We start from the raw sequence: 57,671 nt of genomic DNA on the forward strand, positions 1-57,671 counted from the left end.
GTGGAGCAGTCAGGTAGCTCGTCGGGCTCATAACCCGAAGGTCGTAGGTTCAAATCCTGCCCCCGCAATTGCTTTTATTTTTTAAAGCATACATTTGCATAAAGCAAAAACGAATTGGTTTGGTAGTTCAGCTGGTTAGAATGCCTGCCTGTCACGCAGGAGGTCGCGGGTTCGAGTCCCGTCCAGACCGTTTTTGGCTCGGTAGCTCAGTTGGTAGAGCAATGGATTGAAGCTCCATGTGTCGGCAGTTCGATTCTGTCCCGCGCCATCCAAGAAAAATTTGCGGGTGTAGTTTAGTGGTAAAACCACAGCCTTCCAAGCTGTTGTCGCGAGTTCGATTCTCGTCACCCGCTTTTTTCTTATTTGGGGCCTATAGCTCAGCTGGTTAGAGCGCACGCCTGATAAGCGTGAGGTCGATGGTTCGAGTCCATTTAGGCCCATTTATTTCTTGGGGAAGTACTCAAGTGGCTGAAGAGGCGCCCCTGCTAAGGGTGTAGGTCGGGAAACCGGCGCGAGGGTTCAAATCCCTCCTTCTCCGTTTTTTCTTTTTAATGGCCCGTTGGTCAAGCGGTTAAGACACCGCCCTTTCACGGCGGTAACACGGGTTCGAGTCCCGTACGGGTCATAGTGAAGCATACAAACATTGTTTGTATGCTTTTTTTATTTTTATTACAAAAAAATGTCGTTGAAAGCGTTGACATTTGTTGTAAATATGTTATTCTTTGGATGTAGGGATAAGTAAATAGATGGATAGTGATTGTTTAAAGACAAGCTAAACCTAATTTTTTCATGAAGCGACAGATGTGTCGTTCTTTTTGAAGAAATTGGGTTTTTCTTTTTTCAACGAAACACAAAGGAGGTGGGGCATTGATTATTCACAAAATTTTGAACAATAATGTGGTTATTACATTAGATGATGATAAACGAGAGCAAATTGTTATGGGCAAAGGAATTGCTTTTAAGAAACGCATTGGTGATTGGGTTACTGATGAAAGCATCGATCAAGTTTTTTATTTAGCCAATCAAGAAACATCACTTAAGTTTCAAGAATTGTTAGGAAATATTCCTTTAGAGATGATGAAACTCTCGGATGACATTATTGTTTATGCAAAATCAACGTTGAAAAAGAGTTTGAATGATACCATTTATATTTCTCTGACGGATCATTTGTACACAGCTTTAGAAAGAAAAAAACAAGGAATTGCAATTAAGAATTTATTATTATGGGATATTAAACGTTTTTTTCCTGAAGAGTACGAAGTAGGAGTAAATGCTTTAAAAATGGTACAAAAGCGCGTAGGAATGGAATTGTCAACGGATGAGGCAGGTTTTATCGCATTGCACTTGGTGAATGCGGAGATGGAGGAAGAAGTCGGTAATATTTACGAATTGACAAAGTTGATGCAAGAGATTACAAATATCGTCAAATACTATTTTAAGGTAAGTTTTGATGAAGACTCTGTCTACTTTTATCGATTTAGCACACATTTAAAATTTTTCTGTTATCGCTTATTACACCAACGTGAAGTTGTCGAAAATGATGATGAAGAACTGTATGCGGTAATTAAAAAGAAATATCTCAACGCCTATCGTTGCGTGGAAAAGATCAGCTTGTATTTAAATGAGAACTATGACTATCAAGTTTCAAATGAAGAACGCTTGTACCTAACGATTCACATTGCACGAATTGTACAAACAACGGAACAATAAACGCACCACTTTGGATAGTGACATTCAGTTGGCTAAACCTTCAAATGAAAATAAATTTTTGGAGGAAAAAAAGATGGGAAAATATCATGAACTAGCAGAAAAAATTGTAAAAAATGTCGGTGGGCAAGAGAATATTAATAGTTTGACACATTGTATCACACGTCTTCGCTTCAAATTAAAAGATGAGAGTCAAGCGAATGATGATGTCTTAAAAAATATGGACGGTGTGGTAACTGTTATGAAAAGCGGCGGACAATACCAAGTCGTTATTGGGAACCATGTTCCAGCCGTTTACGAAGAAGTAGTTAGTATTGCAGGCTTGTCAGGAGAACGTGAAGAAGAAGCTTCCAGTGGGAATTTATTTGATCGCTTAATAGATATTTTAAGTGGTTGTTTCCAACCCTTTTTAGGGGCGTTAGCAGCGGCTGGGATGGTCAAAGGGTTAAATGCCTTATTGGTTTTCTTAAAGCTCTATACGGCTACGTCAGGGACTTATACCATGTTAAATGGGATTGGCGATGCAATTTTCTACTTTATGCCAGTTATTTTAGGTTATACAGCAGCTAAAAAATTCCGGTTGCATCCAATGGTAGGGATCGTGATTGGCGCAGCTTTATGTTACCCAACGATTCAAGGAAGTGCATTACAAACGGCCTTTGAAACAACAGCGGGTGCGGGAGCCGCAGCACCGTATAATTTATTCGGTTTACCTGCCTATAATACCTTTATGGGGATCCCTTGGGTCGGTGCGAACTATACAAGTAGTGTCGTACCAATCATCTTCATTATTGCTTTTGCGGCACAAGTTCAAAAAGTGTTTAAACGGATTATTCCAGAAGTTGTTCAAACGTTCTTAGTACCGTTTTTCGTCTTGTTGATTGCCTTACCAATTGGTTTCTTAGTAATTGGGCCAATCGTTAGCATGCTAACAGATTTATTAAGCGCTGGCTTTACAGCATTAATGAGTTTCTCACCAGCTTTGTATGGTTTGATTCTTGGCTTCTTCTGGCAAGTCTTAGTTATTTTTGGTTTACATTGGAGCGTTGTGCCATTAGCCATTATGCAAGTGACACAAGAAGGTTCAAGCCAAGTATTAACGGGATCATTTGCAGCTAGTTTTGCGCAAACAGCGGTTGTTTTAGCGATGTTCTTCAAATTGAAAGATAAAAAGTTAAAAGCTTTGTGTCCGCCAGCAATTATCTCTGGTATTTTTGGTGTAACAGAGCCAGCAATTTATGGAATCACTTTACCAAAAAAATGGCCATTTATTTATTCAATGATTGGTGGCGCTGTCGGTGGTTTATATTTGATGATCAACAATGTGACAGCTTATACAATGGGTGGTTTAGGAATTTTCGGTGTGCTAAACTTTATCAATGGTGATGATGCAAGTGGGATGATCCAGTCCTTTATTGCAATTGCCATTGCAGCGGTCGTTGGTTTTGGTCTAACATTCTTCTTCTGGAAAGACAATACAGTTGAGGAAGAAGAAGTGATTATTGATAAAACAACGATTAAAAAAGAAAATATTACAAGTCCAGTCAAAGGACGAGTGTTATCTTTAAAAAATGCAGAGGATCCTGCTTTTGCGAATGGAGCATTAGGAAATGGGGTCGTGATTGAACCAACGGAAGGTAAAGTGGTTGCACCCTTTGATGGAACGATTGTCACACTATTCCCAACAAAACATGCATTAGGTTTGATTTCAGATAACGGCACAGAATTATTGATTCATATTGGGATTGATACAGTTCAATTAGAAGGCGAAGGCTTTGAAGCTTTTGTAAAACAAGGTGACCGCGTGAAAAAAGGTCAAACATTAGTAACCTTTGATTTAGAAGGAATTAAAAAAGCTGGGTTTAGTACACAAATTCCAATCGTTGTGACGAATACAGCGGATTATTTAGATATTTTGGAAGTCGGCAGTAATGAAGTTTCAACAAGTGATGATTTGCTGACCGCTTTAATATAAAAAGATGTGGAGGAAGAGAATTTATGGCATTTAGAAAAGACTTTTTATGGGGTGGCGCAACAGCAGCCAATCAATGTGAAGGTGGCTATAACGAAGGCGGACGCGGTTTGGCAAACGTCGATTTAGCGCCAACGGGTCCAGATCGTTTTCCAGTAATCACTGGTGAAAAGAAAATGTTTAACTTTGATGAAGAACATTTCTATCCTGCACAAGAGGCAATTGATATGTATCATCGCTATAAAGAAGATATCGCCTTATTTGGTGAAATGGGTTTTAAAACATACCGTTTATCCATTGCTTGGAGTCGAATTTTTCCAATGGGAGATGAAACAGAGCCGAATGAAGAAGGCTTGAAGTTCTATGAAGACTTGTTCAAAGAATGTCATAAATATGGGATTGAGCCACTAGTAACGATTACACACTTTGACTGCCCAATGCACTTAGTGAAAGAATATGGCGCTTGGCGTAGTCGTAAGTTAGTAGGTTTCTATGAAAATCTTTGCCGTGTAATTTTCAACCGATATAAAGGATTAGTCAAATATTGGTTAACATTTAACGAAATTAATATGATTTTACATGCACCATTTATGGGAGCAGGTCTATACTTTGAAGAAGGCGAAAACAAAGAACAAGTGAAATACCAAGCGGCCCATCATGAACTACTAGCAAGTGCAATTGCGACAAAAATTGCTCATGAGGTAGATCCTGAAAACCAAGTAGGTTGTATGTTAGCGGCTGGTTCCAACTACGCTTATACTTGTAAACCAGAAGATGTTTTCGCTGCTCGACAAGCAGATCGTGAAAATTATTTCTTTATTGATGTCCAATCACGTGGGGAATACCCTGCGTATGCTTTAAAAGAAATGGCCCGTAAAGGTATTCAAATTGAAATGGAAGAAGGCGACGAAGAACTTTTAAAAGAACATACGGTGGACTTCATTTCGTTCTCTTATTATTCTTCTCGTGTCACATCAACAGATCCAGAAATTAATGAGCAAACAGCTGGTAACATCTTTGCCTCTGTGAGAAATCCTTATTTAAAAGCCAGTGAATGGGGTTGGCAAATTGATCCGCTTGGTTTGAGAATTACGATGAATGATTTATATGATCGTTATCAAAAACCACTATTCATTGTTGAAAATGGCTTAGGAGCGGTAGACACACCAGACGAAAATGGTTATGTAGTCGATGATTATCGTATCGATTATTTGGCGGCGCATATTCAAGCGATGAAAGATGCCGTTGAACAAGATGGTGTCGACTTGTTAGGCTATACGACTTGGGGCTGTATTGATTTAGTATCAGCTGGAACTGGTGAAATGAAAAAACGCTATGGCTTTATCTATGTGGATCGCGATAACGAAGGAAATGGTACGTTAAAACGAAGCAAGAAGAAATCGTTTGATTGGTACAAAAAAGTAATCGCAACAAATGGTGAAGATTTAAGTAATTAATAAAATTAGCAACTATTAAAGGGCGTTTGACGTTGGTAGAAAAAACAAGGACTCTTCTGCCAGCGTCAATTCCCTTGATGGTTTCTTTGTTATGCCTAAAAACAGAGGGAAAGAGGGATTTTATGGGATTTCCAGAAAATTTTTTATGGGGCGGCGCAACAGCTGCTAACCAATATGAAGGTGGCTACCTTTCAGGAGGCAAAGGTCTGAGTACATTAGATGCAATTACTGGTGGTAGTCAAACAGAACCGCGACGGATTACGTATTTAACTAAAGAGGGCCAAAAAGCTTCGTGTACGCGCGATCAAGCATTACCCGAAGGAGCGATTGGCTATATCGATGAAGAATTATACTATCCTAGTCATGTAGCGACGGACTTTTACCATCATTACGAAGAAGATATCGCCTTATTTGCAGAAATGGGTTTCAAATGTTTTCGGCTGTCTATCGCCTGGAGCCGGATTTGCCCAAATGGAACAAAAGAGATTAATGAAGAAGGCTTAGCCTTTTATGATAAAGTTTTTGATACTTTGCTGCGCCATGGAATTGAGCCTGTTGTGACGATTAACCATTTTGATATTCCGATGTATTTGGCCGATGAATATGATGGTTGGAAAAATCGTGAAGTGATTGATTTCTTTGTTTTCTTTTGCGAAACCATTTTTACACGTTACCAGGATAAAGTGAAGTATTGGATGACTTTTAATGAAATTAATTTTTTAAGAAGTTGGACGCAAATTGGGATTCACAATAATGATAAACAAAGTAAATATCAAGCAGCGCATCATCTATTTGTAGCAAGTGCGAAAGCCGTTGAATTAGGACATTCCATCAATCCAGATTTCCAGATTGGTATGATGGTGGCTTATATCCCGAGTTATCCTTTGTCCTGCAAACCTGAGGACGTGATGGCAGCTGTTCAATTTAACCGAGAGCAAGAATTTTATATGGATGTCCAGGCTAAGGGCTATTATCCAGCGCATAAGCTCAAAGAATTTGAGCGTGAAGGAATGACAATTCAAATGGAGTCAGAGGATTTAGCGATTATTCAAAAAGGAACAGTTGATTATATCGGGTTTAGTTATTATATGTCGACCGTTTCGACTGCTTATCCAGAAGAAGTAAAATATGTCGGAGGCAACCAAATGCCTGCGGTTAAAAATCCTTATTTGCAAGAATCTGAATGGGGCTGGGCTGTCGATCCTTTAGGGTTAAGAATTTCATTGTGTCAGTTGTCAGATCGTTACAATATGCCATTGTTTGTGGTTGAAAACGGGTTTGGCGCGGTAGACACATTGCAAGAGGATGGCTCGATTGTCGACGATTACCGCATTGATTATTTTAAACAACATATTGAAGCCATGAGAACCGCAATAGAAGAAGACGGGGTTAACTTAATTGGTTATACGCCATGGGGTTGTATTGACTTAGTTTCAGCAGGGACTGGCGAAATGAAAAAACGTTACGGCTTTATCTATGTAGATATGGATGACGAAGGTCAGGGAACCTTGAAACGAACTAAGAAAAAATCATTTAATTGGTACAAACAAGTTATCGCTAGTAATGGTGAAAACTTAACAACTGAGTAGAAAATGAGGGGAAATAAAAAATGAAAAAACGATTGACGATTGTGGGGATGCTTTTTCTGGCCATTTTAGTAATGGTTGGTTGTGGTAAAAATCAGCAAGCAACGACAAAAGAAAAAGAGACAAAACCTGAAGAACTAACTCTTTACATTGTGCGCCATGGAAAAACTATGTTAAATACGACGGACCGCGTACAAGGATGGTCAGATGCGGTCTTAACACCAGAAGGTGAAAAAGTTGTGACCGCAACTGGAATTGGCCTGAAAGATGTTGCCTTTCAAAATGCATATAGTAGTGATAGTGGCCGCGCCTTGCAAACTGCTCAACTTATTTTAGATCAAAATAAAGCAGGCAAAGACCTTGAAGTCGTGCGTGACCCAGATTTACGTGAATTTAATTTTGGTAGCTATGAAGGGGATTTAAACAAGACAATGTGGCAGGATATTGCTGATGATCAAGGTGTTTCCTTAGAAGAATTTATGAAAAACATGACCCCTGAATCCTTTGCCAACAGTGTAGCTAAACTGGATCAACAGCGCGAGGAAAGCAAGAATAACTGGCCTGCAGAAGACTATGCTACAATTACCAAACGTTTGAAAAAAGGCTTAGATAAAATTGTTGCCACAGAATCAGCCAATCCCGGGAATGGCAATGTTTTAGTGGTCTCTCATGGCTTGAGTATTTCAGCGTTGTTAGCAACTTTATTTGATGATTTTAAAGTCCCAGAAGGCGGGTTGAAGAATGCTAGTGTTACAACGATTCATTACAAAAATGGCGAGTATACTTTGGATAAAGTCAATGATGTCAGCTACTTAGAAGTAGGCAAAAAAGAATCAAAATAATCTAAGGCGTCGAGAAACAGTCTAGTTAGGAGTTGGTGGAGCAAGAAAAGGGTTGCTCCACCAACTCCTATTGTTTTTTTATTAAAAGTGAAGGCTTACCTCATCACATTTTTAAATAGAAGTGGTTCGAGCTCAAAAACGATTTATCGCATGACTATGCTGACTAGATTTTGGACCGTTTTTATACTAACTGAATAAAAGCATGTTCTGATGGGGTATTTTTACATTTATATTAAGTGAAAATTAGAAATTATTTTTTTAATTAGTGAATCAACTATTAAATAAATAGCATGAAAACATTGTGACATGTATCTGTTAAAAACCAGTCCTTTTTATGACTATTGTTGTTTTAGTTAATGAAATAGGTTGTTATTTATTATCTAAATTGTATAAGGCTGTTACTATGCTTGCTTATATTAGTAATGTGTTCCTATAAAATAGAATAATAGCTATGTCTATTTAAAATAGTGTATGCTACTATTTTTTACAACAGACAAATTTATGAAAGTAAGACTGTTTGTTGAAAAATAATTTATATATTAATGAAAAAGTTTAAGAAAGTGTATTGATGGTTTCAAGTGAAGCGATATAATTAATTTCATTAGAGAGAAGTGGTAGAATGGCGAGAAAGCAATGGTTTATTGTTAAGTCAATGTTACTATCATTCCTTATTTTGGGAGTCCTTTCCTTCATTTTCAAAGAATATATTTTTGAAAATGTTGGTTTATTGAGGGCTTCGTTAGCTCTGATAGTATTTTTCATTGGCGAGTATATCTATTTAGACTATACTTTATCAAATAACAGGGCTTTATTGATCTGTTCGGTGTTGATATTTCTGCTTTCAGCTTCATTGTTATTTTAATAAGGGAAGTGTAGGAAAAATAAATGATGATTTGAGACGGTTATTATCAGCTACTTAGAAGCAGGCGAAAAAGAGACAAAATAATCCCTGGCGTCGAGAAACAGTCTATTTAGGAGTTGGTGGAGCAAGAAAAGGGTTGCTCCACCAACTCCTATTGTTGTGTTCTTTTTTTATTAAAGGTAGAATCAGAAAGAAGAATTTTTTCATTGGGAGGAAATGAGATGAAAAATAGAACAAAATCACGCTGGAAAAAAATTGTCCTAGGACTGGGGCTTTTTTTAGTAATCTTAGTCATCGGCCTGACTATTTTTATTAAAAATAGTACGTATCAAGCGACCGATTCGGCCTTAAAAATAAGTCAAAGTGCCACGCAAGAAAAAAACTATGATTATTACACAAACGGGCAAAAAAATGATACAGCACTGATTTTTTATCCAGGTGCATTGGTTGCGCCCGCTAGTTATAGTGAATGGGCGCAAGAAGTTGCTACGAAAGGTTATGATGTCTATATTGTTCATTTTCCTTTGAATTTAGCGGTTCTTGCACCAAATGCTGCAGAACAAATTATAAAGGATCATCCACAACAAAACTTCGTTGTGGCTGGGCATTCTCTGGGTGGTGTGATGGCTAGTCGTTTTGTAGCGGAAAATGAGCAACGAATCAAAGGCATGATTTATTTAGCCAGCTATCCTGACGAAAAAGGTGCACTAAACAAGCAAAATCTGCCGGTTCTGTCAATAACAGCCACAAACGATGGTGTTTTAAATTGGACTAGCTATCAAAAAGCCAAACAGTTTTTGCCAAAAGATACGCAGTATGTATCTATCGAAGGTGGGAATCATGCAGGGTTTGGTAATTACGGTGTCCAAAAAGGAGACAACAAAGCGACAATTTCTAATGAGCAACAGCAAACAGAAATCAGTCAATTGATTGTAGCGTGGCTACAATCACGCCCCAATAAATAATCCGATGAGCCGAAATGTTATTTTTTCGGCTCATTTTTACTGCGATAAACAGAGGGGGTTACGCCTGTTTCTTTTTTAAAAGTGGTGGCAAAATATGCTGCGGTTTGGAAGCCAACTTTTTTCGCGATTTGTTGAATCGTAAGGGGTGAATGGAGAAGCAATTCTTGGGCTTGCCTAATTCGGACACTTGTTAAATAAGCTGACGGGGTTTGTTTTGTCTGTTCCTTAAAGGTTCGCTGCAAATGAAAGGGACTACCGTGGCAGGCTTGCGCTAAATAGTCTAAACTTAATGGTTCCGCTGAATGCCGATCAATAAATTGCTTAATTTGAGCAACCCATTCCTCGTTAGGAACGACTTGCCCGGTTGGTTGACATCTTTTACATGGACGAAAACCAAGTGTTAAAGCTTCCTGAGCCGTTTTGAAGATCAGAACGTGGTTCTTGTTGGGCACACGGGAAGGGCACGAAGGACGACAAAAAATTTTCGTTGTGGTCACACCATAAAAAAAATCACCATCAAATTGCGTATTATTATTTTGAATGGCTTCCCAACGTTTCTGAGTAAGTCGATACGTTGTTTTCATTGTAAGCACACCTCCCGTTTTCTTCATTGTAAAAGAATCCCTAATAAAAACAAGTAAAAAGTGATAGGAGCGCAAGATTTTGAAAGCCAAAAGAATTATAATGAAGATAAGAAAACACGAGAAAGAAGTGTAGACATATGGTAAAAAAGATTTATTATGCGCAACAAGAATGGCAGAACGATCACTATTATCTTGGTGTGACAGACGCTGGACTAGCTTTTGTAGGTTCAGCCAATCAATCGATAGAAGAGCTGAAAAACTGGTACCCTCAAGCACAATTAGAAGCTTCTGAAAAGAAAACTGCGCCTTATAAAGAAGCATTAATAAGTTATCTTAACCAACATTCGACAACGTTTGCTTGCCCCATAGACATCGAAGGAACGCCCTTTCAAAAAGAAGTTTGGCAGGCGTTGCAAGAAATACCTTATGGTGAGACAATGACCTATCAAGAAATTTCAGAAAAAATTGGGCGTCCACGTGCGGTTCGAGCAGTTGGCACAGCGATTGGGAAAAATCCTTTATTAATGGTCATTCCTTGCCATCGAGTCATCGGCAGCAAGGGACAATTAACCGGTTACCGTGGTGGTTTAGCAATGAAACAAGCATTATTAACATTTGAACAGTCTTAAAAGGAGGCGGCGATGAACAACTATCAATGGTATACAGAACAATGGGGAAAACCTACAAGAGAGGATGATTTGCTGTTTTTATTGTTGACGGTGGGTGTTTTTCAAGTTGGTTTAAGTTGGAAAGCAGCAGCAGGGAAAAAAGTAGCATTCATGAAAAATTTTTGCCAAATGAAGCCGGAAAAAGTTGCCGCGCTGTTGCCTGACGAAGTCGATCGAATAGTAGCTGATCCAGATATGATTCGCAATCGGCGCAAAATTGAAGCAACCATTAAAAATGCGCAAGCAATTTTAAAAGTACAAGAAGAATTTGGCAGTTTTGCCAATTATCTATGGCAATTTGTAAAAAACGTCCCCGTTTTATCTATTTATGAAGAAGCATACCAAGTCCCACGCACACAGCTTTTATCAGATAACGTAGCAAAAGACTTAAAAAAGAGAGGATTTTCTTTTGTAGGTCCGATTGTCACCAATATGTTTCTGAAAGCTAGCGGGATTATCCAAGTGGAAATTTTAAATCCAGAATAAAGGAGTGTTAGGATGTTTGAAAATGAATCTCTTAGTTTTGAAGAACAAACAATTATTCAAGCAGCAGAGCGTTATGTTCAACAAGAATTAGCCAACGAAGCAAGTGGCCATGATTGGTGGCATATTTATCGAGTGACACAATTAGCAAAAACAATTGCAGAGAAAGAACAAGCAAATTTATTTTTATGTATATTAACAGCATTGTTACATGATATTGGCGATGAAAAATTTAACGAAAGTGAAGAGGCTGGCTTGCTAAAGGTGCAACAATGGTTGGAAGCAAATAACGTATCAACAGGGCAAACGAATCACATCCTTTCCATTATTGCTAATATGTCCTTTAAAGGAGGAAATACTGGGAAAACAGTCACTACATTAGAAGGAAAAGTGGTCCAGGATGCGGATCGACTAGATGCCATCGGCGCAATTGGAATTGCACGGGTGATGGCTTATTCGGGAAATAAAGGCCGTTTAATTCACGATCCTCACAAACAACCTCGTGAACAGTTAACCCAAGAAGAATACCGGAATGGGGAAGATACTGCTATTATGCATTTTTATGAGAAACTTTTAAAGTTAAAGGAACAAATGAATACAAATTATGGTCGCTTATTGGCGGAAAAGCGTCATCAATTTATGGAACTTTATCTGGAGGAATTTTATCAAGAGTGGGATGGACACCGATAAATGAGGGCCAACTAAAACAGTCAGTACATTTCTTTTTGAATTTTAAGAGAACTCTTTTTTACAAATACCTCAGAAGTGGTAAAATGATGGATGAATAAACGGGTGGTTTATCTTAGTTTTACGTTACATATAGGAGGTAATTATGGAGACAAAAAAATCGAGTGGCATGTTTGCAGTTATTGCCGCACTGATTGCGAATATTTTAGTAGCGATTAGTAAATTTGTTGGTTTTGCTTTAAGTGGTAGTACCGCTATGATGAATGAAAGTATCCACAGTGTCGTGGACTGTAGTAATCAGGTGTTATTACTTTTTGGGAATAAGCGCGCTTCTCGTGGACAAAGTGCGTTACATCAATTTGGAGAAGGCCGTGCAAAATACTTTTTTAGTACAATTGTTGCAACGATGCTCTTTTTTGGTGGGGGCGCGTTAGGCGTAATGGAGGCTATTCAGAAGTTACTGCATCCCTCTCATGAAGTAGAAAATGTGGCTATTGTCATTGGTATTTTAATTTTTGGTTTGCTTGTGGAAGGTAGCTCTTTGCGTGTAGCGATGAAAGAAATCAAAGAATTGAATACAGAGAAGTTATCGCTCTTAAAATTTTTGCGAGAAAGTCGTCACAGTGAAATTTTAATTATTTTTACGGAAGACTTTTGTGCGGTTATTGGTTTGTGTTTAGCTTTGGTGGGAACCCTTTTAACAATGGTAACTGGGATTGCTGCATTTGATGCTATCAGTGGTTTACTGATTGGTTTACTATTAATGTGTGCAGCCATTTTCTTAGCGAAAGAATTTTATAGTTTGATTATTGGCGAAAGTGTGACCGCTACAGATTTAGCAAAAATTAAAACCGCATTTGATCGGGCGGATGTTGAAAAACTAATTGATGTAAAGACCGTTCATTTAGGCCCAACTGAAATTTTAGTAGCGGCAAAAATTGATGTGGTAGAACCAATGGAAGAAGATGCACCTGATGTTGTGAATGCGATTGAACGAGACATTCGCAGTAAAATGCCTGATAAAAAAATCTATATCTATATTGAAGTTGACGATTATGATGTGAATTACGTTCGTAAATAACAAATGAAAGAATAACTTTAAAAAACAATATGGGGGAAGAAACGATGCAAGAGGCAATTATAACAAGTACAGTAGATTTAACCAGTGGTGGTTGTAACGCCTGTGGTTTAGTGGAAGATACCGTCTACACATTAGCAATGAATGGAGTGGACATTCCGTTAGATGGCTTGACAGTTGCTCATCTAGTTTCTGCTGTTGTTGCCAGAAATGGATTTAAACAGGAGCTACAAATGGATATACTAGATGACGAATATATCCTTTATCGAAAAGAAGACACAGCAGTAACCTTTAAAGAAGCGTACAATCATTTAAGCTACGATAACGGTTCTGAAAAAATCCAATCTAAAAATAAACTGGAAGATTTACCAGAACTTTTTGAACAAGTCAATCAAATTCTAACAACTGTTTTTGGAATTGAAACTGTCAATTTTATTATAGAATAAAGTAAAAAATAGAACAGAAATTGGACAATCAATGAGTGAAAGAGATTGTCCAATCTCTGTTTTTTAATGTATAAATAGAAAATAAAGACAAAAAATGATTAAGTTAAGTGAACGCCTTTATCGACATAAATGATGTCACCGACCACACCACTAGCTAGTTCACTGACTAAAAAGGCACAAGTGTTTCCGACTTCTTCAATGGTTACACCTGTTTTATCTGGTGTCCGCTCATTAGAAATACTAATCAATTGATCGTAGTCTTTTACACCAGTCACAGCCAATGTTTTAATCGCTCCTGCGGAGATTCCGTTGACACGAACTTTATCTGCAGCTAATTCAAAAGCTAAATATTTCACGGCAGTTTCTAAAGATGCTTTAGCAATCCCCATCATATTATAGTTAGGAATCGCACGTTCGGAACCTAAATACGTCAATGTGACAATTCCTGAACCAGGATTTAACAAAGGTTTCGCATAATGAGTGACTGCTAAAAGAGAGTAGCTACTAATATCTTGTGCTAATAGGAAACCATCACGAGTGATGTCACTAACGTTTCCAGATAATTCTTCTTTTTTGGCAAAAGCAATCGCATGGACTAGTCCATCGATTGTGCCCACTTCGTTTTTAATTGTTTCAAAGGCTGCTTGAATGGACGCATCAGAAGCAACATCGCACTCCACCAACAAATCATTTTCATCTGCTAATTTAACCACTTGCTTTTTCATGCGTTCGTTTTGATACGTATAAATAACATTGGCCCCTTGATCTTTTAATGCTTTTGCACAGCCCCAAGCAATACTTTTTTTGTTGGCAACACCCATTACGACGACATTCTTATTTTGTAAAAACATATAAAATCTCCTTTAATAAAAAATTTTTGTTGATAGAATAGGCTTTTCTTCATCAAAATGTAAAAGTTACATTTATTGAGTTGACGAATAAAATTTCAACTGGTATTATCTGTGTGAGAATGATAACAAAATCTTCTCAATTTTCTAATCTTGAAAAAAACAGACATTTTTCCTGATGTCTGAATTATTAACCAAAATACTTTGAAAGTCAAACTATTTTTCTTATTTTTTAAGAAAAAGTGCTGGAAACCGTATGAAATAATAGTTTGATAATCAAAATAAACTCGGAGGTACAGTATGAAAAGAGTGGTCATAACCGGCATGGGTGCCGTAACACCATTAGGCAATACGGTAAAAGAATTTTGGCATAATCTAGTGGATGGCAAGCTAGGAATTGGCAAAATTACTAAATTTGATTCTGAAGATACTGGGGTGGCTTTGGCTGGTGAAGTAAAAGAGTTTGACCCAAGTGCTGTTTTAGAACGCAAAGAGCAAAAAAGAATGGACTTATTTTCTCAATATGGCTTGGTCGCTGCTTTAGAAGCGTGGAAAATGAGTGGTTTAACAGAAGCAACGATTGACCCGACTCGTTTAGGTGTGATTGTCGGTAGTGGGATTGGCGGGATGACTACCTTACAAGACCAAGTACGGGTAATGGATAAAAAAGGCGCAAAACGCGTAACACCATTTTTCGTGCCCATGGTAATTGCTAATATGGCAGCGGGAAATATTTCGATTCGTCTAGGTGCAAAAGGACCTTCTCAAACTATCGTGACTGCTTGTGCTTCTGCGACGAATGCGATTGGTGAAGCTTTTCGCACGATTAAATATGGTTTAGCGGACATGATGGTAACTGGGGGGACAGAAGCCACAGTATGTGAAATTGGGATTGCAGGCTTTGCAGCATTGAATGCTTTAAATACAACAGAAGATGCGACTCGGGCTTCGATTCCTTTTGATAAAGAACGAAAAGGTTTTGTGATGGGTGAAGGCGCAGGAATGCTGGTTTTAGAAGAACTCGAGCATGCACAGAAACGTGGCGCAACTATCTACGGTGAAATTGTTGGCTATGGCAGCAACTGTGATGCTAGCCACATGACCGCTCCTTTAAAAGACGGTAGTGGCGCGGCGGCTGCGATGGAAATGGCGATTGCAGAAGCAGGGATTACACCGGAACAAATTGGGTATATCAATGCTCATGGTACGTCAACCCCAGCGAATGATGCTGCGGAAACAACGGCCATCAAGCGTGTCTTTGGTGAGCGAGCATCGCAAATTCCAATTTCAAGTACAAAGAGTATGACTGGACATTTATTGGGCGCGGCTGGCGGTATCGAAGCGATTGCTTGTGTGCAAACATTGCAAGAAGGAAAAGCTCATCCGACAGTAGGCTACCAAGTAGCTGATCCAGATTGTGATTTAGATTATGTCACAGAAGGTGCACGTGACATTACAGCGGACTATACAATTAGTAATTCGTTTGGCTTTGGTGGCCATAATGGTGTAATTTGCTTGAAGAAATGGGAGGAAAACTAGTATGAAAAAAGTAATGACTGCAACAGAAATTATGGAAATGATTCCTAATCGCTATCCGATTTGTTATATTGATTATGTGGATGAAATTATTCCAAATGAAAAGATTATTGCAACAAAAAATGTGACAATTAACGAAGAATTTTTCCAAGGACATTTCCCTGGAAATCCAACAATGCCAGGCGTTTTGATTATTGAAGCATTGGCACAAGTAGGTTCGATTTTAATCTTAAAAATGGATCAATTTGAAGGTGAAACAGCCTATATTGGCGGTATCAACAAAGCCAAATTCCGTCAAAAAGTGGTCCCTGGTGATGTCTTGAAATTACATTTTGAAATCGTCAAATTACGTGACTTTGTCGGCATCGGCAAAGCGACTGCTTACGTGGAAGATAAAAAGGTCTGCGAATGTGAATTGACGTTTATTGTGGGACGATAAAAAGATAATTAGAAAGAGCAAGCGGTGAAGGCTTGCTCTTTTTTTGTTCTGGTATGATAAAATAAATTTATGGTAGAAAAAAATTCAAGACGGAGGCGTAAGATGAAAAAGAAGTTATTTTTTAATGGAATACTTATCATTTTTTTAACAGGTTGTGCACCGAAAGTAGAAGATGCGGGAATAACTCATACACAGATAACATCAACTATTTCTAGTGTATCTAGTAATATAAATAGTACAGAATCAAGTGATAACTTAACTGACAATGGGCAAGATATTTCTTCAGATGAAGTGAATTCAGCAAATGAAGACTTAAATATCGAAGCAATCAACAATGGTGATTTTACAACTTTGGCGGGGATTTGGCAAAATGGAAATGGTCAAGTATTAGTGATTAACCAAGATGGCACGACAGAAGATGGTCAAATAATTACAGGTGTTCCTCAATCTGATGTAACTAGCAAGATCCCCTATGCAAATATTAGAAGTGGACAGACTGGAGCGGCACTTGGACTTTATAAAATTGGATTTAGCAATCCTGATGGTGATCAGTCAGATACTACTAAACCACGGATATTGATAGCTCAAAATGCTGGAAATTACTCTGCCGAATTCTATTATTATCGTCAGCAATAGTGTATAAATAACACTAACACAAAAAAACATGCTGAAAGTCAAAGAACATGCTATAATCATAAAAAGCTTACGTGAAGGTGGTAAGCTTATGAGTAAAACAATTTACAGGAGGGTTTTTCTTTTGGATATTTCAGTAGAGTTTTCGGGACATAAATTGGCGAATGTGTTAATGAACGCATCAGGCATTCATTGTATGACAATTAAGGAAATGGATGAGTTAGCGGCTTCTCAAGCAGGTGCTTTTGTCGCTAAGACGGCAACACCTAATCCTCGTCAGGGCAATGAGGAACCTCGGTATTTTGATACACCATTAGGAAGTATTAACTCAATGGGCTTGCCTAATTTAGGGATTGATTATTATTTAGATTATCAGATTGCACGTCAAAAGGAATTTCCCGAGGAGTTATGCTTTTTATCTGTATCTGGTATGAATTATGAGGAAAATATCGCTATTTTAAAAAAAGTGCAAGAAAGTGAATACACAGGAGTGACAGAATTTAATTTGTCTTGTCCCAATTTGCCTGGTAAACCGCAAATTGCTTATGATTTTGAATTAACAGAAAAGCTTTTAACAGAAGTTTTCCAATTTTTTACTAAACCATTAGGTGTAAAATTACCCCCATTTTTTGATATTGCACATTTTGACGCAATGGCTGAAATTTTAAATAAATTCCCTTTAGTATACGTGAATAGTATTAATAGCATCGGTAATGGTTTATATATTGACAGTGACAAGGAAGAAGTGGTCATTAAACCAAAAGGAGGTTTCGGTGGACTGGGCGGCGAATATGTCAAACCAACAGCGTTAGCCAATGTTCGTGCGTTTGCGCAACGTTTGAAACCAGAAATCAAAATTATTGGAACGGGCGGTATTACATGCGGAAAAGATGTTTTTGAGCATCTTTTATGTGGTGCGACATTAGTACAAGTTGGCACACAATTGCATCAAGAAGGTCCACAAGTTTTTGAACGTCTAGCCAAAGAATTACAAGAAGTCATGGCAGCAAAAGGTTATGAAAGTATTGAAGAATTTCGTGGGAAATTGAAAGAGATGTAACAAAAAACCGTCAAGAAAATTTCTTGACGGTTTTTTTGTTATTTCACAGCCTTAACATTTTCCATAAAGGCTTCCAAATATTCAGGTTGTGTTAATTGTTGGTTACAGGTGTCGCTATCATGGCAAATGTAATTGCCTTTTTTCGTGTAGGTTCCGTCGCCGCCTGATTTGGTGGTAGCTAGGAACATAGACACATTCGTGATTGTTTGACAGATGGAGCAAACACCTTTAACAATGGTGGGTGAAAGGGTGCCGTGGACGCCGATTAATTTATTTTCTCGATAAGCTAAGATAAATTTTTTCTGAGTCCCAGCGTCGTTCCAACCGACATAGGTATTGTTCCGTAAATCCATGTTTTCCCACTCAGGAATCTTTAACTTTTTCACTTTGCGAAAGACTTTCGTGACTTGTGGTGTTGAAGGTTCTTTAAAGGGCAGCACGGTTTCTTTTAATTCATCTAAATATTTTTCAGCACGTGCGCGTGTTAAACGACGATCCATCACTTTGTCCAACAAAATCGTAACAGCAGGGTGTTCTTCTGGAAATAACCCATTGATTTTTTCGACACATAGGGCCTGGACAGTTTTGACAGTCGTAGCATCGTTAACAGACGTATAGGTGTTTAGTAACACAGCGACTTGTTCTTTAATTATGTTAAATTGGTAAGGTTGAATAGTTGGGTTCATGATTTTAAATTCCTTTCAAATAGACCGAGTACATACGCTGAAAGGCAATTTGTCTCACCAACGTATGTTTAGTGACAGACAACCTCATGTGTTTTTGATAAAGATAGCGTTTGACGTATCATATCATCACCCCCTTTAATGATTGATTTTTTCTATGTAAAAAGTGAAAATAATTGATGAAAGCTTGGTAATTCTAACGCAATTCAAGAAAAAAGGCAAGTTAAACTCGTTTTATTTCCCAATTCAATGTCTGGGGAGTGATAAACTTCTAAAAAAGATACGTGATTTCCTAGATTAATCCTAGGTTATTTGCTACAATAATGAAGAATTAACCAGAGAAAAGGAGAAATTACAATGATTGCAGCAAGCGATTTAAAAGCCGGTATGACTTTTGAGCAAGACGGCAAATTAATTAAAGTAATGGAAGCTAGCCACCACAAACCAGGTAAAGGTAACACGGTTATGCGTATGAAATTAAAAGATGTTCGTACGGGTTCAACAACAGATACAACAATGCGCCCAGATGAAAAAGTGAAAAAAGCGCACATCGATACAAAACCGGTTCAATATTTATACAGCCAAGATGATATGGCTATTTTCATGGATTTAGAAACATATGAACAATATGAAGTACCAACTGCTTTAATTGAAGAAGAACTAAAATATTTATTAGAAAATATGGAAGTAAAAATTCAATTTTATGGTGAAGAAGTCATTGGTTTAACTTTACCAACAACGGTAATCTTACGTGTTGCTGAAACACAACCTTCAATCAAAGGCGCAACAGTAACTGGTTCTGGTAAACCCGCTACAATGGAAACAGGATTAGTTGTTAACGTTCCAGATTTTGTTGAAGCAGACGAATTATTAGAAATCAATACTGCGGAAGGTACGTATTTAAAACGTGCTAAATAAGTAGCAGAAAAACAGAAGGCTAGCCTTCTGTTTTTTTTGGTCTATTAATTCTTTTACCTATAAGAAAACCATTGGTGTGATAGGAAATAGCAATCGTTAGAATCGTTGACACTAGAAAATGGGAAATGGTATAGTTTGGTCAACACATGACGAAGGAGGAAATCAACCATGACGAAAAAACAAGCTAGCCTTTTTTTAGAAACGGAAAGCTGTTGTTGTATGGTGCAAAATAGTGCAGCATACTCTTTTGTGATGGGGAAAACCTCCGTTATTTCTGAAAAATTGCCTAACACGATTCCTCTCTGAATCTAGACAACCAGAAATAAACAAAAAAGGTGCTGATGCGATCAGCACCTTTTTGTTTTATGTACATGTATTAGAAGGAGGAATTCGCTATGATTGTTCAGTCAATTTTAGACACAATCGGAGCAACACCATTATTTGAATTTACAAGTGAACAATATCCTATGCCAGAAGGCACTAAAATTTATGCGAAGCTAGAATATTTGAATCCAGGTGGCAGTGTCAAAGATCGGCTTGGTGTGCATCTTCTCAAAGAAGCAATGAAAACGGGAAAGATAAATCAAGCCACAACAATTATTGAACCGACAGCGGGGAATACAGGGATTGGCCTGGCATTAGCAGCCAGTCAACTGGGCCTCAAGACAATCTTTGTTGTGCCAGAAAAATTTAGTCAGGAAAAACAACAGCTGATGCAAGCGTTAGGTGCTAAAATTGTCCCTTCGCCAACAGAGCAAGGGATTGTCGGAGCGATAACTAGTGCCCAAGACTTAGCCAAGGAAATTCCTAATAGTTACGTGCCGTTACAATTTGAAAATCCGGATAATCCTGCTGCTTACTACGAAGGATTAGGACCTGAAATTGTTCAAGACCTAGGCGGAAAGATTACTAGCTTTGTCGCAGGTTTAGGCAGTGGTGGAACGTTTGCAGGTGTTGGCAGATATCTCAAAGAACAAAATAGTAAGACGCAATTATGGGGCGTGGAGCCAGAAGGTTCAATTTTAAATGGCGGACCTGCACACGGACATGAAATCGAAGGCATTGGCGTGGAGTTCGTGCCGCCTTTTCTTAAACAGATTCCTGTGGACGGCTTTTATACCATTTCAGACGAGGATGGTTTTTTCTGGGTCAAACAATTAGCCAAGAAAAGCGCTTTGCTGGTGGGAAGCTCCAGCGGCGCAGCGTTTGCGGCGGCATTAAGAGAGGCGCGCCGCTTACCAGCAGGCAGCACAATTGTAACTATTTTTCCTGACGGTAGTGACCGTTATTTATCAAAAAATATTTATTCTTAGGAGGAAAACTTTTATGAAATTCAATACCAAATTAATTCATGGCGGCATTAGCAAAGACGCAACAACAGGTGCAGTGAGTGTTCCTATTTATCAAACGTCAACCTTTGAACAAAATGGCGTGGGCCAGCCAAAAGAATATGAATATTCTCGTTCAGGTAATCCCACACGTCACGCGTTAGAAACCTTAATCGCTGAGTTAGAAGGTGGGAGCCATGGCTTTGCGTTTAGCTCAGGCTTAGCTGGTATCCATGCAATCATTTCTATGTTTGGACCCGAAGATCATATTTTATTAGGTGATGATGTCTATGGGGGGAGTTTCCGTTTATTGGATAAAGTATTTGTAGCAAATGGGTTAAGCTACACGATTGTAAACGCCAGCGACTTATCAACAATTGAAGCCGCAATTCAGCCAAATACAAAAGCCTTGTTTTTGGAAACACCAAGTAATCCACTGTTAAAAATTACAGATATTGAAGCGGCGGCTAAGCTTGCTAAAAAACATCAGTTGTTAACCATTGTCGATAATACGTTTGCGACGCCTTATTTTCAACGGCCGTTAGCGTTAGGTGCTGATATTGTGGTTCACAGCGGGACAAAATATTTAGGGGGCCATAGTGATGTAGTCTCTGGTTTAGTCGTAACGAATCATCCAGAAAGCGCAGAAAAGATTGCCTTTTTACAAAATGCGATTGGTGCTGTTTTAGGACCACATGATAGTTGGTTGGTCCAACGTAGTTTAAAAACATTAGGCGTCCGGATGGCAGCGCATGCCCAAAATGCTCAAAAAATCGCAGAATTTTTAGAAGCGCATCCAGCTGTAGCAACGGTGTATTATCCAGGACTAGCGAGTCATCCTGGTCACGAAATTGCGCAAAAACAGATGTCGGGATTTAGTGGCATGATTTCTTTTGAATTAGCCAAGGATGAGCAAGTCGTTCCTTTCGTAGAAGCGTTGGAAATTTTTACTTTAGCGGAAAGTTTAGGTGGCGTAGAAAGTTTAATTGAAGTACCTGCCATTATGACTCACGCATCTATTCCCAAAGAAAATCGTGAAGCTGTGGGAATTAAAGATGGACTCATTCGTTTATCTGTAGGAATTGAAGCAGTCGAAGATTTATTGGCTGATTTAGAAAAGGGATTACAAGCATAAACAAAAGGCCCTCGTCTTTAGACGAAGGCCTTTTGTTTATAATTCTTCTCCATTCGTAGCAATCACTTGTTGATACCAAGCAAACGATTTTTTCTTTCGCCGTTCCAACGTTCCGTGACCATCGTTGTCCTTATCTACATAAATGAAGCCATACCTTTTCTTCATTTCGCCTGTACTAGCGCTCACTAAATCGATGAATCCCCAAGGTGTATAGCCCATCAAATCAATGCCGTCATACGCAACGGCTTCTTTCATCATCTCGATATGTTCACGTAAATAAGCGATTCGGTAAGTGTCGTTAATCGTTCCGTCTGGTTCTAGCTCATCAATAGCACCAAAGCCATTTTCAACAATAAAGAGTGGTAATTCATACCGATCATTGAACCAATTCATTGCATAGCGTAAGCCCATAGGATCGATTTGCCAACCCCAATCAGATGTTGCTACATAAGGATTTCGCACCAAGTCTTTTGCTTCATTGTAGTCAAAAGTAGGGGCCTTTTCTGCACCTTTCACAGCAAACGACATGTAATAGCTAAAGCCAATATAATCAACACAGCCATTAGCCAAATCAGTTAAATCTTCTTCTGTGACATCTAATGAAATGTTTTTTCGTTTCAAATAGCATTGAATTGCACTTGGATAATGACCGCGGACATGAACATCGGTAAACCAATAACGTTTTTGCATTGCGCTAACACTCATCATCATATCCTCAGGATTACAAGAATAAGGATAAATAGGCACCATCGCAATCATACAGCCAATTTGGAAGTCGGGATTGATAGCGTGGCCAATTTTCACTGCACGTGCGCTAGCGACTAGTTCATAATGAGCAGCCTGATACATAATTGCTTCGCGGTCTTCTCCTTCCTGGTAAGCAATACCAGAGTTAGTAAAAGGTGCAAAATCTTCTTCATAATTGGCTTGGTTGTTAATTTCGTTAAAGGTCATCCAATATTTGACTTTTTTCTGGTAACGAGTGAAACAGACTTCAGCAAATTTGACAAAAAAATCAATGACTTGGCGATTGCGAAAGCCGCCATATTTTGTGACTAAATGATAAGGCATTTCAAAGTGAGACAGTGTCACGACTGGCTCAATGCCATTTTTCAAACACTCGTCAAAAAGTGCATCATAAAAACGAAGGCCTTCTTCATTGGGCGTTTCTTCATCTCCGTTAGGAAAAATTCGTGTCCAAGCAATAGAGGTTCGGAAACAATTTAAACCAAGTTCTTTGAATAGTTGAATATCTTCTTGATAGCGATGGTAAAAATCAATCGCTTCATGGTTAGGATAGTGTTCATCTGGTAAAACGCCTGCGGTAATTTTACGAGGAACGCCATGTGCACCAGCAGTCATTACATCCGCCACGCTCACCCCTTTACCGCCTTGGTCCCAGCCTCCTTCTAATTGATGAGCAGCGACAGCGCCGCCCCAAAGAAAATCATTTTTCAAAATTGACATATCGTTTCAGTCCTTTGTTCAAATTTTTATACGTTTTGTGCTTCGACTTTTTCAAGGGTTTCTTCAGTAATTGGTTGATTGGTTTCTTCTGCGTAATTAAGTGCATCCATTTTTTTAGCAAACGGTAAATAGATAAAGAAACTCATCGTTAGTACCACTACTTGAAGCAACGCTGCTTGCCAACCACCAACTAAAAGTCCAGAAATGATTGGAGGAGTAGTCCAGGGAACTTGTACCGCAGTAAAGAGAGGAACCAGTCCTGTGTACAAGGCAAAATATGTCACAACAGAAGAAACAATCGGTGTGATAATGAATGGCACAGCCATGATTGGGTTCATCACGATAGGTGTAGCAAAGACAATTGGCTCGTTAATATTGAAAACAGCTGGCCCAATTGAAAGCCGACCTAATTGCTTGAACTGAGCTGATTTGGCAAAGAAAACCATGAACACGACTAACCCGATTGTCATGCCCGCACCAGTGACCGTTAAAAATTGATCTAAAAATTGTTGTGTAACAATATGGCCGCCATTAGCCAGTGTTAAGTCTTTTCCTGATTTCAAAATTTCGGTGTTTTCTAAAGAGTTTGCTTGTAAAATAGGGCCCATGATACCGCCAACGATTGTTGACCCGTGAACACCGAAAAACCAAAAGAGCGGAATGACAAAACCTAATAGTAATGCGCCACCTAGTGAATCTGTGACTCCTTGAAGTGGTGATTGTAGCACTTCGTAAATAAAGTCAAAGAATGTCGTATTGAAGACTTTATCTAGAAGAATGAAAATTAGCATTGCACCAGTTACAATGACGCTGGCAGGAATTAACGCAGTAAAGGAATTGGCCACATTTTCTGGTACAGCTTCTGGTAATTTGATACGAATATCATGACGTAAAAACCAACTATATACAACGCCGACTAACAAACCAACAATAATAGCTGTAATCATCCCTTTGCCAGCTGTCCAATCTTTGTTGATGACATTGCCAACTACTGCGCCAGAAACCGCATCTTTGACTTCAGATGACATAAACAAAATGAAAACTACCATGGCAATCATGCCCGCTGGGAGGCCTTCAAATCCCTCGCTTTTTACATATGAGTAGGCAATACCGATGACCGCAAATAACGACATAATCGCAAAAGATGCCCCATATGCTTGATTGAAATAAACAGCCAGACCGCTTGCGTTAACCCATTCAGAAATAGCTGTAACTGGGAAATTCGCTAATAGAAGAAACACGGAACCAACAATGGTAAAAGGCATCGTGTAAAGCATCCCGTTCCGTAAGGCAGTAATTGCTTTGGTATTGACGAATTTTAGTACTGGAGGTAATAATTTCTCGTTAATCCATTCGTTCATAAAAATCTCTCCTTTGAAGAATAATATAAATGCAAATGTATCCGTTTACATATTTACTATATAAGGTTATTTGAAGAAAAAATAGACTTTTGCTTGAATGAGAAACATGTACCAAGAAAAAAAACAAAAAAGCTCATACTGTTTTAGACAGCATGAGCTTTTGTGAAAAACAACTAGAAAGGTGTTTCATCTAGTTCCTTTAAAAGTTGACTTGCTTGATGAGCTAGGAGTTCAATTAAAGCAATGACAGGGATTTGAGTGGTTGTATTGACTGATTTATCTGCAAATGGAGAACGTTCGTCGGGCATATAATAGGAGATGTTGTAGTCAGCCAAGCGGGCAATAGTTGAATGTTGATTGTTGGTAATGCTTAGCACTTTGGCGCCAGCTGTTTTAAAATCGGTCATTTGTTTAATCATTTCATTGGTTTCCCCAGATACAGACAGAATCAAGGCTAATGTATTTTCAAATCCGCGCTTGGGGATAGGCGTAAAGGGATCAGCAATACTGTAAGAATTGATATTTAAGTTGGCAAAATAACGACTGCCATAACTACCTAAAATTCCGCTAGTACCAATGCCAGTAAAGGCAACGTGACGTGCTTGAACAATCATTTGGATTGCTGGACGAAGCATTTCGTAATAGGTTTCTTGGTTTAATTTTTTCAAAAAAGCATCGACGTGAACCGTGGCATCATAAAAATTTTCAAACGTTTGTGTTTGTTTGGCTTCTTCTTTCACTGCATATTTTAATTCGGAAAAACCAGCATAGCCCATTTTGTTACAAAATCGTAGAATCGTTGAGGTGGAGACATGACAGGAAGTAGCCAGTTGGCGAATGGTCTGTTGAGGGATTTGGTGCAGGTGTTCCAATACATAATGGTAAACGAGCATTTCTAATTCATTCAAGGTCTGAACCTTCTCTAAATCAAACAAAGTAATCCTCCTTTATATAAAAACTGAATATGTTATTTTTTTGTGTAAATCAAATAAACCAATTCTTATTTTTCTTGAAAAAAATGTAAAATAACTCAATAAAAAGTTTCTTATTTCCTATTTTACAAAAAGTAGCCCAATTATCCTAGTTTTTCTCTTTTTTCTTTTAAAAATAACAATGCGCACCCCTAGAGTTTTTTGTGAAAACAAGCTAAAATAGATAAGAAGAGAAAAGGAGGCGTTGATGTGGCACGGGAAGTAATTTTATTTATTGCAGCGAGTATTGATGGTTTCATTGCGGACAAAGCGGGCGGTGTTGCTTGGTTAGAAGAGAATATTCGTGGCGATGAAGAAGATCGTAGTTACGATGAAATGTATGAAAAAATAGACACTGTGGTAATGGGGCGGACTACTTATGATCAAGTGACACAAGAATTGTCCCCAGATGTGTATTTTTATGAAGACAAGCATTCTTATATCATTACCTCTCATCCAGAAACATCAACTGCTTCAAGAACTTTTACCAAGGAAGATCCCGTCACATTAATTCGTCGTCTCAAAGAAGAAGACGGCGCGGGAATTTGGATTGTTGGAGGCCCAAAAGTGGTTCAACCGCTTTTGGCAGCTGATTTAATTGATACCTTCATTTTGACGACAATACCACTGTTTCTGGGTGAGGGCATTGCTCTATACGAGACAATGGCTCAATCAATCCCAGTTCGTTTAAAACAGGTTTATCAAAAAAATGAGTTGGTTTATTCGATTTATCAACGTGAAAACAAAAATTAAAAAATAATTATTCGGTTGGGCAAGTTGCTTTCAAGGTTTTGAGTTTCTCATAGGGCGAGAGGAACAAAGCAACAGTTGTCTAGCCGTTTGTGTTGTTTTTGATTGACAAAGAAATGGTAGAGGAGAAAAAAATGAAACATCAGATCAAAAAAAGGTTGTATATTTCACCGGTTCAAACAATTGTCTTAGGCTTTTTTTTATTAATTGTTGTAGGCACAATCTTATTAATGATGCCTTTTTCTGCACAAGCTGGACAAAAAACGCAATGGATTGATGCTTTTTTCGTGGCAACTTCCGCCGTCTGTGTTACAGGGCTTTCGCCTTTGAATACGGCGGAGCATTGGAGTCCTATCGGGCAAGTTATTATTATGATTTTGATTGAATTAGGCGGCTTAGGCTTTTTAACCGTTGCCACGATTTTCTTTAGTTTGCTGCGGAAAAAAGCGTCACTAAGTGTACGGATGTTGTATCAAGAAGCTTTAAATGTTAGTGAAGTTTCCGGAGTTTTTCGTTTAATGAAATATATTATGAAGTTTGCGGCCATTATTCAATTACTTGGAGCCTTCTTGTTGTCCTTTCAATTTGTGCCAACATTTGGGTGGAAAAAAGGGTTGTTTTTTAGTTTCTTCCATGCCGTTTCGGCATTTTGTAATGCTGGCTTTGATTTGCTAGGGGATAGTATGGTTCCTTATCAAAATTCGCCTTATCTTTTACTAGTTATTAGCTTTTTAATTATAGCTGGTGGCTTAGGATTTATTGTGTGGCGCGATATTTTTGCAATGATTAAAGGCTATAAAAATAAAATTAAGCACCGTGTTAGTATTCATACTCGCCTTGCTTTAACGGTGACCGCCACCTTTTTAGTCTTAGGGACCGTTATTTTTTACATTTCAGAATATCGCCATTTTCCAGCTGACATGTCTTTTTGGCAGCGTCTTGTCAACAGTTGGTTCTTGTCGGTTACACCAAGAACGGCTGGCTTTTATTCGGTTGATTATTTGAAAATGAGTAATCCAGGCCTGATTGTCACGATTTTGTGGATGTTTATTGGTGGCACTTCAGGATCAACCGTTGGCGGCTTGAAAACCACTACGTTTGGTGTGTTATTTTTACAATTTCGTGCAATTTTTAAAGGGAAACAGCGAGTGGAATTCCATGAACGCACAATTCCTGAGCGAGTAGTGCTCCAAGCATTTACTTTGTTCTTCTTGGCAACTTTTTTATGTGTAACTGCTTCAGTTATTCTCTCGTTTACAGAAACATTACCTTTAAAAAACGGGATTGAGTATATCGTTTTTGAAGTGATTTCTGCATTTGGAACGGTCGGTTTAACAATGGGGTTAACACCAGATTTAACTGTTTTTGGTAAACTGGTGATTATTTTTCTAATGTTCATCGGTCGTGTGGGTGTGTACACGGTGTTATTGTCATTAATTAAGAAAGGCTTGGAAAGTCAGTCGAAAGTTCAATATCCAAAAGAATCAGTGATGATTGGTTAATAGAGAAAGAGGGAAATAGAATGGAATTTTTAGGTATTTTATGTTTGATTTTAATTACAACGACTTTAGCAGGTGTTGCTTGTAAAAGAGTAGGAATTCCTGCGGTAATTGGGCAATTGCTAGTAGGGATTGTGTTAGGTCCAGCGATGTTAAATATTGTGCATCAAGATGTGTTTGTGCATGACTTTTCAGAAATTGGTGTCATTATGCTGATGTTTATTGCTGGAATGGAATGTGAATTGGAATTATTGAAAAAATATGCGAAACCTAGTGTCATGGTCGCTATTTTGGGCATCGTTTTACCGGTTGGTTTTACTATGTTGATTGGTCAGCTGTTTGCTTTTTCTTGGAAAGAAGCTTTTTTCCTTGGGTTAGTTTTAGCAGCAACGTCGGTCAGCATTTCAGTAGAAGTATTAAGAGAGTTGAATGTTTTAAGTAGTAAAGAAGGTGCAACGATTCTTGGGGCTTCCGTCGTTGACGATATCGTGGTCGTGATTATTTTAAGTGTCGCTGTCGGCATGATTGGTGCAAGTACAGGCGGCAATACAGAAGTCAGCTTTATTGTTAAGTTAATTGAACAAGGCTTATTCTTTATTGGGATTTTCTTTTTGGTCCGCTTTATTGCTCCCTATTTACTACGTTTAAGTCAAAAAATGAACATTGGGTCGTCTGTTATTATCATGTCATTGATTATCTGTTTGGGCATGGCTTATTTGGCTGATTTAGTTGGTTTAAGTTCTGTCGTAGGTGCCTTTTTTGCAGGGATTGCTGTGGGACAAACGGATGCAAAAACAGAAATTGATTTCAATATTGAAGCTATTGGCTATGCCGTGTTTATTCCCGTCTTCTTTGCCAGCATTGGCTTATCAGTGACATTTAACACGTTAGGAAAAGATTTACCTTTTATTTTGGTAATGACGATTATGGCGATTTTAACGAAATTACTGGGCGGCGCCTGGGGAGCGAAAATGGTTGGTTTCTCCAATACAAGTTCTTTAATGGTCGGTGCTGGGATGGTTTCGCGTGGGGAAATGGCATTAATCATTGCGCAAATTGGCTACCAATCTAAATTACTTTCAGAAGCGTATTATACGAGCATGATTGTGGTAATTATCTTAACGACCTTAGTTGCACCGTTCTTATTGAAATACTTTGTTAAAAAACAAGAATCTGCGTTGCAATAAAAAAAGATGAGCAGAAGTTGTTGACAAAAAAATAAAATAGCTATATGATGAGTTCAAGATAAACGACTACGTTTGTAGTCAAAAACCTTGAACTCTTTTTTTATTGATGAAGGAGGAATTTAACGAGTATGGCAAAAGATAAATTAGCGACAATTACAGATGCAGAGTGGGAAGTCATGCGGGTTATTTGGACCCAAGGCAAGACCACGAGTCGTGAAGTGCATACACTTTTAAATGAGAAGAAAGAATGGAAATCAACGACCGTCAAGACGTTACTAAGTCGTTTAACAGATAAAGGGTTAGTTGGAACGGAGAAAGCAGGCAATAAATATATTTATTATCCGCTAGTAGAAGAACGTCGGAGCGTTGAAACGGTGGCAGACGAACTTTTAGCCAAGGTGTGCAGCCGTAAAGTTGGTTCCGTGGTAGAAACAATTTTAACAGAGAGTCAGTTGAGTTATGACGATTTGGATCGATTAGAGGAACTCTTGAAAGAGAAGCGCAAGACGGCGGTTGAATCCGTCCCTTGCAACTGTATTCCTGGTCAATGCCAATGTCATTTAATTTAAAAAGGAGTGAAAAAAATGGAAAGTAAAACGTTTGATATTGAAGGGATGAGCTGTGCTTCCTGTGCCCAAACGATTGAAAAGGCTACGGCGAAGTTACCTGGGATGGCAAAGGCAAGTGTCAATTTAGCTACGGAAAAATTAAGTGTCACGTATGATCAGACGGAAGTCACAGAAGAAGAAATTAAGGAAGCTGTGTCAGATGCTGGCTACAAGGCGATTAGCCCAGCCCAGCAACGAACGTTTGCGATTGAAGGAATGAGTTGTGCTTCCTGTGCCCAAACGATTGAAAAAGCTGTGAACCAATTATCTGGTGTTCAACAAGCGATTGTTAATTTAGCCACGGAAAAACTGGTGGTTAGTTATGACGACCATCAAGTAACGAGTGCTGAAATTATCAAAGCAGTTACGGATGCAGGTTATCAGGCGACAGAAGAAGTCGCTGCAGGTGCAACAGCGGACCAAGATCGTGAAAAGAAACAAAAACATATTGCTGAGATGTGGCAACGTTTTTGGATCTCAGCGGTGTTTACAGTGCCACTTCTTTATATTGCGATGGGACACATGGTAGGCTTACCATTGCCGGATTTGTTGAATCCAATGACACATGCGACGACCTTTGCAATGGTTCAATTGATTTTGACGTTACCCGTCCTATATGTCGGCAGAGAATTTTTCACAGTTGGTTTTAAAGCGTTATTTAAAGGGCATCCAAATATGTTTTCTTTGGTAGCTTTAGGAACCAGTGCTGCTTTTGTGTATAGTTTATATGGCACAGCCATGATATTTTTAGGAGACACAAGTTTTACAATGGCTCTTTATTATGAATCAGCGGGTGTTATTTTAACCTTAATTACATTAGGAAAATATTTCGAAGCTGTTTCAAAAGGGAAAACCTCAGATGCGATAAAAAAATTAATGGGTTTGGCGCCGAAAACTGCTCATATTTTACGTGATGGCGCAGAAATTGAAGTGCCAGTTGATGCTGTTCAGTTGGATGACATTGTGATTGTTCGCCCAGGAGATAAAATCCCTGTTGATGGAGTGATTGTTTCAGGCAGTAGTTCTGTGGATGAAGCCATGTTAACGGGCGAAAGTTTGCCTGTTGAAAAGAAAGTCGGTGATGCAGTAATTGGTGCTAGCATCAATAAAAATGGCAGCTTTCAATTCAAGGCAACAAAAGTGGGAAAAGAGACGGCCCTTGCCCAAATCATTCAATTAGTGGAAGATGCGCAAGGCTCAAAAGCACCGATTGCACAATTAGCTGATAAAATTTCGGGTGTTTTTGTCCCAATCGTTATTGGTTTGGCTGTTCTTTCTGGCTTGGCTTGGTTCTTTTTAGGACAAGAGTCATGGATTTTCGCTTTGACAATTACCATTTCTGTGTTAGTGATTGCTTGTCCTTGTGCGCTCGGCTTGGCAACGCCGACTGCGATTATGGTGGGGACAGGTAAGGGCGCTGAAAATGGCGTTTTAATTAAAAGTGGGGATGCTTTAGAAACCACTCACAAAATTCAAACAATCGTGTTTGATAAAACAGGAACTATTACAGAAGGCAAACCGGTGGTTACAGATATTTTAGTTGCTGATTCAGCACTTTCAGAAGCTGAGTTACTAACATTAGTAGCTTCTGCAGAACAAGGATCAGAACATCCTCTAGGTGAAGCAATTGTGGGAGCGGCTAAAGAACGTCAATTGCCATTAGTAGAAGGAAGCGATTTTTCAGCGATTCCAGGTCACGGCATCCGTGTGACAATCAACGAACGAGTCCTACTTTTGGGCAATATAAAATTAATGAAAGAAGAAGCCATTGAGCTATCAACGTTTGTTCAACAAGCGGATCGTTTGGCAGAAGAAGGGAAAACCCCAATGTTTGTGGCAAAAGATGGTTCGTTTGCGGGTATCATTGCGGTAGCAGATACTGTGAAGGATAGCAGTCAAACAGCCATTGCACGTTTGCATAAAATGGGGATCGAAGCCGTGATGATTACGGGAGACAACAAGCGTACTGCCGAGGCGATTGCAAAACAAGTAGGTATCGATCGTGTCTTAAGTGAAGTTTTACCAGAAGATAAAGCGTTAGAAGTGAAAAAACTACAAGCAGAAGGCAAAAAAGTAGCGATGGTGGGTGACGGTATTAATGATGCACCAGCACTTGCCCAAGCAGATGTGGGGATTGCTATTGGTTCAGGCACAGATGTTGCAATGGAATCGGCCGACATTGTGCTAATGCGTAGTGATTTAATGGATGTGCCTACAGCAGTTGAATTAAGTAAAGCGACCATCAAAAACATCAAAGAAAATCTTTTCTGGGCATTTGCCTATAATACATTAGGTATTCCAGTGGCTATGGGTGTGTTACACTTATTTGGTGGACCTTTGTTAAGTCCGATGATTGCAGCAGCAGCTATGAGTTTTAGTTCAGTCTCTGTCTTACTAAACGCCTTACGCTTAAAAGGATTTAAACCTTCGACGGTGAAAAGAACTAGTGGAAGTCAAAAATAAAATTGAAAAGGATGAAGTGAAATGGAAAAAACAGTAAAAATTGATGGGATGAAATGTGATGGCTGTGTTCAAGCGGTCACTGAAAAATTTAGTGGAATTGACGGCGTAACGAATGTTGAGGTTCACTTGGCAGATCAAACAGCCGTTGTGACAGCAGATCGTGAAGTAAGCCAAGATGAACTGAATACCACGTTGGCAGATACAAAATTCAAGGTTGTCAGCGAATAACAAAAAACAGGGCCTACCATCATGAGTAGGCCCTGTTTTTTTGTTATGGAAGTTTGGCTTTGATTTCCTGATAAATCTTAGTCGTTTCTTGACCATCACGCGCAGTATAATAATAAACTTTTTCCCGCGTTTCTATTTTCAGAATCGGATGACTTTTTGTATAAATTAGTAAATAAGCAGGTTTTCCAGCGACTTTAAATTCTCCTGTTAAGTAACTATCTGTCGCAGCACCCATTGTGCGGATGCGTTCTTGAGGTAAGTCATCAATCAAAGAAACAACAGTGATTTGGTTAAAAGGAATTGACCTTGTTTTTGCTAATGGGGCAGATAACTCAATTTGTTTATTTTCAATAGTTGCTTGAAAGGCATGACTAGAAAAATCATTTATAAACATCGGCACTGTGGCAAAGAACAGCACCGCAATCGTTAAAATACCAGTAGCGGCTAGAATAATTTTCCCAGCAGGCCGTCCTAGGTTAATAGATAAATTCATACCAATGCGATCAGGAACCATGATTTTGGGGTCCTTTGGATTGATATAAATCCCATACCGCCAATATTGATCATCATCCCCATAGCGATAATCGCCAGCCTGTAAAACGAATTGATCTTGTTTTTTGCGCATTGAAAATAGGTAGTAGAAGAGAAAGCCTACATAAACAAACAAAAGAATAAAATAACAAAAAGTAAGGGCCATCGCAACCGTATAATCAATTACAATTGTGAAAGTTGGTAAAATGGTTAGCGGTGCAAAAACTAAGGCGGATAAAACCATTAAAACAGACCAATGATGCCGAAATAAATCATTGATTTGCTGATTAATTTTTGAGTCACTAGTTAGCGGTTTGACAGGTAAGCGCGCAATAAAATAATAGCCGCCAATGAACAAACTTAACATCAAAACAGTAATTAAGAAAAGAATCCAGGAACCAATCGCCGTTTGCAAGGAATAAAAGCCCCCAGCAAAAGTAAGAATAATTGCAGGTAAAAACCACCAAAATGAAATAAGTTTCTGGTTTTTATTTAAAACTAATTGCGTATCGATTAAGAGAGGACGTTTAGGCAACAACCAGCCGTTTTGCATTTTTAAAGCGGCCATTTTGCGAATATAAACGATTTGCAGATAGTAGCCACTGCCAATAAAACTAAATAAAAGTAACAGAAAAAGGAACAATAAAATCGAATCATAAGGAATAAATAACAAAGGCAAACTAAGAACACTAAAAACGGCTGCTAGTTGAACCAAGCGTTTTTTATAACGTTTTCGGATTGCTTGAACGCTGGGATCTTGTAGTTTATCTTCTGGTAAAGTGTTTTCCAAAATAATATTTTTGTGAGGATTTGCATAAATCCCCATAGTAAATGCCATAAAAAAAGCGACAGAAACTAGGATGAAATAAAAGAATACCGCCATTATAATGCACGCCCTTTCGAATCAAAATTTTGATAAATTTTCTGAATAAGTGCTTGGATTTCTGCTTCGGATTGCTGATGTAAAAAACTTTCAGCCAACAGAAGTTCTAAACGCTCATGCAATTGCTGTTGCCAAACAGCGGTAGCAGGTAACTTTGCGGCAATTTTGGTGCCGTTACGACGGTCAGTCACAATATAACCTGATTGCTTTAACTTATTATAAGCTTTTGAAACAGTCATCATATTGACCCCGATTTCGTCCGCCAATTGTCGGATAGAAGGCAAACTTTCATTAGGAACCAGTTCACCTTTGGCAATGCCTACAATGATTTGATCAATGAGTTGCTGATAGATGGGCTGTTCGCTTTGTTCATCTATTTCTAAAAGCATCGAATCACTCCTGTCTTATTTGTGCTATCTGTATTATATATACTAATACAAAAAGAGTTGGAAAGCAAGGAATTTAGAGTAAATGGTTGTTTCTGTTTAAAGAGAAGCATATAATGAAGAAGAACGTAAAATGAAAGGACGATGAAAATATGACAGCAATTGAACCAAAATTAACAGAGAAATTCCATCAAGATTTCTTGAACAATAATAAACAAAATGCCTTACAACGTAGTGTAGTAAAAAATGGTATCAGCGCTTCAGGTGAATCTGTACAAGGAGCCGTGAATAACGTACCCGTCTTTTCAGTCGACTTAGCTACTGGAAAAGTGGCCAATCAAAAACAAAGCGGTCGCTGCTGGATGTTTGCGGCATTAAATACATTTAGACATAGAATGTTAAATGCGTTTCAATTAAAAGATTTTGAATTATCACAAAACTATACATTTTTCTGGGATAAATATGAAAAATCAAACTATTTCTATGAAAATATTATTGCAACAGCCGATCAACCGTTGACTAGTCGTAAAGTGGCCTTTTTATTAGCTACACCACAACAAGATGGTGGGCAATGGGATATGATCGTTTCAATTTTTGATAAATATGGCGTAGTGCCTAAAACGGCAATGCCTGAAAGCAGCAACAGCTCCAATTCACGTGATTTAAACAACTATTTAAATAAAAAATTACGCAAAGATGCAACAATTTTACGTAGTTTAATTGAAAAAGGCGCTTCTGCTGAAGAAGTCCAAAAAAACAAAGAAGCAATGTTACAAGAAATTTATAATTTCTTAGCAATCTCTTTAGGAACACCGCCAGAAACCTTTGATTTTGAATACCGTGACGAAGAAAAAAATTATCATTTGGATCAAAATCTAACACCGCAAACATTCTTTGAAAAATACGTTGGCGTTAATTTACATGATTATGTAAGTATTATTAATGCTCCTACAGAAGATAAACCATTCAACAAAACATACACTGTTGAAATGTTAGGGAATGTTGTCGGCGGCAAAGAAGTTAAATATTTAAATGTAGAAATGGCTGCTTTCAAAAAATTAGCTGCTGCACAATTGGAAAAAGGCGAATCTGTTTGGTTTGGTTGTGATGTCGGACAATCTTCAACACGTGACACAGGAATTATGGCATTAGACGTTTACGATATGAACGATCTTTTTGATATTGATTTTACGATGACTAAAGCAGAACGTTTAGACTTTGGTGAAAGCTTAATGACACACGCCATGGTTTTAACAGGTGTTGATATCGTTGATGGTCAAACAACAAAATGGAAAGTGGAAAATAGCTGGGGCGAAAAAGTCGGTGAAAATGGCTTCTTCGTTATGAGCGATGCGTGGATGGACGAATACACTTATCAAATCGTTGTGCACAAAGATTTATTAACTGATGAACAGAAAAAAGCTTGGGAACAAGCGCCAACTGTTTTGGCACCTTGGGATCCAATGGGAGCATTAGCATAAAACAGAAAAAGAAGGCCCCGCCGTCATGGCGGGGCCTTCTTTTTACGTTGGGCGGCGAACTTCACGGATTTCGCCCAATGTTGTATAATCATTGCCTGCTAAACGAGCAATCGGTTGGAGTTTTTCAGGTAAAATGTACTGATGTTCTTCATCGAAAACGGCTGAATCAAAATAGAAATCGGTAATTTCTACAATGAATAAATCCGTAATAATTTGACCTTCATGGTTAGCAATAGGTACATATTGATGTAAGCGAGCTTCCATCCGAATCGGCGCGGCTTTGATTGCTGGAACAGCAACAGTCTGGCTGGCAATGGTTTCAATACCGAATGTGTCAATTTCACTGATCTCTGCTGCTAAAGGTGCCGAAGTCTGATTCATTTGAGTAAGAACGTCTTCGTTAACGAAATGGATGACAAGTTCTTTAGTAGCCAAGATGTTTCGTGCCGTATCTTTAGGCTCTTTGTCTGGTCGTAAAATGGACAACGTTGCTAAAGGAATTTCAGCTGCCGCCGCATTAAAGAAACTAAAGGGAGCAGCGTTGACGACACCTGTAGCTGTATCTTGTGTTGTAACCCAAGCGATTGGCCGAGGAATAATACTTCCTGATAAAAATTTATACGCTGTTTTTGCAGATAACTCGTTACTATTGTAATGAATCATAGGAGCCTCCTAGAAAAAATACTAATTTCTTTGAACATTCGCATCTGAAGTATCGAAAGGACGCACAAATTCTTCAATCCCTGCCCGTTTTGGTTCTAAAAATGGCGGTAATGATAATTTTTCACCAGCGTGTTCATAGGTTTCATCCTCTAAAAATCCAGGACCATCGGTTGCCAGTTCAAATAAAACATGTGTTGCTGCCAAGAAATATTCAGATTTAAAGTAAAAACGTTCCACAAAGCCAGAATTAGGAAATTCCAAACGATTAATTTTTTCAATCCAGAAACGTAGTGCTTCCTCATCGGCAACGCGCAAGGCTAAGTGATGGACATTGCCGTAGCCTTCTTGGGCCGCTGGCAAATCTTCTCGATGCTCTACGATAATGCTGGCACCATTCCCACCTTCGCCAACTTCAAATAAATGGAAACTACCTTCAGCATCAATCAATTTGAACCCTAAAACTTCAGTTAAAACTAGTTGCAGATGTTCGTAATTTTCGACAGTTACAAAGGCTGGACCTAAGCCGATTAAAGCATGTTCACTAGGAACGTTAGATTTTTTCCAAGGCGTGCCAGCTGCAACACCTTGGTTCTTTTCATCAGAAATAAGTTGGTAACGTTGATTGTCAAAATCTTCAAATTCTAAATACTTTTTGCCAAAACGTTCTTGAATTTCTCCATGATCAATTGCATATTCATTAAAGCGTGATACCCAGTAATCCAAAGCAGCATCATCTTTTACACGGAAGGAAGTACGAGAAATTGTATTGGTTCCTTTGGTTCCTTTAGGTAAGCCTGGAAAGTCAAAGAAAGTCATATCTGTTCCGGGAGAGCCGGCATCATCAGCAAAAAATAAATGATATGTTTCAATATCGTCTTGGTTGACAGTCTTCTTAATTAAACGTAGACCTAAAATATCGGTGAAAAAGTGATAAATTTTTTCAGCACTTGAAGTCATGGCAGTGACGTGGTGTAAACCTAAAATTTGTGTATTCATAATAAAAATCCTCCTAAAAGAAAAATAATTTTTTGATTAATCAACTTACTAAAAGTAAGTTTAAATGATTAGTCCTAAAAATGCAAAAGAAATGTCTCGAATTCGAACTATTATTTTTTAGTTGATTTTTTAAAAAAATAAGAATATAATAGCCTGAGATATTTTAATACATAAACTTTCGTAAACATCGCCGGATGCTTGCGACTAAAGTGTTAATGAACAGTTCTTAGGCCATAGCTGAACTGTTTGTTGGCACTTTTTTTGTTTGGAAGGGAAGGAAAACAAGATGAGTAAAGCTTGGTTAAAAGTTATTTTTGGCGCTTTTTGTGAAGTGATTTGGGTCATTGGCATGAAGCATAGTACAACATGGTGGGAGATTTTAGGGACAGTAATCGCAATCTTTATCAGTTTTTATGCGCTGATTAAAGCAGGAGAGGAATTGCCAGTGGGCACAGCCTATGCTGTATTTGTCGGCTTAGGTAGTGCTGGAACTATTGTAACAGATCATTTTTTATTCCACACACCATTGGGCATAGGAAAAGTTCTTTTTCTGTTGCTGTTATTAATAGGTGTGATTGGCTTAAAAATGGTAACTGGAAATAAAGAGGAGGAAACAAGATGAGTTGGTTATACTTAGTTATTGCAGGCTGTTTTGAAATCTTTGGCGTAGGTTCAATTAAATTATTTACAACAAAAAAAGACTTACGTTCATTGTTAATTTTAATTCTAGCGTTTAGTGGTAGTTTCTTATTTTTATATTTAGGGATGAGACAATTACCGATGGGCGTTTCTTATGCAGTTTGGACAGGAATTGGTACAGCAGGAGGCGCTATTTTAGGAATGCTCTTAGGTGAATCAAAAGACCTACGACGGATATTTTTTATTTTTTTAATCATTGTTTCTGTGATTGGTTTAAAATTAATTGGTTAGAAAGCAAGAGAACATTGTTTGGATTATTGAAAGACAGGTGAGTAAAATTTAAAAAGAGACAGAACCAAATGCGGTGTTCTGTCTCAAAATAGCTTTTATTTTACGAGGTTACTATAACGTGTCGCAAATTCATTGTTGTAGGACTTGCCGTTGACATCTTGACCAACGTCCCAATTTGCAGACCAAGTCATTAAGCCACGGATAGGATTACCGTCTTTTGCTAACTGATCAAAAGTTTTGGCTACAGGGGTAGCCTCAACGACATAGCCGCTACCAGCAGCATCCCGATTTGCTGGTAAACCAAGGACTAATTTATCGTTTGGTATCTGTAGATAGCCGCGCGTGCCATGGATTAATGAATCAGACATATAATAGAGGAACTCGTATTTTAGAGCATCGTTGCTTTGAGCAACCCAAGTCATAATTTCATCAACCCAGACACCGTCGCCGCCTTGGTTATATAATTGTGGGGCAATGTAATCATAATAACCATTTAGGGAAGTAATGTATGTTTCATAAGCGGCACCAGGTTTTAAATAAGGGAATTCTGGCGCCATCGTAATGATGAAATTTTTTCCTTGTGCTCGATAATGGTCTTTGACTATTTTCAATGCAGCAGGAATGACGGTTTGGTTGTCGCCAGCAGTAATCGCCAATTGCTCTAAGTCGATGTCTAAACCATCAAAGCCGTATGTTTCCACTTGACGAATGATTTCATTCGCAAAGGCTTGTTCATCGCCTTTGACTAATTGAATATGTGCATCTGCTCCACCAAGTGCCAATAAAACTGCGCGACCTTGACTATTTAATTGTGCGACTTCTTGTCGGAAGGCAGTGTCCGTTTGGTTATAAGGCTTGAACGTAGGAATCCGTATCGTGCCATCGCTTTTCATGAAGGAAACCGGTACGACATTGTAGGCTTGATTTACTTCTGAAAGGTTCAGTGATGCTGATGTTCCTTGTTTGTAACCATCGCGTCCTTTTGAGGCCCAGTTATGCCAATATCCAACCAACACTTTTTTGCCAGAGATATCTACCATCGTATCCGCAGCATCTGCAGAAGCTTGAGTAGGCGTTAACCACAAGCCAACTGTAACGGTTGAAAGAAGCAGAAAAGCAGGAATTATTTTTTTTAGCTTCATTTTTTGAGAACTCCTTTAATTTAGTTTAAGATGTGAGTGTTTTTACTGAATGTTCACATCAATCGCTTGGTAAAAGGCGTTCACCGTATCACCAATGCCCCAAACAGCGTAAATGACATGATAACCTTTGCGGTCTGTCGGAATATTAATTGTTTGTTTAACAACTTTATTAGGAACTTCTTGTTTGCCGTCGATTGAAGCAATTTTGTCGAAGTTTTTAATGTCTAATGGTTGATTGGGATTCCAGCCATTTTTAGTAATATAGTAATCCCAAGAAGCAGTTCTATGTTGGGCAGTTAAGTTCCAAGTGATGTCAAGGGGACCTGTGGTAATGTTTGTTTTGTGCCAACGAGTAGCTGTTTGTTCATCCAAAGGTTCAAAACCTGAGACACCTGCACTGGCTAATTTACCAGTAATAAACGTATTTTTGGGCGCTTCGATACTTTGAGGTTCCCATTGTGCACGACCAACATTTGTATTTAAGTTACCACCAGCAGAACTACCAAAGAAAGCACGACTTCCAGGACTTGCTACGTAACCATGAGCCTCCGAAACAGTAGGGGCCAATGCAGCGCCACCTAAAACAAAACTAAAAGCCAGGACGATTGTTAATAAACTCTTTTTCACGAAAAAAACCTCCTAAAAAATTATTTTGTATGCGCTTACAGATAGGAATATAACATAATAATCTTTTGGATACAAATAATAAGAAATGTTATTTTTAAAAATAAAACAATATTTTTTAAGTAATATTAAGAATGTTTTTAAATAATATAAATAATAGTGTTTTTCAAAGTTTTGTTAATTTTTCATTCGGAATCGCAATTGAAGAAATCACGTGGTATACTTTTAAGAAGAAACAATGACACGAAAGTAGCCATTGGAAAAAGGAGATTATTTCGTGGGAAAAAAACATACATCCTCTTATGAAGTTGCCTACTATGACGGCGATTTTACTGGTGCAATGAAGATACCGGCTTTGTTAGCGGTTGTCATTAAAGTATCAGAAGAACAAACAGAATTACTAGGAAGAGATGCGGCTTATGTCGCCCAATTTGGCCTAGGCTGGGTCATCACCAACTATGAAATAGAGATTCACCGCTTACCAAAAGTTGGTGAAAAAGTAGCAATTACAACGCAAGCTATGAGTTATAACAAATATTTTTGTTATCGTAACTTTTGGGTTCATGATGAAGAAGGCAATGAATGTGTCTTTGTGAAATCAACCTTTGTCTTAATGGATCAAAAAAATCGGAAAATCAGTAGTGTGTTACCAGAAATTATTGCACCTTTTGATTCTGAAAAAATCACTAAAATTTATCGCCATGAAAAAATTGAAAAAGTCACAGAGGGGAACTTTTTACCTTATCGTGTGCGTTTTTTTGATATTGATGGCAATCAACACGTTAATAATGCGATTTACTTTAATTGGTTATTGGATGTGTTAGGGTATGACTTTTTAACAACGCATCAACCGAAAAAAATTCTTGTGAAATTTGATAAAGAAGTAGAATATGGCCAAGAAGTCGAAAGTCATTACGAAATTGTCGAACAAGAAAATCAGTTGAAAACACGCCATGAGATTCGGATTGATGGTCAAACCTATTGTGAAGCGAATATCGATTGGACAAATTAAGTTAAGATGACGATTTAGAAAATAAAAAGGTACGCAGAGGAGGGAGGACATGATTCGCTTAGGATTAACATCTTTTAGTGAACACGACTATTTAACTGGAAAAAAACGGGCCACGCTTTATGAATATGCCAGTCATTTACCGCTAGTTGAAATGGACACGGCGTATTACGGGATTCCTCCCAAAGAACGAGTAACTGAATGGGTCAAAGCAGTTCCCGAAAACTTTCGCTTTGTCATGAAAGTTTATAGTGGAATCAGTTGTCAAGGTGAGTGGCAGACCTATTATGCAAGTGAAGAAGAAATGATCACCTCCTTTTTAGAAAGTATGGCCCCATTAATTGAAAGTAAAAAATTATTTGCCTTTCTGGTACAATTTTCAGGAACATTTGGTTGTACGAAAGAAAATGTCGCTTACTTGCAAAAAATTCGTCACTGGTTTAAAGACCTACCCATCGCCATTGAATTACGAAATAATTCATGGTATCAACCAAACTTTGTAAAACAAATGTTGCAATTTATGAAAGAAAATCAATTTTCACTTGTGATTGTAGATGAACCGCAGATTCCTACGAATCCAGTGCCCTTTTATCCGTATGTAACGAATCCTAATCTCGTGCTCTTCCGGTTTCACGGACGTAATGCGGCTGGCTGGTTAGCCAATGATGCAGAGTGGCGAAAAAAAAGAACCCTTTATCATTATAATACGCAGGAAATCGCTGATTTAAGCGAAGCTGTTTTAAAAATGTCGCAAGAAGCTAAAGAAGTGGGCGTAATTTTTAATAATAATTCTGGCGGCGATGCCGCAGAAAACGCTCTACAGATGCAAAAAGTCTTGAATTTGAGTTACGATGATTTGAATCCAAAACAATTAGATTTATTTTGAGAAAGAAGGTAGCTGAATGTCTGAAAAGCAATCCCCTTATGAAATGGCTTGTGCCTTCCACGAGGTTTTTAATCCACAACAACCAGAGCAACCAACTGCTTTTTCGCCAGAGTTAGCCAGTCGACGAGCAGAGTTTAAAGTCGAAGAACTTGTGGAATTTTTATATAGTGCTGCTGATAATGACCAAGTACTTTTTCAACAATTGGTCAACGGATTAAAAAAATCTGTCGATAAAGCAGAGCAGAAAGTCTTGGCGAAAGGCAAACCAGTATCTGATCCTTTAGTGGAGGAAGTGGATGCACTAGTTGATTTATTGTATTTTACTTATGGTTCGTTTTGCTTAATGGGCGTCAATCCAACAAAAATTATTGAAATCGTTCATCAAGCCAATATGGGGAAATTATTTCCAGATGGGCAGCCACATTATGATCCGGAAACAAATAAAGTATTAAAACCTGAAAATTGGGAACAAGATTTTGCGCCAGAAGCTAAAATTAAAGCGGAAATTCAACGCCAATTGAAAATTACTGAGACCAATGAAAAAGACGAATGAGAAAACTCATTCGTCTTTTTTATTAATCATGGAAGAACGTCCGATATAAGGCTTTGATGGCTTTTTCCTCTTGTTCTTTTTTGATACCAAACATAATGCTTACTTCCGAAGATCCTTGGTTAATCATTTCTAAGTTGATTTTTTCTTTGGCTAACGCCATTGTACTTTCAGCAGTAACCCCAATTCGTTGGCGCATGCCTTCGCCAACAATCATAATCATGGAAAGGTGATGCGTGATGCGTAACTCATCAGGCGCTAAAACTTCTTGGAGTTGGGCCATCAGTCGATTTTCAATTTCAGTTGTTAACTGGTCTTCTCTTAAAACAATCGTGATGTCATCAATTCCTGAGGGCATATGCTCATAGCTTAAGGCTAATTTTTCTAGTACTTCTAAAAGCCGTCGCCCAAAACCTAACTCTCTATTCATTAAATACTTACTAATGTAAATACTTGCGAACCCTTGATCACTAGCAATTCCTACAACAGGGGCATGCTTCACTTTGCGAGAAGTGGTAATTAGGGTGCCAGGATGATGTGGGTTGTTAGTATTTTTGATAACGACTGGAATATTTGCGCGATAGGCAGGCATTAAAGCTTCGTCGTGGAGGACGGCAAATCCTGCATAAGCTAACTCCCGCATTTCTCTGTAGGTCAATTCTTGAATCGTTTGAGGCTGTTCAATAATTCCAGGATGGGCGACATAAATTCCGTCCACATCGGTAAAGTTTTCATACAAATCTGCTTGAACACCTGCGGCAACAATGGACCCTGTGATATCGGAACCGCCACGAGAAAAAGTACAAATTTCGCCGGCTTCTGTATAACCAAAGAAACCTGGAATAACCAAGATTTGTTGAGTCTCACGATAGGCACTAATTTTCTCTAAAGCTTTTGGTAAAATGCGGGCATTGCCTGGCTCAGGTGTCACTAGGAGACCTAATTCTTTTGGACTAATGTAGCGAGCATCTAAGCCATTCTGATTGAAAAAACTGGCAACAACTTTTGCATTATTGTCCTCGCCGCTAGCTAAAAAATAGTCAAATAAAAAAGCATTGTTTTCTTTTGGTAAAGTGGCTAATTGGCGAATCGAAATAGCAATATCAGCTAAAACTGCTTTATCCAAGTGTAATTCATCAAAAAGATCTTCATAACGACGAATGATGGCAGAGATTGTCGATTCAATTTCCTCATTATTTAAGTAGCGCTGATAGTATTGAATCAATAAATCAGTCACTTTAATATCTTGCGGGGTTCGCTTTCCAGGAGCGGATACAACGACAAACGTTCGGCGCGGCTCTTCCTTGACGATTTGTAAGACTTTCTGTAACTGTGGTGCTGATGCTAGCGAGCTACCGCCGAATTTAACTACGTTCACGTTTATCACTCCTGTTTTTAATTATTTTCTCATTTGTAGATTAGTAAAAGGATACCGAAAAACATTTAGAAAAGCAACCACTTATTTTCAGAAAGTTAGGAAATCATGAAAATATTTGTTCTTCATTTTTCCTTAAAATTTTGTTAAACTGTAAAGATATGAGTCGTAACGAAGGAGTTAAATAGTATGACAGAATCCAAAACTGCCATTATTTTTGATATGGACGGTGTCCTAGTAGATAGCGAAGCTTATTATTATGAGCGACGTAAAGCATTTTTAGCGGAATTTGATTTGACCATTGAGGGCCTAACCTTGCCAGAATTAGTCGGTGCGGATATGCGTTCATTATGGCAAAAGATTGAACAAGTCAACAAAAAAGAGCTAGATATTGCTTTTTTAAATGAACAATACATAGCCTATAAAAAAGCGCATCCGATAGATTATTTAGCTGTGCTTGATGAAAATGCGAAACGTGTTTTACAATTTTTAAAAAGACAAGGCTATAAAATCGGATTAGCTTCTTCTTCCACAAAAGACGCAATTGAAGAGGTTTTGACAGTGGGGCAATTAAGTAGTTATTTTGATGCGGTCGTGAGTGGGGAAGATTTCGAAGAAAGTAAACCGGCGCCGGATATTTATCTGCACACGTTACAAGAATTAGCTGTTGCGCCACAGGAATGTATAGCCATTGAAGATTCAGAAAAAGGCATTGCCTCTGCCAAAGAAGCTGGGCTAGAAGTTTGGGCTATGCGCGATGAACACTTTGGGATGGATCAAAGTCAAGCGGATGCCTTCTTAACACAACTAAGTGATATTTGTAAAAAAATTAGTGAAAATCGGATCGATGAAAGCAGTGAATCAACCCCTTCGTAAGAAGATCGCGGGTTTTCTTAAAAAAGTTTGTTATAACTAGTGAATGAATATACAGTTTGTGCTATAATTTTCTATAGGTATTTCTGCAAGAATGCCCTTTTTCAAGGGTCAGGAACAATAGATAACCGTGTGAAGAGAACAAACAACCTTTCTTTTATTATAGAAAAATTATCGGAGGAGCCAAAATGAAGAATAATTGGATTATCATTTTAGTACTAGTAATCGTTATTATTGCTGCGGTGCTATACTTAATTGGTTATTTTATGCGCAAAAAAAATCAAGAACAATTAGATGAATTAGAAGTTCGTAAAGAAGCCCTGTTTGACTTGCCAGTCTTTGAAGAAATCGATGACATTAAAAAAATGCATCTAGTTGGACAGAGTCAAAATAGTTTCCGTGAATGGAATCAACGCTGGGTAGAACTATCGACGCGTTCTTTCGCCGAACTAGAGAGTCAAATTTATGAAGTCGAAAATCAAAATGAAATTTTCCGTTTCATGAAAGCGAAGAAAGCAGTCGTGGAAGCGAATGAAACGATGACCGAAATGGAAGCCGAAGTGGAAGTCATTCGTAATGGCTTGAAAGAATTACGTGAAAGTGAAGAGCGCAATTCATTGGAAGTTCAAAAAGCTTTGGATGTCTATGAAGAATTAAGTAAATCACTAAAAGATGATAAAGCTAGCTTTGGTCCAGCTTACTCCGAAATCCAAAAACAATTAAGAAACGTCGAAATTGAATTCACACAATTTGTCACACTAAATACATCGGGGGACCCAATCGAGGCTCGAGAAGTCCTAGAAGATGCGGAACGTCATACGTATGAATTGGAAGACTTAATGAAACGGATTCCACCAATGTATGAAGAATTAAATGAAACTTTCCCAGATCAATTAAAAGAAATCGAAGAAGGCTACAACCAATTATTAGCTGACGATTATGTGTTCCCTGAACAAAACTTTGCTGAAGAAATTCAACATGCGAAAAAACGTGTCGAGAATTCAATGGCTGATTTAGAGAAAACAGAGATTGCTGCAGTAGAGGTCGCAAATCGCGACACAGCAACGGCGATTGATGCATTATATGAAGTGATGGAACGTGAAATTGAAGCGAAGAAATATGTCGTAACCAATCAAAAAATTATTGACGATTATATTTCTCATTCCTTAAAAAATAACCGTCAATTAATGATTGAATTGGACCATGTATCACAAAGCTACACCTTAAACAACAACGAGTTAGGACGTAGTCGTGGTTTCCAAACGGAAATTGAAGAAATTATCCGCCGTCAAAAAGACTTGGAACCTCGAATGAAAGAACATACAGTTCCTTACTCTGAAATTCAAGCGTTCTATAAAGAATGCTATAAGATTTTAGATGATATTGAAAATCAACAATTAGAAATCGATGCTTCATTGAAAGAACTAAGAAAAGGCGAAAAAGTCGCCCAAGAAAAAGTTGACGAATACGAATTCCGTTTACGGAGTATCAAACGGTATGTTGAAAAGCAACGATTACCAGGTTTGTCTGCTGATTACTTAGAATTTTTCTATGTGGCAACGGATCGAATTGAAGATTTAAGCCGAGCCTTAAATAAAATGCGCATTAACATGGATGAAATCAATCGTTTATGTGACTTATGCGAAGATGATTTAGAGTTATTAGATAAGAAAACAAAAGATTTAGTCAATGCAGCAGCTCTGACAGAACAAATGATGCAATATGCAAACCGCTATCGTCATACTCACGAGAACATCCGAGCGGCTTTAGATAAAAGCATGTATTTATTCTCGACAGAATTCCGTTATCAAGATGCATTAGATGAAATTGGAACGGCATTGGAAGCTGTTGAGCCAGGGGCGTTCAAACGAATCGAAGATTTTTATTTTAAAAATATCAATAACCCTAATTTAACAGCAATTTAATTAAACAATCACTAAACAGAGGTTTGTCGACAGACAAGCCTCTGTTTTTTATGGCGTGGTGGTGACTTGAAGTGATACTTTAGAAAGTATATAATGGGAAAGAATTTTAAAAAAGAAGGGTGACAAATGATTTATTTTGATAATAGTGCAACTACACCGATTTACCCCCAGGCTTTAGATACATATGTAAAAACCAGTCAGCGGATTATTGGCAATCCGTCTAGTCTGCATGACTTAGGCAACCAAGCGAATCGGCTCTTACAACAAGCACGGAAGCAGATTGCGGAGCTAATCAATGTTTCAGCAAATGAAATCTATTTTACAAGTGGCGGAACTGAAGGAGATAACTGGGTTTTAAAAGGAACGGCAATCGAAAAACGAGAATTTGGTAATCATATTATTATTTCTGCAGTGGAACATCCAGCAGTTACAGAAACAGCGGAACAATTAGTCGAACTAGGTTTTGAACTTTCTTATGCGCCAGTGGATAAAGAAGGTCGTGTAAAAGTCGAGGAACTACAGAAATTAATTAGAAAAGAAACGATTTTGGTTTCTGTTATGGCAGTGAACAATGAAGTGGGAACGATTCAACCAATTAAAGAAATCAGCGAGGTTTTAGCGGAGTTTCCTAAAATTCATTTTCATGTAGACGCGGTTCAAGCAATTGGAAAAGTTAATTACTCAGAGTGGTTAACGGATCGGGTGGATTTTGCAACGTTTTCTGCACATAAATTTCATGGACCACGAGGCATTGGTTTTATGTATTGGAAACAAGGAAAACGTTTAGCGCCGCTTTTAACAGGAGGCGGGCAAGAAAACAACCAACGCAGTGGGACAGAAAACGTACCAGCAATTGTGGCAATGGCCAAAGCGTTGCGTTTGCATTTAGAGAACGAACAACAACGGCCGCAACATGTGGCGACATTACGGAGTTATTTATTAAAGGCGCTAGAAGAATTTCAAAATGTGACTGTTTTTTCACAAGATAATGAACATTTTGCGCCACACATTTTATGTTTTGCTTTGAAAGGGATTCGCGGCGAAGTGCTAGTCCATGCATTGGAAGAAAAACAGATTTATATTTCGACTACGAGTGCTTGTTCTAGCCGGAAAAAAATGGCTAGCAGCACCTTGTATGCCATGCATGTGCCAGGGGAATTAGCGACTTCCGCTGTGCGCATTAGTTTAGATGAAAGCAATACAATGGCAGAAATTGAACAATTTATGATTGTTTTCAACCAACTTTATCAAAAATTTTCTCGTGTAAATTAATAAAAAATAAGTCGGAGCCTAGAAATAGGCTCCGACTTATTTTTGCTCTCTTTATCGATTGAATTTGCTCTCTTTATCGATTGAATTTGCTCTCTTTATCGATTGAATTTGCTCTCTTTATCGATTGAATTTGCTCTCTTTATCGATTGAATTTGCTCTCTTTATCGATTGAAGCGGTAGCCACTTCCCCAGAGTGTTTCAATTGGAGAGTCAGAAAGATTGGCTTTTTTTAATTTTTCCCGAATCCGTTTAATGTGAACAACGACAGTCGAAACCTCAGTATCTAAGGCATCAAACCCCCAGACGCTTTCAAAAAGTTCTTCTTTATTCCACACACGGTTAGGATGTTCCATCAAGAAAACCAACAATTTGTATTCTTTGCTTGTAAAAATAACTTCATTTTCTAAAACAAACACTTTGTGGGCGGCAGTGTCGACAGCGATTTCATTGATTTTTAGTAATTGTGGCGGTTGCTCTGCCTTGCTTAACAATTGATAGCGGTTCATATGAGCTTTTGCTCGAGCGACCAATTCATTGGGACTAAACGGTTTAATTATATAATCATCCGCACCTAAGCCAAGACCACGAATTTTATCAATATCTTCTTTTTTAGCCGAAACAATCATGATCGGCGTTTGCTTTTTTTTCCGAATTGCACGACAGATTTCAAAACCATCCATAGTTGGCAGCATCACATCTAAAATAATTAAATCAAAGGGCTCATTTAAAGCTGCTTCCAATCCTTTTTTTCCATCATGTTCAATTGTGACAGTCATATCGTTAATTTCTAAATAATCTTTTTGCAAATCAGCAATGCTTGGATCATCTTCAATAATTAATACATGTGGTTTCATTTTTCATCCTCCAACAACGGCAGCGTAATTATCACGTTGGTGCCGTCTCCTTTTTTACTTGTGACAGTGATTGTTCCCTGATGATAGTCAATAATTTGTTTGACAATACTTAATCCCAAGCCGCTTCCTTTAACTGTTGGGGTTCGAGATTTGTCTACACGATAGAAGCGTTCGAATAAATAAGGTAATTCTTTTTTATCGATACCAATGCCGTTATCTGTAATGGTTAAAACTAAGTCTGTTTGATTATGCGTTAAAGAAATCGTAAAGGCTAGTTGTTCTTTAGTGGGATCCGCAAATTTAATGCTATTTTGAATTAGATTGGTAATCACGCGATTCATCTGCGTGGGATCCATTTGAACGTATAAAGCTTCGGTGGGAAGTACAGAAGTGATCACGAGTTCTTGTTCCAAACGGTATTCTTCAAGAATATGTGCAATAAAACGAGTGAAATTGGTCTTTTCCATTGTAAAGACAGCACGGTCTAGGTCTAATTTAGAATACAAAAATAATTCTTCAATTAAATCATTGAGGCCTAAACTTTTTTCATGAATGACCGTTAAATAGCGCTGTTTTTTTTCTTCGGTATTGGCAACACCATCCATCAAGCCTTCAACGTAACCAATGATAGAAGTAATTGGTGTTTTTAAGTCATGAGAAATATTGGCAATTAATTCTTTTCGATTATCTTCATATTTTTCGCGTTCCGCATTGGCTTCTTCTAAATCTTGCCACATTTGTTCAAAACTAAGTTGGAGCTGTTTGACTTCTGTTGAGACGGTTTGGTGGCTAGTTGGTGTAAATGGATTTTCTTTTTGGGCATCCTTACCCAATGTTTTAGTCGCTTTTTCTAATGCTTCTAATGGCTCGATAGTGGTTTTGGTTAAGCGCTTATTAATGAGCCAAGCTGCCGCAATTGCTACAAGGATAATTAACAAAATCATCCAGATAATCCAGCGTGTGAAGAATTCAAAAAGGCTGCTTTCACGTTTCAAGACAATAAAGCTCCCGTTAGAACCATCTAAATAATGAAAATCGGATTTGACATAATGATATAGACGCCCTGCATTATCCAGTGTGCCAGTTGGCATAATATTATTCATTTCGTAGTTTGGAATATGTACAGACAAAGATTTTTCTACTAAATTATCCGAATAATAAGGAAACCGTGCATTCTTTCGAATAATCACACTTAATCCTTTTGCCTCAATTGTTTGAATCGTTTCCTTTAATTCTTTACTTAAAGGTGTATCTAGTAATTTCGGTGACTTTTTTAACAATTGATCTAAGGCCAAATAACTTTCTTCTTCGTTAGCGGTCAATGGTCGTTGCTTATTCATCATTCGGTAAGCTTGGGGCAAACTGGGGACAGTTCCTAATGTGATGTAAGAAGCTAAGGATAAAACAGCTAAAACAGAGGCTAAAGTAATAATGATGGCACTAATATAAGAAATAAAAAAGCGGCGTTTAATGGTCAAAAGCGTCCCTCCTAGTGGTTTTAATCTATTTCTTACTTATAGTGTATTACAAGTGAACAAAAAAAAGCTAGTATTGTTATTAACTTTTTTTCATTTGTTTATAATTTGTTCATTTTTCGGCAAGTAGGAGTTTATAAGGCTTTGCTATTCTAGGTATATCAAAAAGAAAAAAGGGGATTACCAACTATGAAAAAGAAAAAAGTTTTTAGTACGATTACCTTATTAACCTTTAGTACGATGTTGATCGCAGGCTGTGCTGGCGGAGCCAACTCTGCAACAGATAAATCAAGTGCAGCTAGCTCAAGCACTGCAGTCTCTAGTTCAGCAGAAGCAGCTAAAGAGCAATCAAAAGGACAAGAATTAACAGAAATTTTATCCAGTACTGATTGGCAAGGCACAAAAGTTTACGACAAAAATAATAATGATTTAACAGCAGAAAATGCTAATTTTATTGGTTTAGCAAAATATGATGGTGAAACAGGTTTTTATGAATTTTTCGACAAAGAAACAGGTGAAACCCGTGGCGATGAAGGCACATTCTTTGTGACAGATGATGGCGAAAAGCGTATCTTAATTTCGGATACACAAAACTATCAAGCAGTGGTTGATTTAACGGAAGTAACGAAAGATAAATTTACCTATAAGCGAATGGGGAAAGATAAAGACGGGAAAGATGTAGAAGTCTTTGTAGAACATATCCCTTATTCTGATAAAAAGTTAACTTTTACGAACGGTCGTAAAGATTTAGAAACAGAAACTGGCAAAATTGTTACTAATGAACCTGGGGATGACATTTTAGGGGCCACATTATGGAATGGCACGAAAGTTTTAGATGAAGACGGTAACGATGTTACTGAAGCAAATAAAATGTTTATTAGTTTAGCGAAATTTGATAATAAAACAAGTAAATATGAATTCTTTGATTTAGAAACGGGTAAAACCCGTGGAGATTTTGGTTACTTCCAAGTAATTGATAATAACAAAATCCGTGCTCACGTTTCAATTGGTGACAATAAATATGGAGCTGCATTAGAATTAACAGAATTAAATGATAAACGTTTTACGTATACACGAATGGGTAAAGACAATAACGGCAAAGAAATTAAAGTCTTTGTGGAACATGAACCATATGAAGGAGACTTTACGCCAGACTTCACGTTCTAATTAGTTAATCACGAGTGGATGAAGCGGTCAAAAGGAAATAAAGGATTCTTTTGACCGCTTCATTTTTAATAAAAAAATAGTTTATAGTTGTTTTTAATCGTTTATAAATTGTTCATTTTTCTGACAGTGGTAGTTTAGAATCGTTTGTTAAGATTGGTTTATCAAAGAAAAGGAGCGATGCTTTATGAAAAAGAAAGTATTAAGTTCGATTACTTTAGTAACATTAAGTACGTTACTTATAGCAGGTTATGCAAGTCCAGCATTTGCAGGTCATGCAGCCAATCCAAATAGTGCTACAGCAAATTTAGGCAAACATCAAAACAATGGCCAAACAAAAGGCGATAAGGCGACTAAGATTTTATCTGGCACGGACTGGCAAGGAACCCGTGTTTATGATGCTGCTGGTAATGATTTAACGGCAGAAAATGCTAATTTTATTGGGTTAGCAAAATATGATGGTGAAACCGGTTTTTATGAGTTTTTCGACAAAAACACTGGGGAAACCCGTGGTGACGAAGGAACATTTTTTGTGACGGGTGATGGCACAAAACGAATTTTAATTTCGCGGACACAAAATTATCAAGCCGTAGTGGATTTAACCGAAGTGAGTAAAGACAAATTTACTTACAAGCGTTTAGGGAAAGATAAACTGGGGAATGATGTTGAAGTTTACGTGGAACACATCCCTTATCATGGGAAAAAATTAGCTTTTACAAATGGACGTGAAGCATTAACCAATCAAACTGGCAAAATTGTGACAAATAAATCAGGGGATAAAATTTTAGGAACAACCTTGTGGAATGGCACAAAAGTCGTAGATAAAAACGGTAATGATGTGACAGCGGCCAATCAAAATTTCATTAGTTTAGCGAAATTTGATCCAAACACAAGTAAATATGAATTTTTCAATTTACAAACAGGTGAAACCCGCGGCGATTTTGGGTACTTCCAAGTGGTGGACAATAACAAGATTCGGGCCCATGTATCTATTGGGACGAATCGTTACGGTGCGGCGCTAGAATTAACGGAACTAAACAATGATCGATTTACGTATACTCGAATGGGTAAAGATAATGCTGGTAATGATATTCAAGTGTTTGTAGAACATGAACCTTACCAAGGCACATATCATCCAGCCTTTACTTTCTAAAAGTCTCTTGTCTTCTCTCTCATTTAACAAAAGAACGTCCCCCAACGTTCTTTTGTTTTCTCTTCTTCTATAAATAAATTGTTATTAGTTACAATTAATTATTATTATTAAGATAATTATAATAATTATTATTTAATAATTTGTTCATATTATGGACAGGTGGAGTTAATAACTACTTGCTATCCTTAAATTATCAAGAGGGAAAGGGAGTAGTAGCTTATGAAGAAAAAAATCGTTGGTACAATTACATTGTTGGCTTTAAGTGCGTTATTAGTTGGTGGAGCAGGAGGGGCTTTGACGGCAGAAGCATACGTTCCTCAAAGCGTAGACAATCCCAATAATTTAGGGAATTTACCTGAGTATTTACGCTCGATTGGTATTCGGCAAGATGAAATGTTATCGGAAAAAGATTGGGCAGGTCAACGTGTCTATGATAAAAATGGGACCGATTTAACCGCTGAAAATCAGGATTTATTACATGCAATTAAGTTTGATGCAACCACTAGTTTTTATGAGTTTTTTGACAAAGAAACTGGGAAATCCACAGGTGATGAAGGGACCTTCTTTATGACCGCTGGCTTATCTGATAAGAGCTACTTAGTAATTATTTCTGAAACAAAGAATTATCAAGGTGTTTACCGGTCAAGAATGTTGTACCAAGATACTTTTACGTATACACAAACAGGGAAAGACAAAGCAGGAAATGATGTGGAAGTTTTTGTAGAAAATAAAGCAACCTCTGGTCCTGTCTATGGATATCCGCAACCTTTCCCAAATAATCGTCCGAGAACACTGGAATTTACGAATGGCCGACGTGCGATGACAGAGCAAACAGGGGCAATCGATATTAATCGACCTGGTGATGAGATTCTTGGAAAAACATCTTGGTTGTATGGTACGCCTGAGCGCTTATGGAACGGCACGAAAGTAGTGGATAAAGATGGCAATGATGTAACATCGGCTAATCAAAACTTCATTAGCTTAGCGAAATTTGACCAAGACAGCAGCAAATATGAATTTTTCAATTTACAAACGGGTGAAACCCGTGGCGACTATGGCTACTTTAAAGTAGGAAATCAAAATAAATTCCGTGCCCATGTGTCCATTGGAACCAATCGCTATGGCGCTGTCTTAGAATTAACAGAATTGAATGATAATCGTTTTACGTACACACGAATGGGTAAAGATAACGAAGGAAACGATATCCAAGTCTATGTGGAACATGAACCATACCAAGGAACTTTTGATCCTGAATTTACCTTTTAAGAACAAAACATACGAATGGAAACCAAAAAAAGTTTCGACTTCTTTTGGTTTCTCTCTTTTTAAAATAGAAAAACAGAGAAAGCGTTTTAATCGACAAATAAAAAAAGATTCGTTAGATTAGAACCACTGGAGACAAATCTCATATTTCTCTCGAGGAAAGGAAGTTGAGCACAATGAACAAAAAAATTTTAATGGGGCTATTAAGTGTCGTGACCATTCCATTACTTGCTGCGTGTCAAGGAGGAGAAACACCTTCTGCAGCATCAAAAAATAGTCAAACGGTGACTACTCAAAGTAGTGCAAAAACTGAAAGCACCAGTACAACCCGTTCGGTGGCTCAAACAACATCAAAAGAGGAAGTGAAAGAACCGATGAAGACCTATGAAGTGGGTGCGCTGTTAGAAGCAGCCAATCAACGAGATACGAAGAAGGTCAAGGAAATTTTACAAGATACTACTTATCAAGTGGATGAAGTCGACACAGAAGGCAACACACCGCTCAATATCGCTGTTCACAATAATGATATTGAGATTGCAAAAGCGTTGATTGATCGGGGTGCCGATATTAATCTGCAAAATAGCAGTAGTGATAGTCCCTATCTTTATGCGGGAGCGCAAGGACGTACGGAGATTTTAGCATATATGTTAAAAAATGCGACACCAGATTTAAATAAGCATAACCGTTACGGTGGCAATGCGTTAATTCCGGCAGCTGAAAAAGGACATATTGACAATGTGAAGCTCTTGTTAGAAGATGGACGAGAAGACATAGATTTCCAAAATGACTTTGGCTATACCGCGTTGATTGAGGCAGTGGGGTTACGTGAAGGGAACCAACTATACCAAGATATTGTAAAATTGTTAATGGAAAATGGTGCGGATCAATCCATTAAAGACAATTCTGGTCGAACAGCAATGGACTATGCCAATCAAAAAGGTTATACGGAAATTAGTAAAATTTTAGCACAGTACAACTAAGTATTGTGTCCTTTCGGGAAGGAATAAATACAGGTAGGAGTGAAGGAAAGCATGAATTATTGGTTAAAAAATGTTCGAATTGAAACAGGGTATCAAAAAGAAGGTGACTGGTTATCTGGGACAGTAACCAAAGAAGTGGCAATTGAAATAACAGATGGAGTATTTACGAAAATCATCCCCAATGAAGAATTGGTAGAAGAACCTGGGTTGACAATTATTGATGGTCACCATCAATTGATTTTACCAGGTTTGATTGAAAAACATTGTCACTTTGATAAAAGTAAACTAGGTGTTCCGTGGTATCCGGTGACGCCAGCGAAGTCAATTGTGGAACGTGTCGAAGCAGAAATCCCTTATTTAGATAATTTAGAACTTTCTTTAACAGAACGCGCCAACCATTTAATTGACTTAGAATTACCACATGGCGCGACAGCCTTCAGAACACATGTCGACGTGGAACCGATGACAGACTTACGTTATTTTGATGAAGTCCAAGCATTGGCCCAAACGAAACCATTTGCGGTAGAAATTGTCGTCTTTCCACAGCACGGCTTACTACGTTCAGATTCCGTTGAATTAGTTGATCAAGCATTGGCAAAAGGTGCCGATTTTATTGGTGGCGTGGATCCTTATTCACTAGATGGTGATTACAAAAAATCATTGGCTGAAACATTCCGCTTAGCAGATAAACATGGTGTCGGTGTGGATATTCATTTACATGATCGTCACGAAGCTGGGACAACAACGATTAAAGAAATTATCCGTTTAACGAAAGAATATGGCCTACAAGACAAAGTATTTATCAGCCATGCCTTCGGGTTAAATGATTTCATTGGTGAAGAACGTGATGAAGTTTATGATGCTTTAGCAGCAGAAAAAATTCATATTAATTCCAGCGTGCCAATCACACCTAACACGATTCCGCCAATTATGGAATTGTTACGTCATGGAGTCAATGTCCATCTTGGTTGTGACAATATCTACGATTGCTGGTCTCCTTATGGTGATGGCTCATTACAAGAAAAATTGGCTCGTTTAGGTGAACTTTTTAATGTGAAAGATCAAGATGCTTTAACCCAATTATTGGGCTTAGTGACAGATGGTGTCACAACTTTAGACGAACAAGGGCAAGCAAATTGGCCGCAAGTTGGTGCTGAAGCAACTTACTTACTCACTGAAGCAGAATGTGCGGCGGCTTTTGTCGCTCGTCAGACACCGGTGGAAATCAGTGTGGTAAAAGGAACCACACTTTATCAAAAATAACAAAAAGAAGCGAGATTTCTCGCTTCTTTTTGTTATTAAATTTATTTGGATTAGACGCTTAATTTTACAATTGAAAACGACATCCATCTTATATTTCATTGATGAAATTAGTGAGAAGAAGTATGATTTAATTTAGCTCTGATTACTTTTGATACATCGTTTTTCAACTGATCGAAATCTGATCTATAAGTAGCAATAAAAACCAATAAATCAACGCCTTCTTGCGTATCTAATTGGAAATCATAACCGTTTAATTGTAAAAATAAGTCGGTTGCCATTACAGCTGTCCGTTTAATTGCATTGTAAAAACAATGCTTTGTTGCAATGTTAATCATTAAAATAGCTGCTTTTTCTTCAATTGTTGGGTACAGGTCAACGTCAAAGACGAATTGTGCTGGTTGGTTGCTAGCCATTTCTAATGCATTACGATCTTTGATGCCAATTTGTTCTGCGGGAGAATACGTTTGGATCAAGAAAGTATTCATTTGAAATAGATCATCCGCTGATAAATAATAAATACTTTTCATTTAGTAACCAATTCTTTGTACAGCTCATTATGTTTTTGTTTTGAGTTCTCCATCATTTGTTGTAATTTTTTTTGATGTTCTGACATATTTTTTTTAACAATAATATCTTTTAATTTTTCTTCGTCTACATAAACGGTGTCTGTCGCAGTCGCACCAATGCTTTCTAGAAACTCTTTTGACAATGTCATAACAACAGAATTCCCAACTTTTCTAAGTTTTCTTTCTTTGATTTCCACTAGTAACCCACCTTTCGTATATATTGTATATACAGTATATCATGGATCATAAAAAAGTTTCTATCACAAGTCTAATACTTTAATAAAATTTCTTGATTGCTTATCGTTCCTTCAGCCAGCTATCCAATTGCTCAAATAAAGTGATGACCGAAGGATCTTTGGTTTGTTTTAAAAAATCATGTTCTAAATAGTAAACCGCTTTAAAGGTACTCTCAGGAATGGTCCGTCCGATTTTTTTGCTATAGCGGAACGGCACTTCTTCGTCTGAGCTGCTAGCTGTACTGAAACAAGGTGGAAACGTTTTTAATGTTTCGTCTGACAGTGCGTAAGCAGACCAGTCCTCATTTTCTGGTAATCCGTAAAAGTGCGGCAATAGCCCTTGCTGAATACTGTAATGATACAGCAGATAGCGAGAAAGAAAAGGATCATCCCAAACAGGCTTTGTTTGGTCAATGGTAGCTATTTCTTTAGCGGAAATGGTTTGCTTTAATAATTTTCGTGGCTCTTTAATAAATTCTAAATCTGTATAGCCGTAAAAATTGACTAAAAATTGTGGCGTCAAATTTAGTGTTTGTAATTGTTTGGTTAACTGTAACATTAAATAACCGCCAGCGGAACGCCCGCACAAACCAAAGGGCTGGTTTTGAATAATCTCTTCGTTTAGCAATTGGAAGGTTTCTGTGAGCGCCCCTAAGATGTGATCGATTTTTGTATTTGGAGCCAACAAATAGTCCAGTGCTAAAACGGTATAGCCATTGCTTGTAAACAGCTCCTTCAGT

General features: G+C 38.0%; 57 protein-coding genes and 7 tRNA genes (2 of these 64 only partly in view). 46 read left to right on the forward strand and 18 right to left on the reverse strand.

Annotated features, from left to right (window positions below; genetic code table 11):
• The 13 genes from IGL93_RS01155 to IGL93_RS01215 all read left to right on the forward strand — a co-directional run.
• A tRNA-Met gene (locus tag IGL93_RS01155) sits at positions 1–68 on the forward strand (it extends 6 nt beyond the left edge of the window).
• A gap of 48 nt (positions 69–116) precedes the next feature.
• Positions 117–190, forward strand: a tRNA-Asp gene (locus IGL93_RS01160).
• Positions 191–195: 5 nt separating this feature from the next.
• Positions 196–268, forward strand: a tRNA-Phe gene (locus IGL93_RS01165).
• 14 nt (positions 269–282) lie between these two features.
• Positions 283–353: transfer RNA gene (locus tag IGL93_RS01170), tRNA-Gly, on the forward strand.
• A gap of 13 nt (positions 354–366) precedes the next feature.
• Positions 367–440, forward strand: a tRNA-Ile gene (locus IGL93_RS01175).
• A 10-nt stretch (positions 441–450) separates the two neighbouring features.
• A tRNA-Ser gene (locus IGL93_RS01180) sits at positions 451–538 on the forward strand.
• Positions 539–553: 15 nt separating this feature from the next.
• A tRNA-Glu gene (locus tag IGL93_RS01185) sits at positions 554–625 on the forward strand.
• A 242-nt stretch (positions 626–867) separates the two neighbouring features.
• Positions 868–1,710 (forward strand): BglG family transcription antiterminator LicT, encoded by an 843-nt coding sequence (licT, locus tag IGL93_RS01190; protein WP_430600017.1) that lies wholly within the window; start codon positions 868–870, stop codon positions 1,708–1,710.
• 73 nt (positions 1,711–1,783) lie between these two features.
• On the forward strand, positions 1,784–3,682 hold the full coding sequence (locus IGL93_RS01195) for a beta-glucoside-specific PTS transporter subunit IIABC (RefSeq protein WP_002358327.1): 1,899 nt from the start codon (positions 1,784–1,786) through the stop codon (positions 3,680–3,682).
• 23 nt (positions 3,683–3,705) lie between these two features.
• On the forward strand, positions 3,706–5,136 hold the full coding sequence (locus tag IGL93_RS01200) for a 6-phospho-beta-glucosidase (protein WP_010713615.1): 1,431 nt from the start codon (positions 3,706–3,708) through the stop codon (positions 5,134–5,136).
• A gap of 122 nt (positions 5,137–5,258) precedes the next feature.
• Positions 5,259–6,725, forward strand: a complete 1,467-nt coding sequence (locus IGL93_RS01205; RefSeq protein WP_010713614.1) for a glycoside hydrolase family 1 protein — start codon at positions 5,259–5,261, stop codon at positions 6,723–6,725.
• Between the two features lie 20 nt (positions 6,726–6,745).
• Positions 6,746–7,564 (forward strand): histidine phosphatase family protein, encoded by an 819-nt coding sequence (locus tag IGL93_RS01210; RefSeq protein ID WP_284954727.1) that lies wholly within the window; start codon positions 6,746–6,748, stop codon positions 7,562–7,564.
• A gap of 1,083 nt (positions 7,565–8,647) precedes the next feature.
• Positions 8,648–9,391 (forward strand): alpha/beta hydrolase, encoded by a 744-nt coding sequence (locus IGL93_RS01215; RefSeq protein WP_010775513.1) that lies wholly within the window; start codon positions 8,648–8,650, stop codon positions 9,389–9,391.
• Between the two features lie 17 nt (positions 9,392–9,408).
• On the opposite strand, the gene IGL93_RS01220 is transcribed toward IGL93_RS01215, so the two are convergent.
• Positions 9,409–10,002: a bifunctional transcriptional activator/DNA repair enzyme AdaA gene (locus IGL93_RS01220; RefSeq protein WP_016627741.1), complete on the reverse strand. Its 594-nt coding sequence runs from the start codon at positions 10,000–10,002 to the stop codon at positions 9,409–9,411.
• Between the two features lie 110 nt (positions 10,003–10,112).
• Here IGL93_RS01220 and IGL93_RS01225 point away from each other — a divergent pair, with 110 nt between their 5' ends.
• The 5 genes from IGL93_RS01225 (at position 10,113) to IGL93_RS01245 (ending at position 13,337) form a co-directional block, all read left to right on the forward strand.
• Positions 10,113–10,604 carry a methylated-DNA--[protein]-cysteine S-methyltransferase gene (locus tag IGL93_RS01225; protein WP_002366052.1) on the forward strand — a complete coding sequence of 164 codons (492 nt, stop codon included), beginning with the start codon at positions 10,113–10,115 and terminating at the stop codon, positions 10,602–10,604.
• 12 nt (positions 10,605–10,616) lie between these two features.
• Entirely contained in the window at positions 10,617–11,129 is a 513-nt protein-coding gene (locus IGL93_RS01230; RefSeq protein ID WP_002355189.1) for a DNA-3-methyladenine glycosylase I, read from the forward strand.
• Positions 11,130–11,141: 12 nt separating this feature from the next.
• The gene (locus tag IGL93_RS01235; protein ID WP_010713610.1) at positions 11,142–11,816 is read left to right on the forward strand and encodes an HD domain-containing protein; all 675 of its coding nucleotides are present in this window, start codon (positions 11,142–11,144) and stop codon (positions 11,814–11,816) included.
• 142 nt (positions 11,817–11,958) lie between these two features.
• Positions 11,959–12,894: a cation diffusion facilitator family transporter gene (locus IGL93_RS01240; RefSeq protein WP_002355191.1), complete on the forward strand. Its 936-nt coding sequence runs from the start codon at positions 11,959–11,961 to the stop codon at positions 12,892–12,894.
• A 29-nt stretch (positions 12,895–12,923) separates the two neighbouring features.
• Positions 12,924–13,337, forward strand: a complete 414-nt coding sequence (locus IGL93_RS01245) for a DUF4809 family protein (RefSeq protein WP_025192079.1) — start codon at positions 12,924–12,926, stop codon at positions 13,335–13,337.
• Positions 13,338–13,435: 98 nt separating this feature from the next.
• On the opposite strand, the gene fabI is transcribed toward IGL93_RS01245, so the two are convergent.
• Positions 13,436–14,188: an enoyl-ACP reductase FabI gene (fabI, locus tag IGL93_RS01250; protein ID WP_002355193.1), complete on the reverse strand. Its 753-nt coding sequence runs from the start codon at positions 14,186–14,188 to the stop codon at positions 13,436–13,438.
• Positions 14,189–14,485: 297 nt separating this feature from the next.
• On the opposite strand from fabI, the gene fabF reads away from it, so the two are divergent.
• The 4 genes from fabF to IGL93_RS01270 all read left to right on the forward strand — a co-directional run bounded on the left by fabF (position 14,486) and on the right by IGL93_RS01270 (position 17,853).
• The gene (fabF, locus tag IGL93_RS01255) at positions 14,486–15,724 is read left to right on the forward strand and encodes a beta-ketoacyl-ACP synthase II (RefSeq protein ID WP_010775514.1); all 1,239 of its coding nucleotides are present in this window, start codon (positions 14,486–14,488) and stop codon (positions 15,722–15,724) included.
• Between the two features lies 1 nt (position 15,725).
• A complete protein-coding gene (gene fabZ / locus IGL93_RS01260) occupies positions 15,726–16,160 on the forward strand; it encodes a 3-hydroxyacyl-ACP dehydratase FabZ (RefSeq protein WP_002355197.1) in 435 nt (144 codons plus the stop codon).
• Between the two features lie 102 nt (positions 16,161–16,262).
• Complete coding sequence (locus IGL93_RS01265; protein WP_010713607.1) at positions 16,263–16,796, forward strand: DUF6287 domain-containing protein; 534 nt, start codon at positions 16,263–16,265, stop codon at positions 16,794–16,796.
• 88 nt (positions 16,797–16,884) lie between these two features.
• Positions 16,885–17,853 (forward strand): dihydroorotate oxidase, encoded by a 969-nt coding sequence (locus IGL93_RS01270; protein WP_025192639.1) that lies wholly within the window; start codon positions 16,885–16,887, stop codon positions 17,851–17,853.
• 38 nt (positions 17,854–17,891) lie between these two features.
• On the opposite strand, the gene IGL93_RS01275 is transcribed toward IGL93_RS01270, so the two are convergent.
• Complete coding sequence (locus tag IGL93_RS01275; RefSeq protein ID WP_002361142.1) at positions 17,892–18,539, reverse strand: FusB/FusC family EF-G-binding protein; 648 nt, start codon at positions 18,537–18,539, stop codon at positions 17,892–17,894.
• A 354-nt stretch (positions 18,540–18,893) separates the two neighbouring features.
• Between IGL93_RS01275 and efp the strand changes: the two genes are divergently transcribed.
• The 4 genes from efp (at position 18,894) to IGL93_RS01295 (ending at position 21,917) form a co-directional block, all read left to right on the forward strand.
• Positions 18,894–19,454 (forward strand): elongation factor P, encoded by a 561-nt coding sequence (gene efp, locus IGL93_RS01280; RefSeq protein WP_002355202.1) that lies wholly within the window; start codon positions 18,894–18,896, stop codon positions 19,452–19,454.
• A 168-nt stretch (positions 19,455–19,622) separates the two neighbouring features.
• Positions 19,623–19,760: a hypothetical protein gene (locus IGL93_RS01285; RefSeq protein WP_002366057.1), complete on the forward strand. Its 138-nt coding sequence runs from the start codon at positions 19,623–19,625 to the stop codon at positions 19,758–19,760.
• A gap of 89 nt (positions 19,761–19,849) precedes the next feature.
• Positions 19,850–20,767 (forward strand): PLP-dependent cysteine synthase family protein, encoded by a 918-nt coding sequence (locus tag IGL93_RS01290; protein ID WP_002361143.1) that lies wholly within the window; start codon positions 19,850–19,852, stop codon positions 20,765–20,767.
• A gap of 13 nt (positions 20,768–20,780) precedes the next feature.
• A complete protein-coding gene (locus IGL93_RS01295) occupies positions 20,781–21,917 on the forward strand; it encodes a cystathionine gamma-synthase (RefSeq protein WP_010775516.1) in 1,137 nt (378 codons plus the stop codon).
• A 36-nt stretch (positions 21,918–21,953) separates the two neighbouring features.
• On the opposite strand, the gene genA is transcribed toward IGL93_RS01295, so the two are convergent.
• From genA to genR, 3 genes are all read right to left on the reverse strand, one after another.
• Entirely contained in the window at positions 21,954–23,384 is a 1,431-nt protein-coding gene (genA, locus tag IGL93_RS01300) for a 6-phospho-beta-glucosidase GenA (protein ID WP_002355206.1), read from the reverse strand.
• Between the two features lie 26 nt (positions 23,385–23,410).
• Complete coding sequence (genB, locus tag IGL93_RS01305; RefSeq protein ID WP_002355207.1) at positions 23,411–24,745, reverse strand: PTS sugar transporter subunit IIC; 1,335 nt, start codon at positions 24,743–24,745, stop codon at positions 23,411–23,413.
• Between the two features lie 173 nt (positions 24,746–24,918).
• A complete protein-coding gene (genR, locus tag IGL93_RS01310; RefSeq protein ID WP_002355208.1) occupies positions 24,919–25,680 on the reverse strand; it encodes a MurR/RpiR family transcriptional regulator in 762 nt (253 codons plus the stop codon).
• 246 nt (positions 25,681–25,926) lie between these two features.
• Between genR and IGL93_RS01315 the strand changes: the two genes are divergently transcribed.
• The 6 genes from IGL93_RS01315 to IGL93_RS01340 all read left to right on the forward strand — a co-directional run bounded on the left by IGL93_RS01315 (position 25,927) and on the right by IGL93_RS01340 (position 32,451).
• The gene (locus IGL93_RS01315; protein ID WP_010713603.1) at positions 25,927–26,469 is read left to right on the forward strand and encodes a dihydrofolate reductase family protein; all 543 of its coding nucleotides are present in this window, start codon (positions 25,927–25,929) and stop codon (positions 26,467–26,469) included.
• A 131-nt stretch (positions 26,470–26,600) separates the two neighbouring features.
• A complete protein-coding gene (locus IGL93_RS01320) occupies positions 26,601–27,968 on the forward strand; it encodes a TrkH family potassium uptake protein (protein ID WP_430600018.1) in 1,368 nt (455 codons plus the stop codon).
• A gap of 20 nt (positions 27,969–27,988) precedes the next feature.
• On the forward strand, positions 27,989–29,152 hold the full coding sequence (locus IGL93_RS01325) for a cation:proton antiporter (protein WP_002355211.1): 1,164 nt from the start codon (positions 27,989–27,991) through the stop codon (positions 29,150–29,152).
• 128 nt (positions 29,153–29,280) lie between these two features.
• Positions 29,281–29,721, forward strand: a complete 441-nt coding sequence (locus IGL93_RS01330; protein WP_002358353.1) for a CopY/TcrY family copper transport repressor — start codon at positions 29,281–29,283, stop codon at positions 29,719–29,721.
• Positions 29,722–29,736: 15 nt separating this feature from the next.
• Positions 29,737–32,223, forward strand: a complete 2,487-nt coding sequence (locus IGL93_RS01335; protein WP_430600019.1) for a heavy metal translocating P-type ATPase — start codon at positions 29,737–29,739, stop codon at positions 32,221–32,223.
• A 21-nt stretch (positions 32,224–32,244) separates the two neighbouring features.
• On the forward strand, positions 32,245–32,451 hold the full coding sequence (locus IGL93_RS01340; RefSeq protein ID WP_010775519.1) for a heavy-metal-associated domain-containing protein: 207 nt from the start codon (positions 32,245–32,247) through the stop codon (positions 32,449–32,451).
• A gap of 43 nt (positions 32,452–32,494) precedes the next feature.
• Here the strand turns inward: IGL93_RS01340 and IGL93_RS01345 are convergent, their stop codons facing one another.
• Together IGL93_RS01345 and IGL93_RS01350 are read right to left on the reverse strand one after the other, a co-directional pair.
• On the reverse strand, positions 32,495–33,865 hold the full coding sequence (locus IGL93_RS01345; RefSeq protein WP_002366064.1) for a DUF5808 domain-containing protein: 1,371 nt from the start codon (positions 33,863–33,865) through the stop codon (positions 32,495–32,497).
• Positions 33,865–34,254 (reverse strand): GntR family transcriptional regulator, encoded by a 390-nt coding sequence (locus IGL93_RS01350; RefSeq protein ID WP_002358356.1) that lies wholly within the window; start codon positions 34,252–34,254, stop codon positions 33,865–33,867. Before IGL93_RS01350 ends, IGL93_RS01345 begins: the two co-directional genes overlap by 1 nt.
• Before the next feature lie 149 nt (positions 34,255–34,403).
• On the opposite strand from IGL93_RS01350, the gene IGL93_RS01355 reads away from it, so the two are divergent.
• Positions 34,404–35,732, forward strand: a complete 1,329-nt coding sequence (locus IGL93_RS01355; RefSeq protein WP_002364984.1) for an aminopeptidase C — start codon at positions 34,404–34,406, stop codon at positions 35,730–35,732.
• Between the two features lie 42 nt (positions 35,733–35,774).
• Here the strand turns inward: IGL93_RS01355 and IGL93_RS01360 are convergent, their stop codons facing one another.
• Together IGL93_RS01360 and IGL93_RS01365 are read right to left on the reverse strand one after the other, a co-directional pair.
• Positions 35,775–36,395 carry a flavin reductase family protein gene (locus tag IGL93_RS01360; RefSeq protein ID WP_002395578.1) on the reverse strand — a complete coding sequence of 207 codons (621 nt, stop codon included), beginning with the start codon at positions 36,393–36,395 and terminating at the stop codon, positions 35,775–35,777.
• Positions 36,396–36,416: 21 nt separating this feature from the next.
• Positions 36,417–37,391, reverse strand: a complete 975-nt coding sequence (locus IGL93_RS01365) for a ring-cleaving dioxygenase (protein ID WP_002355221.1) — start codon at positions 37,389–37,391, stop codon at positions 36,417–36,419.
• Positions 37,392–37,656: 265 nt separating this feature from the next.
• Here IGL93_RS01365 and IGL93_RS01370 point away from each other — a divergent pair, with 265 nt between their 5' ends.
• Both IGL93_RS01370 and IGL93_RS01375 read left to right on the forward strand, forming a co-directional pair.
• On the forward strand, positions 37,657–38,013 hold the full coding sequence (locus tag IGL93_RS01370) for a DMT family transporter (RefSeq protein ID WP_002386054.1): 357 nt from the start codon (positions 37,657–37,659) through the stop codon (positions 38,011–38,013).
• Complete coding sequence (locus IGL93_RS01375; protein WP_002355223.1) at positions 38,010–38,321, forward strand: DMT family transporter; 312 nt, start codon at positions 38,010–38,012, stop codon at positions 38,319–38,321. The genes IGL93_RS01370 and IGL93_RS01375 overlap by 4 nt, the downstream gene beginning before the upstream one ends.
• A gap of 95 nt (positions 38,322–38,416) precedes the next feature.
• Here IGL93_RS01375 and IGL93_RS01380 read toward each other — a convergent pair whose 3' ends face one another.
• Positions 38,417–39,463: a chitinase gene (locus IGL93_RS01380; RefSeq protein ID WP_010713600.1), complete on the reverse strand. Its 1,047-nt coding sequence runs from the start codon at positions 39,461–39,463 to the stop codon at positions 38,417–38,419.
• Positions 39,464–39,505: 42 nt separating this feature from the next.
• Complete coding sequence (locus tag IGL93_RS01385) at positions 39,506–40,090, reverse strand: lytic polysaccharide monooxygenase (RefSeq protein ID WP_002355225.1); 585 nt, start codon at positions 40,088–40,090, stop codon at positions 39,506–39,508.
• Positions 40,091–40,364: 274 nt separating this feature from the next.
• On the opposite strand from IGL93_RS01385, the gene IGL93_RS01390 reads away from it, so the two are divergent.
• Genes IGL93_RS01390 through IGL93_RS01400 form a run of 3 tightly spaced genes read left to right on the forward strand, consistent with a single transcriptional unit; the run spans position 40,365 to position 42,535 of the window.
• Positions 40,365–41,099, forward strand: coding sequence for an acyl-ACP thioesterase domain-containing protein (locus IGL93_RS01390; RefSeq protein WP_002355227.1), 735 nt, complete (start codon positions 40,365–40,367; stop codon positions 41,097–41,099).
• 49 nt (positions 41,100–41,148) lie between these two features.
• Positions 41,149–41,982 carry a DUF72 domain-containing protein gene (locus IGL93_RS01395; RefSeq protein WP_010775521.1) on the forward strand — a complete coding sequence of 278 codons (834 nt, stop codon included), beginning with the start codon at positions 41,149–41,151 and terminating at the stop codon, positions 41,980–41,982.
• Between the two features lie 16 nt (positions 41,983–41,998).
• A complete protein-coding gene (locus IGL93_RS01400; RefSeq protein WP_002355230.1) occupies positions 41,999–42,535 on the forward strand; it encodes a haloacid dehalogenase in 537 nt (178 codons plus the stop codon).
• A 22-nt stretch (positions 42,536–42,557) separates the two neighbouring features.
• Here the strand turns inward: IGL93_RS01400 and IGL93_RS01405 are convergent, their stop codons facing one another.
• Positions 42,558–43,910, reverse strand: coding sequence for an aspartate kinase (locus tag IGL93_RS01405; RefSeq protein WP_002385384.1), 1,353 nt, complete (start codon positions 43,908–43,910; stop codon positions 42,558–42,560).
• A 186-nt stretch (positions 43,911–44,096) separates the two neighbouring features.
• Between IGL93_RS01405 and IGL93_RS01410 the strand changes: the two genes are divergently transcribed.
• From IGL93_RS01410 to IGL93_RS01420, 3 genes are all read left to right on the forward strand, one after another.
• Positions 44,097–44,783, forward strand: a complete 687-nt coding sequence (locus tag IGL93_RS01410; protein WP_002355232.1) for an HAD family hydrolase — start codon at positions 44,097–44,099, stop codon at positions 44,781–44,783.
• A gap of 185 nt (positions 44,784–44,968) precedes the next feature.
• Positions 44,969–46,705, forward strand: coding sequence for a septation ring formation regulator EzrA (gene ezrA / locus IGL93_RS01415; RefSeq protein ID WP_002355233.1), 1,737 nt, complete (start codon positions 44,969–44,971; stop codon positions 46,703–46,705).
• Between the two features lie 126 nt (positions 46,706–46,831).
• Positions 46,832–47,977 carry a cysteine desulfurase family protein gene (locus tag IGL93_RS01420; RefSeq protein WP_002355234.1) on the forward strand — a complete coding sequence of 382 codons (1,146 nt, stop codon included), beginning with the start codon at positions 46,832–46,834 and terminating at the stop codon, positions 47,975–47,977.
• Positions 47,978–48,138: 161 nt separating this feature from the next.
• On the opposite strand, the gene IGL93_RS01425 is transcribed toward IGL93_RS01420, so the two are convergent.
• Positions 48,139–48,831 (reverse strand): response regulator transcription factor, encoded by a 693-nt coding sequence (locus IGL93_RS01425; RefSeq protein WP_002355236.1) that lies wholly within the window; start codon positions 48,829–48,831, stop codon positions 48,139–48,141.
• The gene (locus IGL93_RS01430) at positions 48,828–50,171 is read right to left on the reverse strand and encodes a sensor histidine kinase (protein WP_025190482.1); all 1,344 of its coding nucleotides are present in this window, start codon (positions 50,169–50,171) and stop codon (positions 48,828–48,830) included. Before IGL93_RS01430 ends, IGL93_RS01425 begins: the two co-directional genes overlap by 4 nt.
• A gap of 324 nt (positions 50,172–50,495) precedes the next feature.
• On the opposite strand from IGL93_RS01430, the gene IGL93_RS01435 reads away from it, so the two are divergent.
• The 5 genes from IGL93_RS01435 (at position 50,496) to IGL93_RS01455 (ending at position 56,129) form a co-directional block, all read left to right on the forward strand.
• Positions 50,496–51,473, forward strand: a complete 978-nt coding sequence (locus tag IGL93_RS01435; protein WP_033789158.1) for a DUF4822 domain-containing protein — start codon at positions 50,496–50,498, stop codon at positions 51,471–51,473.
• A 184-nt stretch (positions 51,474–51,657) separates the two neighbouring features.
• The gene (locus IGL93_RS01440) at positions 51,658–52,623 is read left to right on the forward strand and encodes a DUF4822 domain-containing protein (RefSeq protein ID WP_002367856.1); all 966 of its coding nucleotides are present in this window, start codon (positions 51,658–51,660) and stop codon (positions 52,621–52,623) included.
• Positions 52,624–52,842: 219 nt separating this feature from the next.
• Positions 52,843–53,889, forward strand: coding sequence for a DUF4822 domain-containing protein (locus tag IGL93_RS01445; protein ID WP_010775524.1), 1,047 nt, complete (start codon positions 52,843–52,845; stop codon positions 53,887–53,889).
• A gap of 173 nt (positions 53,890–54,062) precedes the next feature.
• On the forward strand, positions 54,063–54,866 hold the full coding sequence (locus tag IGL93_RS01450) for an ankyrin repeat domain-containing protein (protein ID WP_010775525.1): 804 nt from the start codon (positions 54,063–54,065) through the stop codon (positions 54,864–54,866).
• A gap of 51 nt (positions 54,867–54,917) precedes the next feature.
• Positions 54,918–56,129: an amidohydrolase family protein gene (locus IGL93_RS01455; RefSeq protein WP_010713593.1), complete on the forward strand. Its 1,212-nt coding sequence runs from the start codon at positions 54,918–54,920 to the stop codon at positions 56,127–56,129.
• A 107-nt stretch (positions 56,130–56,236) separates the two neighbouring features.
• Here the strand turns inward: IGL93_RS01455 and IGL93_RS01460 are convergent, their stop codons facing one another.
• From IGL93_RS01460 to IGL93_RS01470, 3 genes are all read right to left on the reverse strand, one after another.
• Complete coding sequence (locus tag IGL93_RS01460; RefSeq protein ID WP_010775526.1) at positions 56,237–56,656, reverse strand: type II toxin-antitoxin system death-on-curing family toxin; 420 nt, start codon at positions 56,654–56,656, stop codon at positions 56,237–56,239.
• Entirely contained in the window at positions 56,653–56,892 is a 240-nt protein-coding gene (locus IGL93_RS01465; protein WP_002358371.1) for an AbrB/MazE/SpoVT family DNA-binding domain-containing protein, read from the reverse strand. Before IGL93_RS01465 ends, IGL93_RS01460 begins: the two co-directional genes overlap by 4 nt.
• Before the next feature lie 100 nt (positions 56,893–56,992).
• Positions 56,993–57,671, reverse strand: partial view of an alpha/beta hydrolase gene (locus IGL93_RS01470; protein WP_010775527.1) — the 3' portion only. Its footprint extends 134 nt past the window's final position; only the last 679 of its 813 coding nucleotides appear in the window; the start codon falls outside the window, past its right edge; the stop codon is at positions 56,993–56,995.

The sequence above is a fragment of the Enterococcus sp. DIV1328a genome, from assembly GCF_050536905.1.
In the GTDB taxonomy this organism is placed as follows: domain Bacteria; phylum Bacillota; class Bacilli; order Lactobacillales; family Enterococcaceae; genus Enterococcus; species Enterococcus faecalis.

Coding starts and splice junctions, on each gene's coding strand:
- IGL93_RS01195 (WP_002358327.1), top strand. CDS start 1,784: ATGGGAAAATATCATGAACTAGCAGAAAAAATTGTAAAAAATGTCGGT.
- IGL93_RS01200 (WP_010713615.1), top strand. CDS start 3,706: ATGGCATTTAGAAAAGACTTTTTATGGGGTGGCGCAACAGCAGCCAAT.
- IGL93_RS01205 (WP_010713614.1), top strand. CDS start 5,259: ATGGGATTTCCAGAAAATTTTTTATGGGGCGGCGCAACAGCTGCTAAC.
- IGL93_RS01210 (WP_284954727.1), top strand. CDS start 6,746: ATGAAAAAACGATTGACGATTGTGGGGATGCTTTTTCTGGCCATTTTA.
- IGL93_RS01215 (WP_010775513.1), top strand. CDS start 8,648: ATGAAAAATAGAACAAAATCACGCTGGAAAAAAATTGTCCTAGGACTG.
- IGL93_RS01220 (WP_016627741.1), bottom strand. CDS start 10,002: ATGAAGAAAACGGGAGGTGTGCTTACAATGAAAACAACGTATCGACTT.
- IGL93_RS01225 (WP_002366052.1), top strand. CDS start 10,113: ATGGTAAAAAAGATTTATTATGCGCAACAAGAATGGCAGAACGATCAC.
- IGL93_RS01230 (WP_002355189.1), top strand. CDS start 10,617: ATGAACAACTATCAATGGTATACAGAACAATGGGGAAAACCTACAAGA.
- IGL93_RS01235 (WP_010713610.1), top strand. CDS start 11,142: ATGTTTGAAAATGAATCTCTTAGTTTTGAAGAACAAACAATTATTCAA.
- IGL93_RS01240 (WP_002355191.1), top strand. CDS start 11,959: ATGGAGACAAAAAAATCGAGTGGCATGTTTGCAGTTATTGCCGCACTG.
- IGL93_RS01245 (WP_025192079.1), top strand. CDS start 12,924: ATGGGGGAAGAAACGATGCAAGAGGCAATTATAACAAGTACAGTAGAT.
- fabI (WP_002355193.1), bottom strand. CDS start 14,188: ATGTTTTTACAAAATAAGAATGTCGTCGTAATGGGTGTTGCCAACAAA.
- fabF (WP_010775514.1), top strand. CDS start 14,486: ATGAAAAGAGTGGTCATAACCGGCATGGGTGCCGTAACACCATTAGGC.
- fabZ (WP_002355197.1), top strand. CDS start 15,726: ATGAAAAAAGTAATGACTGCAACAGAAATTATGGAAATGATTCCTAAT.
- IGL93_RS01265 (WP_010713607.1), top strand. CDS start 16,263: ATGAAAAAGAAGTTATTTTTTAATGGAATACTTATCATTTTTTTAACA.
- IGL93_RS01270 (WP_025192639.1), top strand. CDS start 16,885: ATGAGTAAAACAATTTACAGGAGGGTTTTTCTTTTGGATATTTCAGTA.
- IGL93_RS01275 (WP_002361142.1), bottom strand. CDS start 18,539: ATGAACCCAACTATTCAACCTTACCAATTTAACATAATTAAAGAACAA.
- efp (WP_002355202.1), top strand. CDS start 18,894: ATGATTGCAGCAAGCGATTTAAAAGCCGGTATGACTTTTGAGCAAGAC.
- IGL93_RS01285 (WP_002366057.1), top strand. CDS start 19,623: ATGACGAAAAAACAAGCTAGCCTTTTTTTAGAAACGGAAAGCTGTTGT.
- IGL93_RS01290 (WP_002361143.1), top strand. CDS start 19,850: ATGATTGTTCAGTCAATTTTAGACACAATCGGAGCAACACCATTATTT.
- IGL93_RS01295 (WP_010775516.1), top strand. CDS start 20,781: ATGAAATTCAATACCAAATTAATTCATGGCGGCATTAGCAAAGACGCA.
- genA (WP_002355206.1), bottom strand. CDS start 23,384: ATGTCAATTTTGAAAAATGATTTTCTTTGGGGCGGCGCTGTCGCTGCT.
- genB (WP_002355207.1), bottom strand. CDS start 24,745: ATGAACGAATGGATTAACGAGAAATTATTACCTCCAGTACTAAAATTC.
- IGL93_RS01320 (WP_430600018.1), top strand. CDS start 26,601: ATGAAACATCAGATCAAAAAAAGGTTGTATATTTCACCGGTTCAAACA.
- IGL93_RS01325 (WP_002355211.1), top strand. CDS start 27,989: ATGGAATTTTTAGGTATTTTATGTTTGATTTTAATTACAACGACTTTA.
- IGL93_RS01330 (WP_002358353.1), top strand. CDS start 29,281: ATGGCAAAAGATAAATTAGCGACAATTACAGATGCAGAGTGGGAAGTC.
- IGL93_RS01335 (WP_430600019.1), top strand. CDS start 29,737: ATGGAAAGTAAAACGTTTGATATTGAAGGGATGAGCTGTGCTTCCTGT.
- IGL93_RS01340 (WP_010775519.1), top strand. CDS start 32,245: ATGGAAAAAACAGTAAAAATTGATGGGATGAAATGTGATGGCTGTGTT.
- IGL93_RS01345 (WP_002366064.1), bottom strand. CDS start 33,865: ATGGCGGTATTCTTTTATTTCATCCTAGTTTCTGTCGCTTTTTTTATG.
- IGL93_RS01350 (WP_002358356.1), bottom strand. CDS start 34,254: ATGCTTTTAGAAATAGATGAACAAAGCGAACAGCCCATCTATCAGCAA.
- IGL93_RS01355 (WP_002364984.1), top strand. CDS start 34,404: ATGACAGCAATTGAACCAAAATTAACAGAGAAATTCCATCAAGATTTC.
- IGL93_RS01360 (WP_002395578.1), bottom strand. CDS start 36,395: ATGATTCATTACAATAGTAACGAGTTATCTGCAAAAACAGCGTATAAA.
- IGL93_RS01365 (WP_002355221.1), bottom strand. CDS start 37,391: ATGAATACACAAATTTTAGGTTTACACCACGTCACTGCCATGACTTCA.
- IGL93_RS01375 (WP_002355223.1), top strand. CDS start 38,010: ATGAGTTGGTTATACTTAGTTATTGCAGGCTGTTTTGAAATCTTTGGC.
- IGL93_RS01380 (WP_010713600.1), bottom strand. CDS start 39,463: ATGAAGCTAAAAAAAATAATTCCTGCTTTTCTGCTTCTTTCAACCGTT.
- IGL93_RS01395 (WP_010775521.1), top strand. CDS start 41,149: ATGATTCGCTTAGGATTAACATCTTTTAGTGAACACGACTATTTAACT.
- IGL93_RS01400 (WP_002355230.1), top strand. CDS start 41,999: ATGTCTGAAAAGCAATCCCCTTATGAAATGGCTTGTGCCTTCCACGAG.
- IGL93_RS01410 (WP_002355232.1), top strand. CDS start 44,097: ATGACAGAATCCAAAACTGCCATTATTTTTGATATGGACGGTGTCCTA.
- ezrA (WP_002355233.1), top strand. CDS start 44,969: ATGAAGAATAATTGGATTATCATTTTAGTACTAGTAATCGTTATTATT.
- IGL93_RS01420 (WP_002355234.1), top strand. CDS start 46,832: ATGATTTATTTTGATAATAGTGCAACTACACCGATTTACCCCCAGGCT.
- IGL93_RS01425 (WP_002355236.1), bottom strand. CDS start 48,831: ATGAAACCACATGTATTAATTATTGAAGATGATCCAAGCATTGCTGAT.
- IGL93_RS01430 (WP_025190482.1), bottom strand. CDS start 50,171: ATGAATAAGCAACGACCATTGACCGCTAACGAAGAAGAAAGTTATTTG.
- IGL93_RS01435 (WP_033789158.1), top strand. CDS start 50,496: ATGAAAAAGAAAAAAGTTTTTAGTACGATTACCTTATTAACCTTTAGT.
- IGL93_RS01440 (WP_002367856.1), top strand. CDS start 51,658: ATGAAAAAGAAAGTATTAAGTTCGATTACTTTAGTAACATTAAGTACG.
- IGL93_RS01445 (WP_010775524.1), top strand. CDS start 52,843: ATGAAGAAAAAAATCGTTGGTACAATTACATTGTTGGCTTTAAGTGCG.
- IGL93_RS01450 (WP_010775525.1), top strand. CDS start 54,063: ATGAACAAAAAAATTTTAATGGGGCTATTAAGTGTCGTGACCATTCCA.
- IGL93_RS01455 (WP_010713593.1), top strand. CDS start 54,918: ATGAATTATTGGTTAAAAAATGTTCGAATTGAAACAGGGTATCAAAAA.
- IGL93_RS01460 (WP_010775526.1), bottom strand. CDS start 56,656: ATGAAAAGTATTTATTATTTATCAGCGGATGATCTATTTCAAATGAAT.